Source organism: Streptosporangium sp. DT93 (genome assembly GCF_049844535.1).
GTDB lineage: Bacteria > Actinomycetota > Actinomycetes > Streptosporangiales > Streptosporangiaceae > Streptosporangium.
This window is the reverse complement of sequence record NZ_JBNCLF010000001.1, coordinates 279,657-334,823: the sequence shown is the minus strand read 5'-3', so window position 1 is coordinate 334,823 and position 55,167 is coordinate 279,657. Positions and strand designations below refer to the sequence as shown.

General features: G+C 70.9%; 56 protein-coding genes and 1 pseudogene (1 of these 57 cut by a window edge). 44 read left to right on the top strand and 13 right to left on the bottom strand.

Features of this window, described 5'->3' with window-relative positions; translation table 11 throughout:
- Positions 1-57 precede the first annotated feature (57 nt).
- The 5 genes from ACLQ2R_RS01620 to ACLQ2R_RS01600 all read left to right on the top strand — a co-directional run bounded on the left by ACLQ2R_RS01620 (position 58) and on the right by ACLQ2R_RS01600 (position 3,869).
- Complete coding sequence (locus tag ACLQ2R_RS01620; protein WP_012887307.1) at positions 58-261, top strand: helix-turn-helix domain-containing protein; 204 nt, start codon at positions 58-60, stop codon at positions 259-261.
- A 303-nt stretch (positions 262-564) separates the two neighbouring features.
- Positions 565-663 (top strand): 30S ribosomal protein bS22, encoded by a 99-nt coding sequence (locus ACLQ2R_RS01615; protein ID WP_018654693.1) that lies wholly within the window; start codon positions 565-567, stop codon positions 661-663.
- 22 nt (positions 664-685) lie between these two features.
- Positions 686-1,711: an NAD-dependent epimerase/dehydratase family protein gene (locus ACLQ2R_RS01610; RefSeq protein WP_425957456.1), complete on the top strand. Its 1,026-nt coding sequence runs from the start codon at positions 686-688 to the stop codon at positions 1,709-1,711.
- Positions 1,708-2,610, top strand: a complete 903-nt coding sequence (locus ACLQ2R_RS01605; RefSeq protein WP_425957455.1) for a lysophospholipid acyltransferase family protein — start codon at positions 1,708-1,710, stop codon at positions 2,608-2,610. The genes ACLQ2R_RS01610 and ACLQ2R_RS01605 overlap by 4 nt, the downstream gene beginning before the upstream one ends.
- 197 nt (positions 2,611-2,807) lie before the next feature.
- Positions 2,808-3,869 (top strand): alpha/beta fold hydrolase, encoded by a 1,062-nt coding sequence (locus tag ACLQ2R_RS01600; protein WP_425957454.1) that lies wholly within the window; start codon positions 2,808-2,810, stop codon positions 3,867-3,869.
- A 54-nt stretch (positions 3,870-3,923) separates the two neighbouring features.
- Here the strand turns inward: ACLQ2R_RS01600 and ACLQ2R_RS01595 are convergent, their stop codons facing one another.
- The 3 genes from ACLQ2R_RS01595 to ACLQ2R_RS01585 all read right to left on the bottom strand — a co-directional run bounded on the left by ACLQ2R_RS01595 (position 3,924) and on the right by ACLQ2R_RS01585 (position 6,428).
- Complete coding sequence (locus ACLQ2R_RS01595; protein ID WP_425957453.1) at positions 3,924-4,823, bottom strand: HAD family hydrolase; 900 nt, start codon at positions 4,821-4,823, stop codon at positions 3,924-3,926.
- Between the two features lie 139 nt (positions 4,824-4,962).
- Positions 4,963-5,595: a DUF5667 domain-containing protein gene (locus ACLQ2R_RS01590; RefSeq protein WP_425957452.1), complete on the bottom strand. Its 633-nt coding sequence runs from the start codon at positions 5,593-5,595 to the stop codon at positions 4,963-4,965.
- A 188-nt stretch (positions 5,596-5,783) separates the two neighbouring features.
- Positions 5,784-6,428, bottom strand: a complete 645-nt coding sequence (locus tag ACLQ2R_RS01585) for a sigma-70 family RNA polymerase sigma factor (protein ID WP_425957451.1) — start codon at positions 6,426-6,428, stop codon at positions 5,784-5,786.
- A gap of 204 nt (positions 6,429-6,632) precedes the next feature.
- Between ACLQ2R_RS01585 and ACLQ2R_RS01580 the strand changes: the two genes are divergently transcribed.
- Complete coding sequence (locus ACLQ2R_RS01580; RefSeq protein WP_425957450.1) at positions 6,633-8,552, top strand: hypothetical protein; 1,920 nt, start codon at positions 6,633-6,635, stop codon at positions 8,550-8,552.
- A 132-nt stretch (positions 8,553-8,684) separates the two neighbouring features.
- Here the strand turns inward: ACLQ2R_RS01580 and ACLQ2R_RS01575 are convergent, their stop codons facing one another.
- Positions 8,685-8,933, bottom strand: a complete 249-nt coding sequence (locus ACLQ2R_RS01575) for a glutaredoxin family protein (RefSeq protein WP_386239907.1) — start codon at positions 8,931-8,933, stop codon at positions 8,685-8,687.
- Between the two features lie 254 nt (positions 8,934-9,187).
- Between ACLQ2R_RS01575 and ACLQ2R_RS01570 the strand changes: the two genes are divergently transcribed.
- The 6 genes from ACLQ2R_RS01570 to ACLQ2R_RS01545 all read left to right on the top strand — a co-directional run bounded on the left by ACLQ2R_RS01570 (position 9,188) and on the right by ACLQ2R_RS01545 (position 16,101).
- Positions 9,188-9,883: a redox-sensing transcriptional repressor Rex gene (locus ACLQ2R_RS01570; protein WP_425957449.1), complete on the top strand. Its 696-nt coding sequence runs from the start codon at positions 9,188-9,190 to the stop codon at positions 9,881-9,883.
- 85 nt (positions 9,884-9,968) lie between these two features.
- Positions 9,969-11,303 carry a glutamyl-tRNA reductase gene (locus tag ACLQ2R_RS01565; protein WP_425957448.1) on the top strand — a complete coding sequence of 445 codons (1,335 nt, stop codon included), beginning with the start codon at positions 9,969-9,971 and terminating at the stop codon, positions 11,301-11,303.
- Entirely contained in the window at positions 11,300-12,220 is a 921-nt protein-coding gene (hemC, locus tag ACLQ2R_RS01560; protein WP_425957447.1) for a hydroxymethylbilane synthase, read from the top strand. Before ACLQ2R_RS01565 ends, hemC begins: the two co-directional genes overlap by 4 nt.
- Positions 12,217-13,797 (top strand): uroporphyrinogen-III synthase, encoded by a 1,581-nt coding sequence (locus tag ACLQ2R_RS01555; RefSeq protein WP_425957446.1) that lies wholly within the window; start codon positions 12,217-12,219, stop codon positions 13,795-13,797. Before hemC ends, ACLQ2R_RS01555 begins: the two co-directional genes overlap by 4 nt.
- A 358-nt stretch (positions 13,798-14,155) precedes the next feature.
- Entirely contained in the window at positions 14,156-15,142 is a 987-nt protein-coding gene (gene hemB / locus ACLQ2R_RS01550; protein ID WP_425957445.1) for a porphobilinogen synthase, read from the top strand.
- Between the two features lie 317 nt (positions 15,143-15,459).
- Positions 15,460-16,101: a bifunctional DNA primase/polymerase gene (locus ACLQ2R_RS01545; protein ID WP_425957444.1), complete on the top strand. Its 642-nt coding sequence runs from the start codon at positions 15,460-15,462 to the stop codon at positions 16,099-16,101.
- A gap of 82 nt (positions 16,102-16,183) precedes the next feature.
- Here the strand turns inward: ACLQ2R_RS01545 and ACLQ2R_RS01540 are convergent.
- Positions 16,184-16,303: pseudogene (locus ACLQ2R_RS01540) on the bottom strand (DNA-binding response regulator); the annotation flags it as partial.
- Positions 16,304-16,664: 361 nt separating this feature from the next.
- On the opposite strand from ACLQ2R_RS01540, the gene hemL reads away from it, so the two are divergent.
- Positions 16,665-17,960: a glutamate-1-semialdehyde 2,1-aminomutase gene (gene hemL / locus ACLQ2R_RS01535; protein ID WP_425957443.1), complete on the top strand. Its 1,296-nt coding sequence runs from the start codon at positions 16,665-16,667 to the stop codon at positions 17,958-17,960.
- Positions 17,961-17,964: 4 nt separating this feature from the next.
- Here hemL and ACLQ2R_RS01530 read toward each other — a convergent pair whose 3' ends face one another.
- Both ACLQ2R_RS01530 and ACLQ2R_RS01525 read right to left on the bottom strand, forming a co-directional pair.
- Positions 17,965-18,438 carry a Uma2 family endonuclease gene (locus ACLQ2R_RS01530; protein ID WP_425958148.1) on the bottom strand — a complete coding sequence of 158 codons (474 nt, stop codon included), beginning with the start codon at positions 18,436-18,438 and terminating at the stop codon, positions 17,965-17,967.
- A gap of 164 nt (positions 18,439-18,602) precedes the next feature.
- Positions 18,603-19,523, bottom strand: coding sequence for an EamA family transporter (locus ACLQ2R_RS01525; RefSeq protein ID WP_425957442.1), 921 nt, complete (start codon positions 19,521-19,523; stop codon positions 18,603-18,605).
- A gap of 73 nt (positions 19,524-19,596) precedes the next feature.
- Here ACLQ2R_RS01525 and ACLQ2R_RS01520 point away from each other — a divergent pair, with 73 nt between their 5' ends.
- The 6 genes from ACLQ2R_RS01520 (at position 19,597) to ccsB (ending at position 25,648) form a co-directional block, all read left to right on the top strand.
- The gene (locus ACLQ2R_RS01520) at positions 19,597-20,625 is read left to right on the top strand and encodes a LysR family transcriptional regulator (RefSeq protein ID WP_425957441.1); all 1,029 of its coding nucleotides are present in this window, start codon (positions 19,597-19,599) and stop codon (positions 20,623-20,625) included.
- A gap of 130 nt (positions 20,626-20,755) precedes the next feature.
- A complete protein-coding gene (locus ACLQ2R_RS01515) occupies positions 20,756-21,394 on the top strand; it encodes a histidine phosphatase family protein (protein ID WP_425957440.1) in 639 nt (212 codons plus the stop codon).
- Positions 21,395-21,450: 56 nt separating this feature from the next.
- Positions 21,451-22,029 (top strand): TlpA family protein disulfide reductase, encoded by a 579-nt coding sequence (locus tag ACLQ2R_RS01510; RefSeq protein ID WP_425957439.1) that lies wholly within the window; start codon positions 21,451-21,453, stop codon positions 22,027-22,029.
- Complete coding sequence (locus ACLQ2R_RS01505) at positions 22,019-22,753, top strand: cytochrome c biogenesis CcdA family protein (RefSeq protein ID WP_425957438.1); 735 nt, start codon at positions 22,019-22,021, stop codon at positions 22,751-22,753. The genes ACLQ2R_RS01510 and ACLQ2R_RS01505 overlap by 11 nt, the downstream gene beginning before the upstream one ends.
- A 47-nt stretch (positions 22,754-22,800) precedes the next feature.
- Complete coding sequence (locus ACLQ2R_RS01500; protein WP_425957437.1) at positions 22,801-24,672, top strand: cytochrome c biogenesis protein ResB; 1,872 nt, start codon at positions 22,801-22,803, stop codon at positions 24,670-24,672.
- Positions 24,662-25,648 carry a c-type cytochrome biogenesis protein CcsB gene (gene ccsB, locus ACLQ2R_RS01495; RefSeq protein ID WP_425957436.1) on the top strand — a complete coding sequence of 329 codons (987 nt, stop codon included), beginning with the start codon at positions 24,662-24,664 and terminating at the stop codon, positions 25,646-25,648. The genes ACLQ2R_RS01500 and ccsB overlap by 11 nt, the downstream gene beginning before the upstream one ends.
- Positions 25,649-25,793: 145 nt before the next feature.
- Here the strand turns inward: ccsB and ACLQ2R_RS01490 are convergent, their stop codons facing one another.
- Complete coding sequence (locus ACLQ2R_RS01490; protein WP_425957435.1) at positions 25,794-26,093, bottom strand: PLD nuclease N-terminal domain-containing protein; 300 nt, start codon at positions 26,091-26,093, stop codon at positions 25,794-25,796.
- Positions 26,094-26,280: 187 nt separating this feature from the next.
- Here ACLQ2R_RS01490 and ACLQ2R_RS01485 point away from each other — a divergent pair, with 187 nt between their 5' ends.
- Both ACLQ2R_RS01485 and ACLQ2R_RS01480 read left to right on the top strand, forming a co-directional pair.
- Positions 26,281-27,117 carry a hypothetical protein gene (locus ACLQ2R_RS01485; RefSeq protein ID WP_425957434.1) on the top strand — a complete coding sequence of 279 codons (837 nt, stop codon included), beginning with the start codon at positions 26,281-26,283 and terminating at the stop codon, positions 27,115-27,117.
- Positions 27,118-27,127: 10 nt separating this feature from the next.
- Positions 27,128-27,442 carry a hypothetical protein gene (locus tag ACLQ2R_RS01480; protein ID WP_425957433.1) on the top strand — a complete coding sequence of 105 codons (315 nt, stop codon included), beginning with the start codon at positions 27,128-27,130 and terminating at the stop codon, positions 27,440-27,442.
- 157 nt (positions 27,443-27,599) lie between these two features.
- Here ACLQ2R_RS01480 and ACLQ2R_RS01475 read toward each other — a convergent pair whose 3' ends face one another.
- Positions 27,600-27,839 carry a BldC family transcriptional regulator gene (locus ACLQ2R_RS01475; RefSeq protein WP_012887349.1) on the bottom strand — a complete coding sequence of 80 codons (240 nt, stop codon included), beginning with the start codon at positions 27,837-27,839 and terminating at the stop codon, positions 27,600-27,602.
- A 262-nt stretch (positions 27,840-28,101) separates the two neighbouring features.
- Here ACLQ2R_RS01475 and ACLQ2R_RS01470 point away from each other — a divergent pair, with 262 nt between their 5' ends.
- Positions 28,102-28,299 carry a DUF4229 domain-containing protein gene (locus ACLQ2R_RS01470; protein ID WP_362800458.1) on the top strand — a complete coding sequence of 66 codons (198 nt, stop codon included), beginning with the start codon at positions 28,102-28,104 and terminating at the stop codon, positions 28,297-28,299.
- Here ACLQ2R_RS01470 and ACLQ2R_RS01465 read toward each other — a convergent pair.
- Positions 28,283-29,617: a hypothetical protein gene (locus tag ACLQ2R_RS01465; RefSeq protein ID WP_425957432.1), complete on the bottom strand. Its 1,335-nt coding sequence runs from the start codon at positions 29,615-29,617 to the stop codon at positions 28,283-28,285. The genes ACLQ2R_RS01470 and ACLQ2R_RS01465 overlap by 17 nt on opposite strands.
- A 77-nt stretch (positions 29,618-29,694) precedes the next feature.
- Here ACLQ2R_RS01465 and ACLQ2R_RS01460 point away from each other — a divergent pair, with 77 nt between their 5' ends.
- From ACLQ2R_RS01460 to ACLQ2R_RS01375, 18 genes are all read left to right on the top strand, one after another.
- On the top strand, positions 29,695-30,432 hold the full coding sequence (locus ACLQ2R_RS01460) for a demethylmenaquinone methyltransferase (RefSeq protein WP_425957431.1): 738 nt from the start codon (positions 29,695-29,697) through the stop codon (positions 30,430-30,432).
- A gap of 149 nt (positions 30,433-30,581) precedes the next feature.
- A complete protein-coding gene (locus ACLQ2R_RS01455; protein ID WP_425957430.1) occupies positions 30,582-31,859 on the top strand; it encodes a geranylgeranyl reductase family protein in 1,278 nt (425 codons plus the stop codon).
- 127 nt (positions 31,860-31,986) lie between these two features.
- Positions 31,987-32,346 (top strand): NADH-quinone oxidoreductase subunit A, encoded by a 360-nt coding sequence (locus ACLQ2R_RS01450; protein WP_386239881.1) that lies wholly within the window; start codon positions 31,987-31,989, stop codon positions 32,344-32,346.
- Between the two features lie 2 nt (positions 32,347-32,348).
- Positions 32,349-32,900 carry a NuoB/complex I 20 kDa subunit family protein gene (locus tag ACLQ2R_RS01445; protein ID WP_425957429.1) on the top strand — a complete coding sequence of 184 codons (552 nt, stop codon included), beginning with the start codon at positions 32,349-32,351 and terminating at the stop codon, positions 32,898-32,900.
- Complete coding sequence (locus ACLQ2R_RS01440) at positions 32,897-33,586, top strand: NADH-quinone oxidoreductase subunit C (RefSeq protein ID WP_425957428.1); 690 nt, start codon at positions 32,897-32,899, stop codon at positions 33,584-33,586. Before ACLQ2R_RS01445 ends, ACLQ2R_RS01440 begins: the two co-directional genes overlap by 4 nt.
- Complete coding sequence (locus tag ACLQ2R_RS01435) at positions 33,583-34,923, top strand: NADH-quinone oxidoreductase subunit D (RefSeq protein WP_425957427.1); 1,341 nt, start codon at positions 33,583-33,585, stop codon at positions 34,921-34,923. Before ACLQ2R_RS01440 ends, ACLQ2R_RS01435 begins: the two co-directional genes overlap by 4 nt.
- On the top strand, positions 34,920-35,729 hold the full coding sequence (gene nuoE, locus ACLQ2R_RS01430; RefSeq protein WP_425957426.1) for an NADH-quinone oxidoreductase subunit NuoE: 810 nt from the start codon (positions 34,920-34,922) through the stop codon (positions 35,727-35,729). The genes ACLQ2R_RS01435 and nuoE overlap by 4 nt, the downstream gene beginning before the upstream one ends.
- Before the next feature lie 76 nt (positions 35,730-35,805).
- Positions 35,806-37,092, top strand: a complete 1,287-nt coding sequence (gene nuoF, locus ACLQ2R_RS01425) for an NADH-quinone oxidoreductase subunit NuoF (RefSeq protein WP_425957425.1) — start codon at positions 35,806-35,808, stop codon at positions 37,090-37,092.
- 67 nt (positions 37,093-37,159) lie between these two features.
- A complete protein-coding gene (locus ACLQ2R_RS01420) occupies positions 37,160-39,745 on the top strand; it encodes an NADH-quinone oxidoreductase subunit G (protein WP_425957424.1) in 2,586 nt (861 codons plus the stop codon).
- Positions 39,745-41,094, top strand: coding sequence for an NADH-quinone oxidoreductase subunit NuoH (gene nuoH, locus ACLQ2R_RS01415; RefSeq protein ID WP_425957423.1), 1,350 nt, complete (start codon positions 39,745-39,747; stop codon positions 41,092-41,094). The genes ACLQ2R_RS01420 and nuoH overlap by 1 nt, the downstream gene beginning before the upstream one ends.
- Positions 41,081-41,596, top strand: a complete 516-nt coding sequence (gene nuoI, locus ACLQ2R_RS01410) for an NADH-quinone oxidoreductase subunit NuoI (RefSeq protein ID WP_425957422.1) — start codon at positions 41,081-41,083, stop codon at positions 41,594-41,596. Before nuoH ends, nuoI begins: the two co-directional genes overlap by 14 nt.
- Positions 41,589-42,425: an NADH-quinone oxidoreductase subunit J gene (locus tag ACLQ2R_RS01405; protein ID WP_425957421.1), complete on the top strand. Its 837-nt coding sequence runs from the start codon at positions 41,589-41,591 to the stop codon at positions 42,423-42,425. The genes nuoI and ACLQ2R_RS01405 overlap by 8 nt, the downstream gene beginning before the upstream one ends.
- On the top strand, positions 42,422-42,718 hold the full coding sequence (gene nuoK, locus ACLQ2R_RS01400) for an NADH-quinone oxidoreductase subunit NuoK (RefSeq protein WP_326819462.1): 297 nt from the start codon (positions 42,422-42,424) through the stop codon (positions 42,716-42,718). Before ACLQ2R_RS01405 ends, nuoK begins: the two co-directional genes overlap by 4 nt.
- A 66-nt stretch (positions 42,719-42,784) precedes the next feature.
- Complete coding sequence (nuoL, locus tag ACLQ2R_RS01395) at positions 42,785-44,647, top strand: NADH-quinone oxidoreductase subunit L (RefSeq protein ID WP_425958147.1); 1,863 nt, start codon at positions 42,785-42,787, stop codon at positions 44,645-44,647.
- Positions 44,647-46,287 carry an NADH-quinone oxidoreductase subunit M gene (locus ACLQ2R_RS01390; RefSeq protein ID WP_425957420.1) on the top strand — a complete coding sequence of 547 codons (1,641 nt, stop codon included), beginning with the start codon at positions 44,647-44,649 and terminating at the stop codon, positions 46,285-46,287. The genes nuoL and ACLQ2R_RS01390 overlap by 1 nt, the downstream gene beginning before the upstream one ends.
- Positions 46,284-47,834, top strand: a complete 1,551-nt coding sequence (nuoN, locus tag ACLQ2R_RS01385; protein WP_425957419.1) for an NADH-quinone oxidoreductase subunit NuoN — start codon at positions 46,284-46,286, stop codon at positions 47,832-47,834. Before ACLQ2R_RS01390 ends, nuoN begins: the two co-directional genes overlap by 4 nt.
- A 14-nt stretch (positions 47,835-47,848) precedes the next feature.
- Positions 47,849-48,844, top strand: a complete 996-nt coding sequence (locus ACLQ2R_RS01380; protein WP_425957418.1) for a polyprenyl synthetase family protein — start codon at positions 47,849-47,851, stop codon at positions 48,842-48,844.
- A 231-nt stretch (positions 48,845-49,075) separates the two neighbouring features.
- Positions 49,076-49,477, top strand: coding sequence for a MarR family winged helix-turn-helix transcriptional regulator (locus ACLQ2R_RS01375; protein ID WP_425957417.1), 402 nt, complete (start codon positions 49,076-49,078; stop codon positions 49,475-49,477).
- A gap of 126 nt (positions 49,478-49,603) precedes the next feature.
- Here ACLQ2R_RS01375 and rarD read toward each other — a convergent pair whose 3' ends face one another.
- Positions 49,604-50,524: an EamA family transporter RarD gene (gene rarD, locus ACLQ2R_RS01370; RefSeq protein WP_425957416.1), complete on the bottom strand. Its 921-nt coding sequence runs from the start codon at positions 50,522-50,524 to the stop codon at positions 49,604-49,606.
- A gap of 136 nt (positions 50,525-50,660) precedes the next feature.
- On the opposite strand from rarD, the gene msrA reads away from it, so the two are divergent.
- Positions 50,661-51,320, top strand: a complete 660-nt coding sequence (msrA, locus tag ACLQ2R_RS01365; protein ID WP_425957415.1) for a peptide-methionine (S)-S-oxide reductase MsrA — start codon at positions 50,661-50,663, stop codon at positions 51,318-51,320.
- A 462-nt stretch (positions 51,321-51,782) separates the two neighbouring features.
- Here msrA and ACLQ2R_RS01360 read toward each other — a convergent pair whose 3' ends face one another.
- Positions 51,783-52,274: a hypothetical protein gene (locus ACLQ2R_RS01360; protein WP_425957414.1), complete on the bottom strand. Its 492-nt coding sequence runs from the start codon at positions 52,272-52,274 to the stop codon at positions 51,783-51,785.
- A gap of 601 nt (positions 52,275-52,875) precedes the next feature.
- On the opposite strand from ACLQ2R_RS01360, the gene ACLQ2R_RS01355 reads away from it, so the two are divergent.
- The 3 genes from ACLQ2R_RS01355 (at position 52,876) to ACLQ2R_RS01345 (ending at position 54,547) form a co-directional block, all read left to right on the top strand.
- Entirely contained in the window at positions 52,876-53,457 is a 582-nt protein-coding gene (locus ACLQ2R_RS01355) for a hypothetical protein (RefSeq protein WP_425957413.1), read from the top strand.
- Positions 53,458-53,575: 118 nt separating this feature from the next.
- Positions 53,576-53,959: a hypothetical protein gene (locus ACLQ2R_RS01350; protein WP_425957412.1), complete on the top strand. Its 384-nt coding sequence runs from the start codon at positions 53,576-53,578 to the stop codon at positions 53,957-53,959.
- A 12-nt stretch (positions 53,960-53,971) separates the two neighbouring features.
- Positions 53,972-54,547, top strand: a complete 576-nt coding sequence (locus tag ACLQ2R_RS01345) for an HD domain-containing protein (protein ID WP_425957411.1) — start codon at positions 53,972-53,974, stop codon at positions 54,545-54,547.
- Positions 54,548-54,610: 63 nt separating this feature from the next.
- On the opposite strand, the gene ACLQ2R_RS01340 is transcribed toward ACLQ2R_RS01345, so the two are convergent.
- Positions 54,611-55,167, bottom strand: the 3' portion of a protein-coding gene (locus ACLQ2R_RS01340; protein WP_425957410.1) for a replication initiator. Its footprint extends 139 nt past the window's final position; 557 of the gene's 696 nt are visible here — the last part of the coding sequence; its start codon lies beyond the right edge, outside the window; it ends in the stop codon at positions 54,611-54,613.

Here is a 55,167-nt window from a genome sequence, read left to right as displayed (position 1 = left end):
GCGTGAGCAATGGCACCAGTGGGGATAACCCGGATACACGTGCGGAAGAGGCGTCCGATGGGTGCAGGCGAAAGACCTCTCAGTGAGGTGAAGTTCCTGACGGTGGCAGAAGTGGCCACGGTCATGAGGGTGTCCAAGATGACTGTGTACCGACTCGTGCATTCGGGCGAGCTGCCGGCCATCCGGGTCGGTCGATCCTTCCGGGTGCCGGAGCAGGCGGTGCACGATTATCTCAGGGATGCCTACATCGAGGCAGGTTGAGGCAGCGGCGGACCGGCGCGCCGGGCCGAGCGGCCGGGGAAGTGACCCGGTCGCGAGGCGGACCAGGCGCGTCGGCCGGCTCGTGACCCGTTCCTTCCGGTCTGACCGGTGAGAGATTTCCGGTAAGCCCGGTATGTGGTGGGTCCCGGCCTCGTCGGGGTAGCGACGCGGTCACCGCGTCGTGAGTTCATGCGCCCGGGGTCCCCCAGGGGCGATCCACCACGGATCGCCGGTAGTCTGTTGTGCCGGTGTGCTCTCGCGCACCGGTTCGACATTCTCGGCTACCAGCTACCTGGGGGTCCCGTGGGCTCTGTGATCAAGAAGCGCCGTAAGCGCATGGCGAAGAAGAAGCACCGCAAGCTTCTGAAGAAGACCCGCATCCAGCGGCGTAACAAGAAGTAGTAGCGCGGTCTGCGAGGCGCCGATGACCCATGCCGTGCTTGTCACCGGGGTCTCGCGCCACATAGGCGCCCGAGTGGCGAGCGCTCTCGCGGATGACCCGGACATCGACCGGGTCATCGGAGTGGATACGGTGCCGCCGCCCTCGCTGTCAGGTGATGGCGGCGTACCTCTCGGTCGCATGGAGTTCGTCCGCGTCGATCTGCGCGGTCCCGACATCGCCCGGGTGATCGCGGACGCCGACATCGACACCGTCGTTCACATGAGCCTGGTGAGCGCTCCTCCCCGGAGCGGTGGCCGGATGCTCATGAAGGAACACAACGTCATCGGCACCATGCAGTTGCTCGGTGCCTGTCAGCGATCCGCGACGGTCCGCCGTGTCGTGGTGCGCTCCACCACCGCCGTCTACGGTTCCTCCCCGCACGACCCGGCCGTCTTCACCGAGGACGCCGAGCCGGGGGAGCCGCCCGTCCGCGGCTACGCCAAGGACGCCTCCGAGGTGGAGGGATACGTCCGGGGTTTCGCCAGGCGGCGGGGAGACGTGGCCGTGTCGACCCTGAGGTTCGCCAACTTCATGGGACCCGGCGTCGACTCCCCGCTGACGCGCTACTTCGCCCAGCCCCTCCTGCCCACCGTGTTCGGCTTCGACCCGAGGCTGCAGTTCGTCCACGAGGACGACGCCGTCGAGGTGCTGCGCCGGATGGCCGTGGAGGATCACCCCGGCACGTTCAACGTGGCCGGGGACGGCGCGCTGCTGCTGTCGCAGTGCGCGCGCAGGGCCGGCCTGCTCCCGCTGCCCGTTCCCTCATCCCTCTTCCGCCTCATGGGCGACCTCGCCCGCGGGGCGAGGCTGGTCGACTTCTCCTCCGAGCAACTGCGCCTGATGTGCCACGGGCGCGTGGTCGACACCGCCCCGCTGGCAGCCGCCCTGGGCCGGGGGCCGGCGTTCTCCACGGCCGCCGCCTTCGAGGACTTCCTGCGCGCCCGCGACCTGGCCGGGGGCCTTCCCGCCGCGCTGCTGGAGGTCTTCTCCCAGGCGGTGAGAAGGTGAACGGAGGCATCGGAGAGCCAGGGGGCCCGGGGGAGCCCGCCGGGTCCGGCGCCGAGGGCCGGGACCGGGCGGCCGGGTTCCCGGACTTCCTGCGACGTCGTGTGGCGGGCGACTACGAGGTCGACGAGTTCGGCTACGACCCGGAGCTCACCGACAGGGTCGTGCTGGAACTGCTCCGCCCGCTCTACCGCCACTGGTTCCGCACCGAGACCGTCGGTATGCACCACGTGCCCGCCGACTCCGGCGCCCTGATCGTGGCCAACCACTCGGGAACCCTCCCGCTGGACGGGCTCATGCTCCAGGTGGCCCTTCACGACGACCACCCCGGCCGTCGCGCGCTCCGCCTGCTGGGCGCGGACCTGGTGTACCGGCTCCCGGTGCTCGGTCACCTGTCCCGCAAGACCGGCCACACCCTCGCGTGCCGGGAGGACGCCGACCGGCTGCTCCGTAAGGGGGAGATCGTGGGCGTCTTCCCCGAGGGGTTCAAGGGAGTGGGCAAGCCGTTCTCCGAGCGCTACCGGTTGCAGCGCTTCGGGCGCGGGGGTTTCGTCGCCTCCGCCATCCGGGCGGGCGTGCCCCTGATCCCGTGCGCCATCGTGGGCGCCGAGGAGATCTATCCCAAGCTGGGCGACCTGCCCGTCCTGGCCAGGGCGCTCGGGCTTCCGTACCTGCCGATCACGCCGCTCTTCCCCTGGCTCGGTCCGCTCGGGCTGATACCGCTCCCGTCCAAGTGGATGATCGGCTTCGGGGAGCCGATCCCCACGGACCGGTTCGACCCGGCCGACGCCGACGACCCGACGGTGGTGCTCGCTCTCACCGACCAGATCCGGGAGACCATCGGGCAGCGACTCGACGAGCTCCGGCTCCGTCGCGGTCCCGCCTTCCCGCCCTTCTCCTAGCCGCTCCGCGCGGACCGCCGGCCCTCGCCGGGGTCACCCTCGCCGGGGTCACCGCAGCCTTCGAAGCGGCCGGATCGGCGGGGGTGTGCGCGCCGGGGAACACGGAACGCGACTTTTGTTGTCCTGGGTGTCTAACAGTGTGCATCCGCGGTCGATAGGGTGTGCGCGGTGTCGGGCTCGCGGACGCGGAGGCGGTCATGGACGGGGAGCGCGCGGCGGCCGTCGCGGGACTGGCGGCCGCCGCCGGGCTGGCGGTGGGGACGGTGCTCGGGGTGGCCGCGCGGCGGCACCGGGCGGTCCCGGGCACGGGCCTGGGCGGGCACCGCGGCCGGCCGGTCACCGTCACGACCGACGACGGCGTACGGCTCGCGGCCGACGTGGAGGAGGTCGCCTCACCCGAGGTGGCCGTGATCTTCACCCACGGCTGGGTGATGAACCGGCACTGCTGGCACTTCCAGCGTGAGGCACTGGCCGGACGGGCCACCCTGATCTTCTACGACCAGCGCGGGCACGGCGACTCCTCGGCCGGCGCGCTCGACGCCCGTACGGTCGACCGGCTCGGCGACGACCTCGCCGCGGTGATCGAGGCCACCGTCCCCGAGGGGCTGCCGGTGGTGCTCGTCGGCCACTCCATGGGCGGTATGACGATCATGGCCTTCGCCGGGCGGCATCCGGGGACGCTGGCCGCCAGGGTGGCCGGGGTGGCGTTGCTGAGCACGTCCCCGGGCGGGTTGCGCGACAGCACGTTCGGGCTTCCCTGGCCCATCGGGCGGCTCGCGCCCCGCGTCACCCCCGTCGTGTTCGAGCGCATGCTGTCCAGGGGCGCGCTCATCGACCGCAGGCCCGTCCTCAGGTCGCGCACCAACCTCCCGGTGACCCGGTACGTCGCCTTCGGGCCGCGCGCGTCACGCGAGCACGTGCGTTTCGTCAACGACATGGCCGTGGCCACCCCGACGGAGGTCATGGCCGGTTTCTTCCGCGACTTCCTCGTCCACGACAAGCTGGCCGCGCTGACCGCGCTCGGCCCGCTGGAGACGCTCGTCATGGTCGGCGACCGGGACCGCCTCATCCCGGCGGCGCACAGCCGCCGCATCGCCGGGGCGCTCCCCGGCGCCAGGCTGCTCGTCCTCCCCGGCGCCGGGCACATGATCGGCCTGGAGCGCCCCGCGGCCGTCAACCGTGAGCTGGCCGCCCTGCTCGACCGGGTCACGGCCGGCGGGGCGGGACGGTCCGGGAAGGGGCGGCGATCGGCGGGGTAGCGACGGCGTCCGGAGGGCGACGGCCGGCGCGGTGGTGGCGGAGCCGGGAAGAGGTCAGCGGGCGGCGCGGTAGTGGCGGCGCAGGGCGATGGCGGCGGCGACGCCGCCCACGACCGCTCCGGCGCCCACGGCGATGGGAAGACCCACCATGGTCGCCTTGCGCCCGGTGCGGAAGTCCTTGACGTCCCACCCGTTCTCCCTGGCGAAGTCGCGCAGGTCGCCGTCCGGGTTGACCGCGGTGGCGTGACCGACGACGGAGAGCAGCGGCAGGTCGTTGGCCGAGTCGCTGTAGGCGTGGCAGCGGGCCAGGTCGAGTCCCTCCCGGCGGGCCAGGGCCCTGACGGCCTCGGCCTTGGCCGGGCCGTGGAGCAGGTCGCCCACCAGGCGGCCGGTGTAGACGCCGTTCTCGGTCTCCGCGACGGTGCCCAGGGCGCCGGTCAGGCCGAGTCGCTGCGCGATCACGCGGGCCAGCTCCACCGGGGTCGCGGTGACCAGCCAGACCCGCTGGCCGGCGTCGAGGTGCGCCTGCGCGATGGCTCGCGTACCGGCCCAGATGCGGTCGGCCATCACCTCGTCGTAGATCTCCTCGCCCAGGCGGACGATCTCCTCGACCGTGTTGCCGGCCACGAAGGCCAGCGCGGTCTCCCTGGCCTCGGCGATGTGGGCGGGATTCTCGTCGCCGCGGACCCGGAAGACCACCTGGCCGAGGGCGAACCGGAACAGATCCCTGCTGGTGAACAGGCCGCGGGAGGCGAGGCCGCGGGCGAAGTGGTAGATGGAGGCGCCGCGCATCATGGTGTTGTCGACGTCGAAGAAGGCGGCGGACACCGGGTCGGGCTCGGCCATCGGCATCGCCACGGCGGCCGCGGCGGCGACCTCACCGGCCATGACCTCCCCGGCCGTCGCCTGCCCGGCCGTCTCCGCCCCGCCACGCCTTCGTAGTAGCCGCCTCATAGCATCTCAGCTTAACCGGGACACAGGGGTGAGATCGGTAGCCGTCGTGTGAGCCGGATGTGACGATCCGGCGTCGTTCCAGGGGCCGTGCGCCCACCGGAACGCCCCTTCGCGGCGGCCCGGAACCCCCGGGGAGGACTCAGCCGGGCGGGGCCAGCCCGTCGATGTAGTCGAGGTACCCGTGAGCCCTGCGCTGGTCCTCGGCGTCCATCCTGGGGAGCATCCCGGTGATCTGGGTGCGCTGCTTCTGCACGAAGCGCCGAAACTCCTTGACCTCCCTGAGCTCGACGGCGACGGCGCCGTGGGCCTCACGGCGCCGTACCTGCTCCAGGGAGGTCACCGCGGAGCGGGTGGTGTCCTCCATCGCCTGGAGGGTCTCCCCGATCATGTCCTCGCGCTTCCCGGAGCCCAGGAGCTCCTTGACCTCGCGGGCGCGGGTCTCGGCGTAGCCCAGGGAGCGGTTCGCCCGTTCGGCCTCGTCGGTGCTCAGGTGGAACAGCGTGCTCTCGGCCGCGCGCTTGAGCGGGTAGAAGGTGTCCCCGGGCATCGAGCGGTACGTCTGCACGCCGGACAGGACCATCGAGGCCACCAGGACGGTGCTCAGCAACCGCGGGAACAGCGTCCTGTGCGATCTGCGCCTGGAGTGGCGGGGGCCCGTCGCCCGTGGCTCGGGACGTTCCTGCTCGGCCGGGGGGCCGGTGAGCCGGTCGCGGAGCGTGGCCTGGAACTCGGGGCGGGGGCTCGCCGTCATCCGGGCGCCGAGTCGCGACACACGGTTCTGGATACGGGCCTGCGATCTCCGTGAGATTCCAGGCAGCCACTTCCCCATGAACGCTCCCTGCCGCCCCCAGCTCATGATCCAACGGTGTCACTTGCCTAACGACGACTCCGCACGTCAGGTTACGCGGTACACCGGCATCGGCATGGTGAACATCGTCACGGGCGCGGCACCGGGCGTCGTCAGCCCAGGTCGGGGGGCAGGGCGCGGCCCAGGGCGCGGATCGCGCGGAACTGCAGCGCCTTGATCGCGCCGCTCTTCTTGCCCATGATCAGAGCGGTCTCGGCCAGCGACATGCCGTGCAGGAAGCGCAGCACCACGCACTCCTGCTGCTCGGGGTTGAGGTCGCGGACGGCGCCGAGCACCCGGTCGCTGATCATCGCGGTGACGACGGCGTTCTCCGGGATGTGCGGGCCGTCGAGCGGGGTGTCGATCACCTCGGCGGTCGTGACCTCAAGGCGGTACCTGCCGGACTTGAAGTGATCGGTGATCAGGTTCCTGGCGATGGTCACGAGCCAGGCCCCGAAATCACGCCCCTGCCATGTGAAGTCCGTGATCCGGCGCAGCGCGCGGAGAAAGGTCTCGCTCGTGAGATCCTCTGCCAGCGGGTGTGAGCCGACCCGGAAGTAGACGTAGCGGTACACGAGCGTGAGGTAGCGGTCATAGAGCGTGCCAAAAGCATCCGTGTCTCCGGTTTTGGCGCGCAGAACCAGCCTCCGGAGCTCGTCGGAGGCATCCTCACGTACGGTGAGGTCACTACTGCGGACGGGCAGGGCCACCCCGGCTGTCGTGGGGAGGTGCCCGGCGAGCGGCCACGTTTCAGGCATCCGGTATCCCTGAGGGGAAGGGGGTACGGCGTGCTCGATCACTCTAGAAATCACCGACTGATTGCACAATCTACTTTGAAGCATCGTGACTGGGGGTAATCGCCGGATACGGTGTGGAGCCGGTCCTCATCCGACCGGTATCGGGAGCGGAGCACAGGTTCGGCTACCGGTTAGGGGGTAATGTCCGGCAGCATTGGAGACACCATGGAAGTCCTCGTCGCTGTCATCGCTTTCGCCGGTGCGCTGCTCGCAGCCATCGCCACCGGCGCTCTCATCAGCCGTCTGCGTGGTGAGCCCAAGGGCTGGCTGATCGCCTGGAGCATCACGACGGCGTCCCTGGCCGTTTCACTCGCGGTAATCGCCACCGGCCACGTGATCGGTTTTGGACCGGGCACGTTCCGCATTTATCAACTGACCGGATCCATGCTGGCCCCGCTCTGGCTGGCCGTGGGGGCCATCCAGCTCCTGGCCCGCGCGGGAACGGCCCGCTTCGCCTCGTGGCTGCTGGGCATCGCCTTCACCGTCATCGCCGCGGTGATCCTGGCGATCGACCCGATCCTGCAGGAGAAGAGCCTCGCCAAGACCCTCCCGGCGGGCGGCACGCACTGGGGCCTGTTCGCGACGTCCCTGCTCCTGGCGGTGCACGTGATCGTCGCGGTCGTGCTGCTGGGCGGGACGGCGGTCGCCGTCGCCCGCGGCCGGGGCGGTGACGACTACGACGCCGACAACATGCACGCGCTCTTGGTGCTCGGCCCCACCGGCCTCGCCCTCGTCGGCGCCGTCAGCTTCGCGGTGCCCGGCATGTTCACCGTGCTCCTGCTCCTCGTCACGGCCGCCGCGGTCTGGTACGTCCTCCTGCGTCCCCTCGCGCCCTACGAGGACGAGGACGGGGACGGGGCGGACGACGACTGGGAGAAGCGGCCGCCGACGCTCCGGCCCCCGGAACGCGAGCCCCGTGACGTGCAGGTCGCCGGCCGCCGGATCTCCCCCGAGGAGCCCCCGCGCCCGATGGCGACCGAGGAGGTCCCCCGGCGCTCCGGCCTGGGCGACCTGGTGGCCGAGTACCGCGCGGGCGAGCAGGACGTGAACCACACGGCCCGCATGCGGCAGCAGCGGCCCGCCCCGCCCGACGACCCGTTCGGCGGTCCCGCCACCGGGATGTTCATGGCGGGCGAGTACGGCATGCCGCTCCCCGGCGGGCCGCCCGGCGGGGACCCCGGCAGGCGGGGCGCCGATCACGGCGTGCAGCCACCGGTCACCGGCCAGTTCGGCATGCCGCCCATGGGCCCTTCGACCGGCGAGTACGACATCCCGGCCCACGAGTTCGGCAGGCACGGCGCCCCCGGCGCCCCCGGTGCCCCCGGCGCCCCCGGCAGGCCGCCGGGTCCGGGCACCGGCGAGTTCGGCCGCCCGGGGGGCACGGGGGAGTTCGGGATGCCGCCGGGCCCCGGCAGGCCCCCGGGTCCGGGCACCGGTGAGTTCGGCAGGCCCCCCGGCACCGGCGAGTTCGGCCGTCCGGCGGTCCCCGGGGACTTCGGCGTGCCCGCCGGTCCGGGGACCGGTGAGCTCGGGGTGGGCAGCCTGCGTCCCATGCCCGCCGACCAGGCCTTCGGCGCGCCCGCCCGGGGTCCGGTGCCACCCGGCCCGTACGGCCACGACCAGGCCGGCCCGCGCGGTCAGGTGCCTCCGGTCGGCGTCCCGCCCTCGGCCGGTGTCCGGTACCCGGGGGCGGGCGGGCCGGGTGGCGGCGGCCTTCCGGGGGGTGGGCCGCAGGGCGGTTCCGGCCGTCCCTCGCCGAGCATCTTCGGGATGCTGACCGTCTTCACCCTGCTCGACGGCACCGGTGAGAGGTTCGACCGGCTGGCCGAGGAGACCGTGGAGGCGGTCCGGGGCTCCGAGCCGGACACGCTCGTCTACTCCTGCCACTCGGTGAAGTCGGCGCCGCTCCAGCGCATCGTCTACGAGCTCTACCGGGACGAGGTCGCCTACAGCGAGCACCAGCGCCGGTCGCACACCGAGCGCTTCGTCACCGAGCGCCAGTCCATGGTGCTCGCCACCAATGTGATCGAGCTCACCCTGAACGCCGCGAAGGTGATGCCGCTCCCGACGGCCTTCCGGCCCTGACCGGGGCGCGCGGGCGACCCGCGCGCCCCGGGACGACCGGGCACGGCCATGCCCCTGACCGGACGCCGTCGGGCACCGGACGCCGGGCGAAGGTGCCGGGCGGAGGGCCCGGTTCGACGGGACCCGGCTCGGTCAGGCGTCGAGCGCGGCGCGCAGCCGGTTCTCGTCGACGCGCCAGAAGTCGTGCTGGACGCCGTCGACGAGGGTGACCGGGATCATCTCCCAGTAGCGGGCCTGGTCCTCTTCGGAGGCCGTGATGTCGCGTTCCTCCCAGGGGACGCCGAGTTCCGCGGCGACCCGCTCGATCACCGCCCGCGCGTCGTCGCACAGGTGGCAGCCGGGTTTTCCGAGCAGGGTGATGCGATGATCCCGCGGTGACATGACCGCCACGGTAGCCGAGCGCGGTCCGGGCGCGCAGGGCCGGTCAGGAGACGGGCGAAGGGCCCGGGAACAGGGCGGGAGGAGGGGCCGGTCGGGGGACCGACCCCTGGCATGACCAAGATTGTGAACACTGACTTTGTGCATCGGTTCACAAAAGGACTAACCTGAATGACAGTGGCCTCACCTCGTCATCCGTCGCGTCCGGGCCACGCCGGCCGCCTGTCCCCCTGGAGCTCCGGCACGTGATCCGCCGTATGTCCCAAGCCCGCGAACGCGGCATACCCGAGGCGACCGTCGCCCGGCTGCCGCTCTATCTGCGCGCGCTGAACGGCATGGCCGAGCGTGGTCTGGCGACCGTGAGCTCGGAGGACCTGGCCGTCGCCGCGGGCGTCAACTCCGCCAAGCTCCGCAAGGACCTCTCCCACCTGGGCTCGTACGGCACCCGAGGGGTCGGCTACGACGTCGAGTACCTGATCTACCAGATCTCCCGCGAGCTGGGCCTCACCCAGGACTGGGCCATCGCGATCGTCGGGGTGGGAAACCTCGGCCGCGCGCTGGCCAACTACGGCGGGTTCGTCTCCCGCGGGTTCAGGATCGCGGCGCTCCTCGACCCCGACCCCGACGTGGTGGGCGACCACATCGCGGGATTGAACGTGGAGCACATCGACGAGCTGGAGGCCGTGATACGACGGCGGGGAGTGTCGATCGTGGTGCTCGCGACGCCGGCCGTCGCGGCCCAGCAGGTGGCCGACCGGGTCGTCGCCGCGGGGGTCACCAGCATCCTGAATTTCGCCCCCGTCGTACTTTCCGTGCCGGATGGCGTCGATATCCGTAAAGTCGACCTATCTATCGAACTGCAGATCCTGGCGTTCCACGAGCAACGCAAGACGGATCGGATGACGGGGGGGCCCGCGATGGCCGAGGAGTGGCCCGAGGCGGTGGACCTGTGACGGGGAACCCGAAGGGACACCGCGCAGGAGCCCGCGAGGCGCGCGGGACCGGCCACGCCCTCTTCGCCCGGGGCGGGGAGGGCCGATGAGCGTCCTCGTCGTCGGCCTGAGCCACCGGACGGCCCCGGTGGCCCTGCTCGAGCGGGTCTCGGTCTCCGGTGACGCGCTGGTCAAGCTGCTCCAGGACGTCCAGCGGGACGCCCACGTCGCCGAGGTCATGGTCGTCTCGACCTGCAACCGGGTCGAGGTCTACGCCGAGGTCGACCGGTTCCACGCCGCCGTGACCTCGATCTCCCGGATGCTCGGCGTCCACTCCGGCGTCCCGGTGGAGCAGCTCGCCTCCCACCTGTACGTGCACTACGAGGACCGCGCGGTCGAGCACCTGTTCTCGGTGGGGGCCGGGCTGGACTCGATGGTCGTGGGCGAGGGACAGATCCTCGGCCAGGTGCGCGCGGCCCTCAGGCTGGCCCAGCAGGAGGGCACGCTCGGCCCGACGCTCAACGAGCTCGTCCAGCAGTCCCTGCGGGTCGGCAAGCGCTCCCACACCGAGACCGGCATCGACCGGGCCGGCGCCTCCCTGGTGGGCGTGGGACTCACCCTGGCCGAGCGCGTCCTCGGACCCCTGCCGGGGCGGCGGGCCCTGGTGGTCGGCGCCGGCTCGATGAGCGCCCTGTCGGCCGCGACCCTGCAGCGGGCCGGCGTGACCGACATCGTGGTGGTCAACCGGACCCACGAGCGCGCGCTGCGGCTGGCCCAGACGGTCGGCGGCCGGGCGGCCGCGTTCGGCGACCTGGCGGCGGAGCTGGCCGGGGCGGACCTGGTCATCTCCTGCACCGGCGCCACCGACGTGGTCGTCACCGCCGACATGGTGACCGCCCGGGAGATGTTCCTGCTGGACCTGGCCCTGCCGCACGACATCGACCCCGCGGTCCGGCGGCTGCCCGGCGTGACCCTGGTCGACCTGGAGACCATGCAGGAGGGCGAGGCGGAGTCCGCCGACGACGGCCGGGCCGAGGCGATCGCCGCGGTGCGCGCCATCGTCACCGAGGAGGTCGGCGCCTACCTGTCGGCGGAGCGGGCCGCGCGCGTCACACCGACCGTGATCGCGCTGCGCAGCAAGGCGGCCCGGGTGGTCGAGGCCGAGCTCGGACGGCTCGTCGCGCGGGTCCCCGAGCTCGACGGGCGCGCCAGGGACGAGGTCACCCAGACCGTCAGGCGGGTGGTCGACAAGCTCCTCCACGAGCCCACCGTGCGCGTCAAGCAGCTGGCCGAGTCCCCCGCGGGCGATCATTACGCGGAGGCGCTGCGAGAACTGTTCAATCTTGACCCGAAGGTGCCCGAAGCGGTGCGGCGCATCGAGACGACGGCCGCCGAGCCGGGTAGGAACACCGAGCCGAGCAAGAAGGAGGCAGGCCTGTGAGCAGCGTTTCCCCTCCGCTCCGGCTGGGAACGAGGCGGAGCGTCCTGGCGACCACGCAGTCGGGCATGGTCGCCGACCGCCTGACCGAGCTGACCGGCCGCACCGTCGAGCTCGTGGGCGTCACCACCTTCGGGGACGTGACCAAGGCCGACCTCACGCAGCTCGGCGGCACGGGCGTCTTCGTCAGCGCGCTGCGCGACAAGCTGATCGAGGGGACGATCGACTTCGCGGTGCACTCCCTCAAGGACCTGCCCACCACACCCCACCCGCGCGTGGTCATCGCGGCGATCCCGCCGCGCGAGGACCCCAGGGACGCCCTGGTGAGCGTCGCCAAGCTGGCCGACCTGCCGTCCGGGGCGAGGATCGGCACGGGCTCCCCCCGGCGGATGGCCCAGCTCCGCGTGCTCCGCCCCGACCTCGACTACGTGCCCATCCGCGGCAACGCCGACACCCGGATCGGCAAGGTCACCTCGGGCGAGCTGGACGGTGTCGTGCTCGCCGCCGCCGGGCTCGGCAGGCTGGGCCGCGAGGCCGAGATCTCGCAGGTCTTCGAGGTCACCGAGATGCTGCCCGCACCCGGGCAGGGGGCGCTGGCCGTGGAGTGCCGCTCCGACCGCGCCGACCTCGTCGAGCTGCTGGGCGTGCTCGACGACGCCCCCACCCGCGCCGCGGTCACCGCCGAGCGCGCGGTGCTCAACGCGCTGGAGGCGGGGTGTGCCGCCCCGGTGGGCGCGTACTCGGCCTGGCGCGGGCACGAACTGATCCTGACCGCCGCCGTCGTCGCCGTCGACGGCGGGCGAGCGGTACGCAAGTCCGCCGCCGGTGGCTCTTCCGCGCCCATGGATCTCGGCCGCGACCTCGCGGCCGAGATGATCGCGGAAGGGGCCGGCACGTTGATAGGGGAGCAGGCACATTGAGCTCCGGAAGCACCACCTTCGAGCACCCGTCCGGGTTCGTCGCCTTCGTCGGCGCGGGCCCCGGTGACGAGGGCCTGCTCACGCTCCGCGGCGCCGACCTGCTCTCCCGGGCCGACGTCGTCATTCTCGACCGGGAGGCGTACGGGCCGCTGCTGCGTCACTGCGGCGAGAACGCCGAGATCGTCGACACGGCCGACGACGGCGCCGTCTCGCTGAAGGTCGTCAAGACGGCCAGGGGCGGCAGCGTCGTCGTGCGCCTGTGCGCCGGCGACCCGATGTTCTTCTCCTCGATCACCGAGGAGGTCGCGGCCTGCGTCAAGGCGGAGGTGGACTTCGAGATCGTGCCCGGCGTGCCTCCCGCGACGGCGGTGCTCACCTACGCCGGGATCCCCGCCGCGGTGTCGGTGCCCGAGTTCCGGGTGGTGGACGCGGCCCAGATCGACGACTGGTCGGCGTACGCGGGCGGGGCGGGCACCCTGGTGATCTACAACGGCGTCGCCGAGGCCGTGGCGATCGGCAAGGCGCTGATCGCGGCGGGCCGCCGCGACTCGACGCCGGTGGCGATCAGCGCCGCGGGCACCACGACCGAGCAGCACACCGTGGTGACCACGCTGGGCCGGATCGCGCCCGACCTCAAGCACGCCGGGATGAGCGAGCCCGCCCTGATCGTGGTCGGCGAGGCCGTCGGCATGCGCGACCGCCTGTCGTGGTTCGAGACCAAGCCGCTGTTCGGCTGGCGGGTGCTCGTCCCCAGGACCAAGGAGCAGTCGGCCGACCTGGTCGAGCAGCTGCGCTCCTACGGCGCGGTGCCCGAGGAGGTCCCCACGATCTCCGTCGAGCCGCCCCGCACCCCGCAGCAGATGGACCGGGCGATCAAGGGCCTGGTCACCGGACGCTACGAGTGGGTGGCCTTCACCAGCGCGAACGCGGTCAAGGCGGTGCGCGAGAAGTTCGAGGAGTACGGCCTGGACGCCCGCGCGTTCGCCGGGCTCAAGGTCGCGGCCGTGGGGGAGAGCACCGCGCAGGCGCTGGTGCGGTTCGGCGTCAAACCCGACCTGATGCCGTCCGGCGAGCAGTCGTCGGAGGGCCTGCTGGCCGAGTGGCCGCCGTACGACTCGATGCTCGACCCGATCAACCGGGTGCTGCTGCCGCGGGCCGACATCGCGACCGAGACGCTCGTGGCCGGGCTGACCGAGCTCGGCTGGGAGTGCGACGACGTGACCGCCTACCGGACGGTCCGCGCCGCGCCGCCGCCCGCGCCGACCCGTGAGGCGATCAAGGGAGGCGGGTTCGACGCGGTGCTGTTCACCTCCTCCAGCACCGTGCGCAACCTGGTGGGCATCGCGGGCAAGCCGCACAACGTCACGGTCATCGCCGTGATCGGCCCGCAGACCGCCAAGACGGCCGAGGAGTTCGGGCTGCGGGTGGACGTCATGGCCGACAAGCCCTCGGCCTCCGCGCTCGCGGCGGCGCTGGCGGCCTACGGCGCCGGTCAGCGGCAGGCCGCGGTCGCGGCGGGCGACGCCCCCCGCAGGCCCTCGCAGACCCGGCGGGGAGCCCGGCGCCGCGCGAAGTAACCTTGGACGCGACGGCCGCGACGTAGGCTGGGACGCGGCGGCACGGCACGGCGGGTCCCCGCGACCTCCGGTGGCTCCCTGGGTCTCCGGTGACCCGCGGTGGCTTCGGCGGCTCAGGTGACCCCGGTGACCTCGGTGCCCGTGCCGCGGGGGCGCCGCGGCCCGCCGCCTGCTCACCCGCGCCGTGGCGGACGACGCGCGCCGGCTCCCACCGGCGCACCGGCTCCGGCCACCGACGCACCGGCCGACGCCCACCGGCTCCCACCGGCGGTGCCGGGCGGCGGGTGGTGAGCCGGACCACACAGACGAGTTCCTCCGGCGCGGTCCCCCATCGGCCGGAGAAGAGGGGGAGAACACCATGACGGCCCAGTTCCCTGTCGCGCGTCCGCGCAGGCTCCGCCGCAGCGCGCCCATGCGCCGGATGGTCGCCGGCACCCGCCTGCACCCGGCGGAGCTGGTGCTGCCGATGTTCGTCAAGGAGGGCATCGCCGAGCCGAACCCGATCTCCTCGATGCCCGGCGTGTTCCAGCACACCCGCGAGTCGCTGCGCAAGGCCGCCTGCGAGGCGGCCGAGGCCGGGGTGGGCGGCCTGATCCTGTTCGGCGTCCCCGCGGTGAAGGACGCGCGCGGGTCGGCGGCCGACGACCCCGAGGGCATCGTGCAGCTCGCCCTGGCCGACCTGGTCTCCGAGGTGGGCGACGCGCTCGTCGTGATGGCCGACACCTGCCTGGACGAGTTCACCGACCACGGGCACTGCGGCATCCTGACCGACGACGGCGAGGTCGACAACGACGCCACCCTGGAGCGCTACGCCGCCGCGGCCGTGGCCCAGGCGCGGGCCGGGGCGCAGGTCGTCGCGCCGAGCGGCATGATGGACGGCCAGGTCGCGGCCATCCGGGCCGCGCTGGACGGCGACGGCTTCGAGCAGATCCCGATCCTGGCCTACTCGGCCAAGTACGCCTCGGCGTTCTACGGCCCGTTCCGCGAGGCCGCCGAGTGCGCCCCGCGGTTCGGCGACCGCGCCGCCTACCAGCAGGACGCGGCGGGGCCGGCCGGGGAGGCGCTGCGCGAGGTGCGGCTGGACCTCGCCGAGGGTGCCGACGCGGTCATGGTCAAGCCCGCGCTGGCCTACCTCGACATCCTGCGCCAGGTGCGCGACGCCGTGGACGTGCCGGTGGCGGCGTACCAGGTCAGCGGCGAGTACGCGATGGTCGAGGCCGCCGCGGCGAACGGCTGGGTCGACCGGGACCGGGTGATCATGGAGTCGCTGGTGGCGATCCGCAGGGCCGGGGCCGACCTGATCCTCACCTACTGGGCGACCGAGGTGGCCGCGAAGCTGCGGTGACGCCGGTGGCGCGTGCCCGGCGACGGTCGGGCGCCGGCGGTGGGGCGCCGGTGGCGCGTGCCCGGCGACGGTGGGGTGCCGACGGTGCGCGCCCGGCGACGGTGGGGTCCCGGTGAGGCCGGTGGCGCGTGTCCGGAGGCCGGGAACCGGAGGTTCGCCGTCGCAGGAGAAGGCGTGTGCGTTAGAGTGCGATGACCGGTGCGGATGTGTCCCAGGTGGCGTAGACCCTGGGCGATTTGACGTTCCCCACTGACCAGAGTGTGGACAGGTCCTCGCATCCGGACGGCACGCGGGATGCGCGGACGACGGAGGACGCAATGGTCGGGGTACCGCTGGTTCGTCGAAGCAGACGACACGGCCGTCCGAGGCAGGTGATCGACTCCGTGCTGGAGTACGCCGCCCTGGGCTGGGCGAGCTGCCTGGGTGCCCGGCCGCTGACCGGCGGGCCGCGCTCGTGTTCCTGTGACCGCGTCGGCTGTCCCGATCCCGGCGCCCACCCGCTCTCGCGTACCTGGCAGATGGAGGCCGGCACCGACCCGGCGCTGCTCACCGGCTGGTGGCGGCACGACCCCGAGGCGAACGTGGTCCTGCCGACCGGGCGGGTGTTCGACGTCTTCGACGTACCGCTCGCCGCGGGGCGCACCACCCTCGCGGCCATGGACTCCACCGGAGTCGTCCCGGGCCCGGTCGCCGTCAACGGCGACCGGGCCCTGTTCTACGTGGCCACCCGCAACGCCTCCGAGGACGAGGACGAGTGGTGGTCCTGCGCCCTGGACGCCGGTCCCTCGGTCATCGACGACATGCCCGGCCTGCGCTGGCACTGCCGCGACAGCTACGTGCTGGCCCCGCCCTCGATGCTGCCGGCCGGCCTGACCTGCTCGTGGCTGCGCCCGCCGGACCGCAGCCCGCTGCCGGACCCGCTCAGGGTCCTGGACCTGCTCGCCGACGTCTGCGACTGAACGGCCACCCGTCACCCGGCGTCCGGTGCTTGTCACCCGTCACCCGTCACCCGGCGTCCGGTCACAGGGAAACGCCCAGGCCGGCCTCGCGGGCGCGGCCGATCTCCTCGGCGCACGCCTCCTTGAGCAGGTAGCCGCGCGCCCCGGCGCGCACGGCGGCGAACACCGAGTCGTCGTCGCGGAACATCGTCAGGACCAGCACACGACCACCACCAGAGTGACGTGGACCAGGATGCCGTCGAGCACGGTGTGGACGCCGGGCGGCCGGTCTCTCGGCCGCCCGGCGGGGGTGTCGTCACTGCCATTCACGAAGGATCCCGTACGCGGTGTCCCGTCGTCCTGGGACCGCTGTCCCGTTCGCACGGGTCCCGCACCGGGACCGGCGGGTCACCCGGGGACCGGTTCCACGCGGCCCGTACGGGTACGCGGGGGAGCGGATTGCACAGGGCCCCGCACCGGGACGGGCGGTTCGTCCGGTGGGACGGATTCCGTGTGGCCTATCACAGCGTGGGTGGTTCGTCCGGTGGGACGGACCGGGCGTTTCCCTGGCTACCCTTGTGGGCGTGAGCCGTACCGAGAACTCCGAGGACCTGTTCGCCCGCGCCCGCGAGATCGTCCCGGGAGGCGTCAACTCCCCGGTCCGCGCCTTCGGTGCCGTGGGCGGCACGCCGCGTTTCATGACCTCGGGCCAGGGCCCCTACATCACCGACGTCGACGGCAACCGCTATGTCGACCTGGTCTGCTCCTGGGGGCCGATGATCCTCGGCCACCGGCACCCCGCGGTGATCGAGGCGCTGCAGGAGGCGCTGCGCGACGGCACCTCGTTCGGCACGGCCACCCCCGGCGAGGTCGAGCTCGCCGAGGAGATCGTCGACCGGGTCGAGCCGGTGGAGAAGGTCCGCCTGGTCAGCTCCGGCACCGAGGCCACCATGTCGGCCGTACGGCTGGCGCGCGGCTTCACCGGCCGCTCCAAGATCGTGAAGTTCGCCGGGTGCTACCACGGCCACGTCGACGCGCTGCTCGCCTCGGCGGGCTCCGGCGTGGTGACGTTCGGCCTGCCCGACACCCCCGGGGTGACCGGTGCCTCGGCGGCCGACACGGTGGTGCTTCCCTACAACTCGGCCGAGGCGGTCACCGAGGCGTTCCGGACCCTCGGCGACGAGATCGCCTGCGTGATCACCGAGGCGTGCCCGGCCAACATGGGCGTCGTGCCGCCGCTGGACGGGTTCAACGCCACGCTGCGCGAGCTGTGCACCGAGCACGGCGCCCTGCTGATCATCGACGAGGTGCTCACCGGCTTCCGGGTGTCGGAGTCCGGCTGGTACGGGCTCGACCCGGTCGAGGGCGACCTGATGACGTTCGGCAAGGTGATGGGCGGCGGCCTGCCCGCCGCCGCGTTCGGCGGGCGCGCCGACGTGATGGCCCATCTCGCCCCGGAGGGCCCGGTCTACCAGGCGGGCACCCTGTCGGGGAACCCGCTGGCCTGCGCCGCGGGTCTGGCCACTTTGCGCGCCTGCGACGAGGGGGTCTACGACCAGGTCGACGCCGCCGCCCTGGTCATCGGCCGCGCCACCGCCGACGCCCTGGCCGCGGCCGGGGTGCCGCACCGGCTGCAGCGCGCCGGAAGCCTGTTCTCGGTCTTCTTCACCGAGGAGCCGGTCACCGACTTCGCCGTCGCCCAGACCCAGAACACCGCCGCCTACCGGGCGTTCTTCCACGCCATGCTGGACCAGGGCGTCTACCTGCCGCCGTCGGCGTACGAGGCGTGGTTCCTGTCGTCGGCCCACGACGACGAGGCCCTCTCCCGCATCGCCGACGCCCTGCCCGCCGCGGCCAAGGCCGCCGCCCAGGCCCTCTGAGCCCCTATTCGGGCAGGTCGCCGAGGTCGACGGTGACGGGGAAGGGCACCGGCACGGTCAGCCGGTCGTGGTGGATGCCGGTGAGCGCGTACACGCGGGTGGCGGGGTCGAGTTCGTAGACGTAGACCACCGGGGAGCCGCCGTTGTTCTCCACCCGCCAGAAGTGCGCGATGCCCGCATCGGCGTAGCGGGACGGCTTGGTCCTGCGGTCCCGCTCCTCGGACTCGGGGGAGACCACCTCGACGACGAGGTGCACCTCGTCGGGGGTGTAGAACGTCCGGTCGTCGTCCTCGGCGACCTTGGCGTCGACGACGACGACGTCGGGGCAGGGACGCATCCGGTGGCCGAGCCTGACGTCCATCCGCGTCACGACCGTGACGTGCTCGGGAGCCCGGGCGTTCAGGGCGACGCGAAGGCCGGACAGCACACGCTGGTGAAAGCGCTTCTGAGGGGCCGCGAAGACGAGGGCTCCGTCGATGAGTTCGACGTTCCTGAAGAAGTCGGGTTCGCCGTCCGGTCCCTCCGGGGGGAGGCGGTCGAGGTCGTCGGCGACCCACCCCCACGGCGGGGGGAGGGCCAGTATTCGAGTGCGGCGTCAACGGAGGTCGCCGTGTCGTCGCCGCCGTCACCGGGTGTGTTCATTCATGTCCTCTCCGCTGCGCTCGCCCTATTCTCTTCCGTCTCCTCCCGAGGGGGAGCCGGAAGCGGGGAAGGGGAGGTGGTGCGGCGGGGGCGGGTGCCGGCGTACAGGACGCCGCAGATGATCAAAGCACCGGCGGCGAGCCTGAGCGGGGTGATCTGCTCGCCGACGAACAGGGCCGCCGAGGACATGCCGAACACCGGCACCATCAGGGCGGTCGGCGCGACCACCGAGGCGTCGTAGCGCTTGAGCAGGAAACCCCAGACGGCGAAGCCCGCGAGGGTGGAGACGAGCGCCACGTACAGCAGCGAGAGGCCGCCCTCCACCGAGAACTCCAGCCGGGGCACCCCCTCCACGACCAGGCTCAGCGCCAGCATCGGAGGGGCGGTCACCGCGCTGAGCCAGACCATGAAGCGCAGCGAGTCGGGCGGCGAGGCCTTCCTGACCACGATGTTGCCCAGGCTCCAGAAGAACGCCGAGCCGACCACCAGCAGGAACGCGCCGATCGGGCCGCCGGCCCCGAGGTCGGTGGCGATCAGCGCCAGACCGGCGAACGCGACCGCCATGCCGGCGACCCGCCGCCGGGTCAGCCGCTCTCCCAGCAGCGTGACGGCCAGCACGGCGGTGAAGACCGCCTGCACCTGGACGACGAGCGAGGTCAGCCCGGCGGGCATGCCCGCCCGCATGCCCGTCAGCAGCAGGGCGTACTGGCCCGCGCCGAGCGTGGCCCCGGCCAGGAGCACCTTCCGCCAGGGCACCCCGGGCCCGCCGACGAACAGCAGGGCGGGGAAGGCGGCCAGCGCGAAGCGCGCCGCCACGAAGAACAGCGGGGGGAAGTGCCGTAACCCGACCTCCATGACCACGAAGTTGAGACCCCACACGATGGTGAGGCCGACGGCCAGGAGCAGGTGACGGGTACGCATTCGCCCATCGTGGTCGATAGCGACATTTCAGAACAAGTTAGTATTTCTTGCCGGGGTCGTTTAGGCTTGCTACATGTTGGATCTCAACCGGCTCAAGGCCCTGCACGCCGTCTCCGTCTACGGCTCGGTGGGCGCCGCGGCCGAGGCGCTCATGGTGACCCCCTCCGCGGTCTCGCAGCAGCTCGCCAAGCTGGAACGGGAGACCGGCGCGACCCTGCTGGAACGCAGCGGGCGCGGGGTACGGCTGACCGACGCCGCCGGGCTGCTGGCCGACCACGCCGAGCGCATCCTCGCGCTGGTCGAGACGGCCGAGGCCGACTTCGAGGCCCTGCGCGGGCAGGTCGTGGGACGGCTGAGCATCGGCGCGTTCCCCACGGCGGCCCGGGGGCTGATGCCCGCCTCTCTGACCCTCCTGCACACCCGCCACCCCGACCTGCGCCTGGAGCTGACCGAGCGCGAGCCCGAGCGGCAGGTCCGCGAGGTGAGCAGGGGCGAGCTCGACCTGGGGGTCATCCAGGACTGGATGAACCGCCCGGTGGCGATCCCCGAGGGGCTCTCCCGGGCGACGCTGTTCGACGACATCGCCGACGCGATCCTGCCCGCGTCCCACCCGCTGGCGGACCGCGCCGAGATCGAGCTGGCCGAGCTCTACGGGGAACGGTGGATCAGCTCCACGCCCGGCACCATCTGCCACGACTGGCTGGTCCACACGCTGCGCTCGGCCGAGCTGGAGCCGGACATCGCCTGCATGGCGGACGAGTGCCCGACCCAGATGGCCCTCGTCGCGGGCGGGCTGGGCTGCGCGATCATCCCCCGCCTGGGCCGCGACTACGTCCCTCCGGGGGCGCGGGTGGTGCCGATCAGGTCCCGCCCCACCCGCAGGATCTACGCGCTCTGGCGGACCGACGCCGCGCGCCGCCCGGCGATCCGCGCCGCGGTCGAGGCGCTGAAGGTCGTCGCCGCCGACTTCCAGAGCCCCGTACCCCCCGGTGGGCCCGCGCCGTCCGCGCGGCCCGCCGCCGCCCCCGCGACGGCGCTCCCGGAGCCGTCCCCCGCCCTGTCCTCGGCCCCGTCCCCCGCGCTGTCCCCGGTGACGCCCTGACGGACGACCCCCGCGACCTCGTCCGGGGGCGAGGCGCGAGCGGGCCCACGGGAGCGTCCCCGCCCGTCCGTCCCGGCGGGCCCACCTGCCCTGTCATCGGCCCGGCACCTGTCGGTAGGCTGGCGGCACCATGGCTGAGACCACCGTCGTCCACCTCCTGCGTCACGGCGAGGTGCACAACCCCGACAACGTCCTGTACGGCAGGCTCCCCGACTACCACCTGTCCGACAACGGCAGGCAGATGGCCGAGACGGTCGCCAAGACGGTCGCCGGCCGCGACGTGACCGCGATCTTCTCCTCCCCCCTGGAACGCGCGCGGGAGACCGCCGCCCCGCTCGCCGAGGCCTTCCGGCTGGACGTCACGATCGACGAGCGCCTCATCGAGGCCGAGAACATCTTCGAGGGCCTCGCCCTCGGGCGCGGGGACGGTCTCTTCCGCAACCCGCGCTTCTACCGCTACCTGTGGAACCCGCTGCGCCCCTCCTGGGGGGAGCGCTACACCCACCTGGTCAGGCGGATGAGCGCCGCGATCGTCGGCGCCCGCAGGGCGGCGCGCGGCCATGAGGCGATCATGGTCAGTCACCAGCTCCCGATCTGGACCATCCGGCTCGCGGCCGAGGGCAGGCGCCTGCCGCACGACCCGCGCCGCAGGCAGTGCGGACTGGCCAGCCTCACCTCGTTCTCCTTCGAGGGAGACCGGCTGATCAGCGTCGGATACAGCGAGCCGGCCGCGGCGCTCGTCAAACGCCCCACTGTGCCGGGCGCCTGACCGCGCCGGTAGAGTTACCGCTCTACCGGTTGTAGTACAGGGAGCCTCCGTCACCCATGCGCGCCACATCCTTCGCCGCCGCCGCGCTGCTCGTCGCCATGGCCGGATGCGCCGGATGCGCCGGAAACCAGGGATCGCAACCCCAGACCGGTGACACCCGCTTCGTCCCCGGTGACGGCAAGGTCACCATGTTCCAGGCCGCCGACCGCAAGGCCGCCCCCGCGGTGGAGGGCGAGACCCTCGACGGGGGCACCGCCTCGCTGGCCGCCCACCGCGGCAAGGTCGTGGTGATCAACTTCTGGGCCTCCTGGTGCGCCCCCTGCCGGGCCGAGGCCCCGGTGCTCAAGGAGATCTCCGCCGCGAAGAAGGCCGACGGCGTGGTGTTCCTCGGCATCGACTTCAAGGACCGCAAGGCCGACGCCCTGGCGTTCGAGCGCGGCCACAAGCCCGGTTACCCGAGCATCTTCGACCAGCCGGGCAAGGTGGCGCTCTCCTTCCAGGGCACGGTCCCGCCCGCGGCCATCCCCTCCACGCTGATCATCGACCGTCAGGGCCGGATCGCCGCCAGGGCCCTCGGCGCGGTCACCTACAGCGACCTGATGAACGCCGTCACCAGGGTCGGCGATGAACGCTGACCTGGTGGGCACGGTCGCCGGCGGCTCGCTGGCCCTGGCGCTGCCGATAGCGGTCGCGGCCGGGCTGGTGTCGTTCCTGTCGCCGTGCGTGCTGCCGCTGGTCCCCGGCTACCTGTCGTACGTGACCGGCATGAGCGCCGACCCCAGGCGGGGGCGCATGGTGGCCGGGATCGTGCTGTTCGTCCTGGGATTCGCCTCGGTGTTCGTGGCCGGAGGCGCGCTCTTCGGCGGGCTCGGCGCGGCGCTGTTCGAGAACGCGGGGATCATCACCCGGGTGCTCGGCGCCCTCACGATCGTGCTCGGCCTGGCCTTCATGGGGGTCGTCCCCGGCCTGCAGCGCGACCTTCGCATCCGGCGGGTCCCGGCCGCGGGCCTGGCCGGGGCGCCCCTGCTCGGCCTGGTCTTCGGCCTCGGCTGGACCCCCTGCATCGGCCCCACCCTCGCCGTCGTGCTCACTTTGGGCCTGAACGAGGGCAGCGCCGGACGCGGCGCCGTGCTCGCCTTCGCGTACGCGCTCGGTCTTGGCCTGCCGTTCGTGGCGGCCGGGCTTGCGTACAGCAGGGCACTGCGGACGTTCAAGGCGGTACGGCGGCACTCGCAGCTGATCACGCGCGTGGGCGGCGTCATGCTGGTCGTCGTCGGGGTGCTGCTCGTCACCGGGCTCTGGGAGCAGCTCGTCGCGGCCATGCAGGGCTGGGTCGGCGGATTCGAGCCGGTGATCTGATGGAGCGCATCGACCACAGGACAGTGGATCCGGCGACGACGGAGGCCGTGGATCGGGGTCGCCCGGCGGGAATCGGCGTCGTGGGCTGGGCGCGCTGGTTCTGGCGGACGCTCACCTCCATGCGGACCGCGCTGATCCTGCTCTTCCTGTTCGCCCTGGCCTCCGTGCCCGGCTCGATCTGGCCGCAGCGCGGCGTCTCGGACGCCAAGGTCGCCCAGTACTTCGCCGACGACCCCGTGCTGGCCGGATGGCTGGACCGGTTCTGGCTGTTCGACGTGTTCCAGGCGCCCTGGTTCGCCGCGATCTACCTGCTGCTGTTCGTCTCCCTGATCGGTTGCGTGCTCCCGCGCACCGCGGCCCATCTGCGGGAGCTGCGCAGGAAGCCGCCCCCGGCGCCGCGCAACCTGAGCAGGCTGCCGCACCACGCCTCCTTCCCGTCGCACCTGACCGCGGACGAGGTGGCCGGGCGGCTGCGCGCGCGGCGGTTCCGGGTGACCACGGGTCCCGGGTGGGTCGCGGCGGAGAAGGGCTACCTGCGCGAGAGCGGCAACCTGCTGTTCCACGTGGCCCTGCTCGGTCTGCTGGTCGCGGTCGGCGCCGGTGCGCTGTACGGCTACCGGGGGAACGTGCTGGTCGTGGAGGGCGAGGGGTTCGCCAACACGGTCGCGGCCTACGACCGCTACCTGCCCGGCCCGCAGGTGAGCGCCGAGTCGCTGGAACCGTTCTCCTTCACCGTCGAGGACTTCCAGGCGACCTACATCGCCAAGGGGGAGAGGGCCGGCCAGGCCCTCGACTACGCGGCCAGGCTCAGGGTCGAGGACGTCCCCGGGTCGGCCGCCCGCGAGCACCTGCTGAAGGTCAACGAGCCGCTGGACGTCAACGGCACGCTGAGCTACCTGATCGACCACGGCTACGCGCCGACCTTCAAGGTCACCGACGGCAAGGGCCAGGTGGCCTTCGACGGGCCGGTGGCCTGCCTGGTCGTCGAGCCCGCCACCTTCACCTCCGAATGCGTGATCAAGGTTCCGGACGCGCTGCCCGAGCAGCTCGGCCTGCTGATCGCCTTCCTGCCCACGACCGTGCCGATGGGCCCGGAGTGGGTCTCGATCTTCCCGGGCGCCGCCAACCCCACCGCGCAGGTGTACGGAGCCTTCGCCGGTGACCTCGGCCTGAGGAGCGGCCGGCCGCAGTCGGTCTACGAGCTCGACCCGGCGAGCCTGAAGAAGATGAAGCCGCTCCTGATGAAGGCCGACCCGCTGAAGGTCGGCGCGAAGCTCACGCTGCCGGGCGGGGCCGGCTCGATCGAGTTCACCGGGGTCAGGGAGTGGATCGCCCTGCAGGTCGCCTACGACCCGGGCAGGATGCCCGCCCTGGTCTCCGCGGTCCTCGCCGTGGCCGGCCTCGTGCTGACCCTGACCGTCCGCCGCCGCCGCGTGTGGGTACGCGTCCACGACGCCTCCTCCGGGGGAGGCGGTGGCCCGCGTCGCGTCGAGGTGGGCGGCCTGACCCGTACCGAGGGCGGCGACTTCGGCGAGGAGTTCACCGAGATCGTCTCCTCCCTGAACCCGGACTCCCTGAACCCGGACTCCCTGAACCCGGACTCCGCGAACCCGGACTCCGCGAACCCGGAGTCCCCGGGCACGGCCGTCCCTGACACGGAGCCCTCGGACGAGAGGCCCCCGTCCGGGCAGGCTCCCGGGAAGACGTCTCCGGACGGACCGTCCCCGGACGAGAGGTCCCCGGACGAGGAGTCTCCCGGTGCGGGGCTCTCGGACGGGGAATCACCGGCGGGGCGGCCCGCCGGCGGAAAATCACCGGTCCAGGAACCGGCGGACGAGGAACCACCGGACGCCGGGCGTCCGGACCGGGGACGTCCGGACCAAGGACCTTCGAATCCAGGAGTGCAGGATGCCCGCTGAGGTCGATGCCGGCCTCGCCACGTTGAGCGACCAGCTCATCCTGGCGACGGTGCTGCTCTACGTCTTCGCAATGATCGCCTACGCCCTCGACCTGGCCTTCGGCCGATCCGCGAGGACGCAGGCCGGTGCCGCGCGGCCCGTGCCCGTCACCGTCGGAGCCACCGGCGCGGCCACCGCCGGGGAGGGCGGAGCCGCTCCCCTGCCGGACGGCGGTCCGGCGCGCGGGCCCGTGGACAGGGAACCTCCGGCCTGGACCAGGTGGGCGGGTCCGGCGGGCGTCGCGCTGAGCTGGCTCGGCTGGACCGCCAACCTCGCCTCCCTGCTCACCCGCGGCCTGGCCGTGGGCCGCTGGCCGTGGGGCAACATGTACGAGTTCGTGGTTGCCATGTCCTTCGCGGCGATGAGCGCGTTCCTGTTCATGCAGCTCCGCTACCGGATCCGCTTCCTGGGCGCGTTCGTCGCGGTCGCCGCCGCCCTGGGGCTCGGCTTCGCCGTCCGTTACCTGCACGTGCAGGCCGGTCCGGTGGTGCCCGCGCTGAACTCCTACTGGATCGCGATCCACGTGTCCGCGGCGATCATCGCCAGCGGGCTGTTCATCCTGGCGGGCGTCTCCGGCATCCTCTACCTGGTCAGGAAGGACGGCTCGGTCCGCCTGCCGTCCCGGCCGGACCTGGAGCGGGTCGCGCACCGGGCGATCGTGATCGGCTTCCCGATCTGGACCTTCGCCGTCATCGCCGGCGCGCTCTGGGCCGACAAGGCGTGGGGCCGGTACTGGGGCTGGGACCCCAAGGAGATCTGGGCGTTCATCACCTGGATCGCCTACGCGGCCTACCTGCACGCCAGGGCCACCGCGGGCTGGAAGGGCAGGGCGGCCATGATCGTTCAGCTCGTCGCCTTCGGGTGCCTGCTGTTCAACCTGGTCGGGGTGAACATCTTCCTGGGGGGCCTGCACTCCTACGCCGAGGTTCCCGGCTGAGCCCCGGTCGTACCGTCACCCCGGTGACGCGGTCACCGTTCTCCCGGCCGGGCCTCCGGCCGGGAGACGATCCTCGGTCCTCGTCGCGGCTCGCCGGTCGGCCTTTGCCGCCGACACGGCGGCACCCGGCCGGGAGGGGGGATTCTCAGTCCTCGTCGCGGAGCCGGCGGTCGAGGTCCTTGAGGAAGTCGGGGTCGTCGTCGGGACCCTTGGGAGCCGCGGGGCGCGGGGGCCTCTCGGGCAGCGGCAGTGATCGGGGTGCCCGGGGGCCGGTCGGCCGGCCGAGCAGAAGCCAGAAGATCCCTCCGACGACCGGCATCAGCACCACGATGACCGCCCAGAGCAGCTTGGGCAGGTTCCTGGATTCCTGGTCCGGCGTGGTGATGACGTCGAACAGGCAGTAGAGCCAGAAGGCGAGGGTCGCCAGACCGACAAGCATGGGCATGCCCGAACTGTAAGCCATCGCGAGAACCACTGCGGTCGGCCTTCCGTCACGGACGGCCGCGGGGGCCGCCGTCCCGGGGTGCGAGATGAAGATCGGGTGACGGACCGGGACCGGCTCCCGGTTACGGGTGACCGCCGGGGGGAGCACCCCGTACCGTAGAGGCGTTGCCACGTCCCCAGGGGGTGTGATGGCACATTCGGGCGACAAGGGCCGCCATCGACGGCGGTGGTGGCAGCGGAGTCCGGCTCCGCGTGCCGAGAGTCCCCTGCGGGGGAGTCCGCGTGAGGTCTCGCGCGAGGCCGAGCGCGGGGTGGGCACGGTCACCGCTCCGGTGGTCGACCGCCCGCAGTACACCTGGAAGGACTTCGAGCTCGACGACGAGCGTCCCCGGGCGCAGCCCAACTCCCCCGACGTCCCGGACCTGGGTGACGGCCTGCGCCACTGCGGGCGGCTGGAGCGCATCCTGCACCGCCAGTGGGACGCGCGGCGCGAGGTGCCGACGCCGGAGGTCGTCCGCGCGGTGGAGAGCCTGGCCAGGTTGCCCGAGGCGCTCAAGGACAGGCTGGCCGAGGGCCTGGACGGGATCTACGTCGGCGCGGGCGGCGTGCCGGACCTGGACGACATGGGCTACCTGCGCGGGGCCCCGCTCCCGTCGGGCCGGGCGACCTGGGACGTCTGCGCCGGCGCGTACGGCGACCGCAAGATCGTGGTGGGGGACCGGCCCTCGCCCACCCCCGACGTGATGATGCACGAGGTCGGGCACGCCCTGGACGACGTGGACGCCCCGCACGGCGACTGGGTCTCCGACTCCCCGGAGTTCGCGGCCCTCTACGACCGGTGCGTCCCGATGCTGGCCTCGGGGTTCCACCTGCAGTCCGGTGACCTGGGGCGCAAGGAGTTCTTCGCGGACGCCTTCGCCGCGATCGTCTCCCGCCAGCGTCCCGCGCTGGTCGACATGCTCGGCGGTGACACGCGGATGGCGCTCGACGTCATGTTGTTCTTCAACCGGCGCTACGGAATCTAGGTGATCTGGGATGTACGTCGTCAGGCTCGCCGACGGGACATTGCGCGTACCGCACACCCTGGCCAGCGAAGACGGGCGTCTGATCGGCAACGCCTACGTGGAGGTGTCCCCGGGGGATCCCGACTACGAGCGCTGGCTGGCCGAGTCCCTCACCGAGGAGGAGTGGGCCGATCGCCGCAGGCGCTGGCTGAAGGAGAACGACGAGCTCGAACGGGAGTTCCTGGCCTTCAAGGCCGAGCAGGAGACCTGGACGGGCCGGGACCCGGAGGAGCCGGACCGGATCGTTCCGGGGGCTCGGGGTGACTCCGCGAACGGGACACGGTGAGGGGGGAGGTCACCGTCGGTGTCGATCGATGCCGTTCGATGTCGCTTGTCGTCTGTCGTTCGTGAGGTGTCGTGTGACGTTCCGGACGACTCCACGGTGACCCTGCGGCTTCCGGGTAAGGCGCGCAGGATCACCGATGGTGTGACGTCCTAAGTCGTCAGACGCGCGGGGACTCGCCTGCCGGCCGTTCGGCCGTCAAGACGTCCTCTCCACGCAGAAGGGCGTGCACTTCCGACTCGCGGAAACGCCGGTGCCCTCCGGGGGTACGGATGCTGCTGATACGGCCTGCCGCGGCCCAGCGTGTAACCGTCTTTGGGTCGACCCGAAAGAGGGCGGCAACCTCTCCGGGCGTCAGCAGACGCTCGCTGCTACTCTCCACAATCTCTCCCCCTCGCATCCCGCTTCCTGCCAGCGGGCGGACAGGTAACCAGTGTGCCGAGCGAAGCCTGATTTATCCGTGGTTTTCAACAAAGATCACGGGTTGTTATCGACTGCCTGCCCGATTGTTATATGATAGAGCCTTTTTGAGACGCTCGTGGGTGTTTCTTTACGAAACTGATCTCTTGTGAAGACTAGCAGTGCTCGCAGTCGATGCGAAGGGTGTCTGCCAGGCCGCCCACGATCGTGCCTGGAGGAACGGGTGGCGTAACCTCGATGGCGTGCATCCCGTCATCGTTTACACCGCGTCCCGGGCCGGCCTGCTGATCGTGAGCCTGGGGGTGCTCTATATCCTCGGCCTGCGCCAGCCCCTGGTCCTGCTGGTCGCCGCATTCCTGGTCAGCGGGGTGGCCAGTTACGTCCTGCTCTCGAAGCAGAGGGACGCGGTGAGCGAGCGAATCGCTAAGAATCGGGAGTGATCGGCAACGGGAACATGCCGACTCGGGCATGGTACTCGTGACCAAGCCGGGTTGTGTCACTACCAACGAGTAATCCACCACGATGGGCCAGGAATGCCTTGACTCCGATTCCTGGATCACGGGTGGGGTTCCATGTCAGCGCCCTGCCGGTGCGCGGATGGATCGCCCCGATGCCCGGTCGCGCCACCGCGCCGGGGCCGGCGGAGTCGCGCCCGCGCGGATTGTCCAGCCATCGCTGGTGCCCGCCGACGTAGACGGCCGCCCCGGTCGCGGCCACCGCGTAGAGCGAGTCGCCGCCGGTGTGGTTCACCCAGGTCGGCCGCACCGGCCCGGTCCCGCCCGTCTCGAAGCGCGCGGCGGTGTCGCACATCCTCTCCGGCCCCATGGGCCCGCCGGTCGTGACGACGGCGAGGTGGTCCCCGCCGGGGGAGAAGTCCAGGCCGCGCAGGTAACCGGGGAAGTCCGACCGGCACCGGCCCCGGTAGGCGTCGGTCCGCCAGGGCGCGACCGCCGCCGGTGAGACCGTCACGTCCACCAGGGCGAGCTGGGGACGCGGCAGGCCGCCGAGGACGGCGAAGTCACCGGCCACCGCCAGCCTGGCGCGGCTCAGGGCGAGCGCGTGGACCCTGGTCCTGCCGCCCCTGGGCGCGGCCGGTCCGATCGTGAACGCCGGGTCGGCCACGCCGGTCACCGCGTCCAGCCTGGCCAGCGCGGTGCGCGGGACGTCCCCGACCGCGGTGAAGTCGCCGCCCGCGTAGAGGGCGCGGCCCGCCCTGACCAGGCTGGTGACCGTGCCGCCCCGCGCCTGCGCGCCGAAACGGGCCACCGCCGAGCCGTCGGAGAGCCGCAGCAGGGCCAGGCCGCGCGTCCACCTCCCCCCGGCGGTGGTGAAACGGCCGCCCGCGTAGACGGTGCCGCGCACCCCCGCGGCCAGCGCCTGGACGGGGCGGTCGGGCTGCGGGACGAACCCGGGCAGCACCCGGCCGGTGGCCAGGTCGTACGCGAAGAGGTTGTGGCGCCGGAGCGTCCCTGAGCGGCCCGCCTCGCGCACCTCGGTGAACGAGCCGCCGACCACCACCGCGCCGTCCACCAGTGCCAGGGCGTTGACGATCCCGTCGAGCACGTGCGGGGTGGTGTCCACCGGGTCGGCCGAGACGACCCGCGCGTGCCCGGCGCCGCCGGCCGCGTACCGGCCGGAGACCGGAACCGGAACCGAGGCCGGGGCCGGGGCCGGGGCCCGGGGGGCGACCGGGATCAAGACGGGGGCCAGGGCGGTGACCAGGGAGACGACCGGAACGGAGAGGCTGCTGGCAAACATTTGACAATACTTAGCACGCGAAGGGTGACCGCCCGCCTACTTTCCGTGGATCGTCCGCGCGGGCCTAGTCTTGGTCCATGACGCGCGCTTCTCTGGACAAGCAGCCGCACGAGGTCGCCGCGATGTTCGATCGCACGGCCCGGCGGTACGACCTGGTCAACGACGTTATCTCGCTGGGGCAGGTCAGGCTCTGGCGCAAGGCGGCCGCCGCGGCCGTCGACGCCGGGCCCGGCGAGGTGGTCCTCGATCTCGGCGCGGGCACCGGCACCTCCACCGACGCCTTCACCGGCCTGGGCGCCCGCGCGATCGCCTCGGACTTCTCGCTGGGCATGCTGAGCACCGGGGTGCGGCGCCGTGGGGGCTCGGGCATATCCGGCGGCGGCGTCCGGGGCGTCAGCTTCGTCGCGGGCGACGCGCTCCGGCTGCCGTTCGCCGACGACGTCTTCGACGCGGTGACGATCTCCACGGCGCTGCGCAACGTGCACGACACCGCCGGGGCGCTGCGCGAGATGTACCGGGTGGCCAGGCCGGGCGCGCGCCTGGTCATCCTGGAGTTCTCGCACCCGACGCCCAGGTCGTTCGACCTCGTATACTCGCGGTACCTGATGAGGCTGATGCCGCAGGTCGCCAAGGTCCTCGGGTCCAACGACGACTCCTACGAGTATCTGGCGGAGTCGATCCGGGCCTGGCCCGACCAGGCCGGCCTGGCGAGGATCATCCAGGGAGCGGGCTGGGAGCGGGTCGCCTGGCGCAACCTCAGCCTGGGCATCGTGGCTCTTCACCGGGCCTACAAGCCCGAGCGCGAGCCCGCGTAGAAGGTTGCCGATCCGTAGCCGCACCCACCTGACACTTTGCTCCGCAAAGGCGTTAGACTTCGGCCCGACAAGTTTGTGAAGACCTTCACAAAGGAACGAAAGGCCCCTCACCCCGAGGCCCCCACAGCGTGTAGGACAGGACAGGTCCCGTGACCGTGCCAGCCGTCGTACAGCGAAAGATCGCTGAGGCTGACGCCGACGTCATCGTCGTCGGCGCCGGGCCCGCCGGTTCGACAACCGCATTTCACCTCGCCCAGGCCGGACTCGACGTCCTGCTGCTGGAGAAGACCACCTTCCCGCGCGAGAAGGTCTGCGGCGACGGCCTCACCCCGCGTGCGGTCAAGCAGCTCATCGCCATGGGCATCGACATCGACGCCCCCGGCTGGGTCCGCAACAAGGGGCTCCGCGTGGTCGGCGGCGGCATGCGCTTCGAGCTGGACTGGCCCGAGCTGGCCAGCTACCCCGACTTCGGCCTGGTCCGCACCCGCCAGGACTTCGACGAGATCCTCGCCGGCAACGCCGTCAAGGCCGGCGTCCGGCTGATCCAGGGGGTCAACGTCACCGCCCCGGTCCTCGACGACCGCAGCGGGCACGTGGTCGGCGTGGTCGCCAAGCGGGACGGCGAGGAGGTCACGTACCGCTCCCGGCTGGTGGTCGCCGCCGACGGCAACTCCACCCGGATCTCCCTGGCGATGGGGCTGCACAAGCGCGAGGACCGCCCGATGGGCGTCGCGGTGCGGACCTACTTCGAGAGCCCCCGCCACGACGACGACTACCTGGAGACCTGGCTGGAGCTGTGGGACGGCGACACCCTGCTGCCCGGCTACGGCTGGATCTTCGGCGTCGGCGACGGCACCTCCAACGTGGGCCTGGGGCTGCTGAACACCAGCGAGTCCTTCAAGGGCATGGACTACCGCGACCTGCTCAAGCGCTGGGTGAAGGGCATGCCCCCCGAGTGGGGCTACGTCGAGGAGAACATGACATCCCCGATCAGGGGCGCCGCCCTGCCGATGGCCTTCAACCGCCAGCCGCACTACACCCGGGGCCTGGTGCTCGTGGGCGACGCGGGCGGAATGATCAACCCGTTCAACGGCGAGGGCATCGCGTACGCGATGGAGAGCGGGCACATCGCCGCCGAGGCCGTCGTCCAGGCGCTCGGCCGGGTGACCCCCGCCCAGCGCGAGCGGGTGCTGCGGGCATACCCTCAGACGTTGAAGGACGCCTACGGGGGCTACTTCACCCTGGGCCGGGGTTTCGTGGAGCTCATCGGGCACCGCGGGGTGATGGACTTCGCCACGCGTCACGCGCTGCCGCACCCCCGCCTGATGAGGTTCGCGCTCAAACTCCTTGCTAATCTCACCGACCGGCGGGGAGATGCGTCCGACCGCATCATCAACGCCCTGTCGAAGGCGGCGCCACCGGCATGATCATCGATCGGCGGGCCCGACGGCACCCGCGACCCGGGGCGATCACCGCTTTGCCTAGACTTTCGGAACACACCGACATGCAGAGCTACGCGCCGGCGCGCGTGGAGATGGGAGAGGAGGCGTAGCGATGGACATTTACGCACCCATCCTGGTGCTCGCCGTACTCGCGGCGGGATTTGCGATCTTCTCGGTGACGATCGCGCCCTTCACCGGTCCCAGGCGCTGGAACCGCGCGAAACTCGACGCCTACGAGTGCGGTATCGAGCCGACGCCGCAGCCCGTGGGCGGAGGCCGTTTCCCGCTGAAGTACATGATCACCGCGATGCTCTTCATCGTGTTCGACATCGAGATCATCTTCCTCTACCCCTGGGCGGTCGCCTTCGACCAGCTCGGCATGTTCGGGTTGGTCGAGATGCTCCTGTTCATCGTCACCGTGCTCGTGGCCTACGCGTACGTGTGGCGCCGCAAGGGTCTGGACTGGGACTAGATATGGGTCTTGAAGAGAAACTTCCGAGCGGGTTCATGCTCAGCACGGTCGAGCAGGTCGCCGGCTGGGCGCGCAAGAACTCCGTCTGGCCGGCGACCTTCGGTCTCGCCTGCTGCGCCATCGAGCTGATGTCCACCGGTGGACCCAAGCACGACCTGGCGCGCTTCGGCATGGAGCGCGCCTCGGCGTCTCCGCGCCAGGCCGACCTGATGATCGTCGCGGGCCGCCTGTCGCAGAAGATGGCCCCGGTGCTGCGCCAGATCTACGACCAGATGGCCGAGCCCAAGTGGGTCATCGCCATGGGCGTCTGCGCCTCCAGCGGCGGCATGTTCAACAACTACGCGATCGTGCAGGGCGTCGACCACGTCGTGCCGGTGGACATCTACCTGCCCGGCTGCCCGCCGCGGCCCGAGATGCTCATCGACGCGATCGTCAAGCTGCACGACAAGATCCAGAACACCAAGTTCGGCGCGCACCGGGCCAAGCAGATCGACGAGCTCGAACTGCAGGCACTGCGGACGCTGCCGCTGATCGACCAGGGACCCGTCAAATGACGACCGAACCCACCGGCGGCAACCTTCCCGAGGTGCCCGAGCAGCCGATCGCCCACATGGGCATGTTCGGCGCCAAGGACGGTGGCGACACCTCCGGCTACGGCCGCCTCGTCGTGCGGCGCAAGCCCGAGCTGTCCAGCATCCGCCCCTACGGCGGCTACTTCGACACGATCGCCGACGAGCTGGAGCGCGCCCTGGGCGCCGGCTTCGGCGAGGCCGTCGAGCGCGTCGTCGTCGACCGCGGCGAGCTGACCTTCCACGTCAGGCGCGAGCGCCTGCTGGAGGTCGCCCAGGTGCTCCGCGACGACCCGGCGCTGCGCTTCGAGCTCTCGCTCGGCGTCTCCGGCGTGCACTACCCCGAGCGGGAGGGCGAGGAGCTGCGCGCGGTGATCCACCTGTGCTCGATCACCCACAACCGCCGGCTGCGCGTCGAGGTCTCCTGCCCCGACGCCGACCCGCACATCCCCTCCACGGTCTCGGTCTACCCGACGCACGACTGGCACGAGCGGGAGACCTGGGACTTCTTCGGCATCGTCTTCGACGGCCACCCTGCGCTGACCCGGATCATGATGCCCGACGACTGGGACGGCCACCCCCAGCGCAAGGACTACCCGCTCGGCGGCATCCCGGTCGAGTACCGCGGCGCCGAGATCCCCGCGCCGGACCAGAGGAGGTCCTACACATGAGCGCCCCGAACGAGAAGACCACCTACGAGGAGATCGCCGAGGGCACGGTCTACACCGTCTCCGGCAACGACTGGACGGAACTGGTCGAGACCCTCACCGGCCAGCAGGACCAGCAGCTCGTCATCAACATGGGCCCCCAGCACCCCTCCACGCACGGCGTGCTCCGGCTGGTGCTGAACCTGGACGGCGAGACGGTCACCGAGGCCCGCACGGTCATCGGCTACCTGCACACCGGCATCGAGAAGAACCTCGAGTACCGGACGTGGACCCAGGGGACGACGTTCGTCACCCGGATGGACTACCTCTCGCCGATCTTCAACGAGACCGCGTACTGCATGGGCGTGGAGCGGCTGCTCGGGATCACCGACCGCGTCCCCGAGCGGGCCCAGGCCATCCGCGTGATGATGATGGAGCTCACCCGCATCTCCTCGCACATGGTGGCCATCGGCACCTTCGGCATGGAGCTGGGCGCGACGACGCCGTTCCTGTTCGGCTCGCGCGAGCGCGAGATGGTGCTCGACGTGATGGAGTACATCACCGGCCTGCGGATGAACATGGCCTACGTCCGGCCGGGCGGCGTCTCCGTCGACCTGCCGGCCGGCGCCGTCGACAAGGTCGGCGAGCTGCTCAAGGTCATGCCGGGGCGGATCAGGGACATGCGCAAGATGCTCGACGCCAACCCGGTCTACCTGGCCCGCACCAAGGACGTCGCCTACCTCGACCTCACCGGCTGCATGGCGCTGGGCGTCACCGGCCCGATGCTGCGGGCCGCGGGCCTGCCCTGGGACCTGCGCAAGTCGCAGCCCTACTGCGGCTACGAGACCTACGACTTCGACGTGCCGACCGAGAGGACCGCCGACGTCTACGGGCGTTACCTGGTCCGGGTGGCCGAGATGGAGGAGTCGCTCAAGATCATCGAGCAGGCCCTCGACCGTCTCTCCGGGCCGCTCAAGAACGACCGGGTCATGATCGACGACAAGAAGATCGGCTGGCCCGCGCAGCTCGCGCTCGGCCCCGACGGCCTGGGCAACTCGCCCGACCACATCGCGCACATCATGAGCGGCTCCATGGAGGCGCTCATCCACCACTTCAAGCTGGTCACCGAGGGCTTCAGGGTCCCGGCCGGGCAGGTCTACGCCTCGGTCGAGTCGCCCCGCGGCGAGCTCGGGGCCCACGTGGTCAGCGATGGGGGCACCCGCCCCTACCGCGTACACTTCCGCGATCCGTCCTTCACGAACCTGCAGGCCATGCCCGCGACGTGCGAGGGCGGAATGGTCGCCGACGTCATCTCGGCGGTGGCCTCCATCGACCCGGTGATGGGAGGTGTCGACCGATGAGCGCGAGCACGCGACCGGCCGGCGCGCAGGACGACACCCCGCGCGGGGAGTCCGGCGCGTCCACCGGCACCGGCCTGACGGGCGAGGTCGTCCAGGGCACGAGCACCGGCACGGGCCGCGAGCCCGCCGGGACGGGCGCGACCGTGGAGGGGGTCTACACCCCCGAGGTCCGCGAACGCCTGGAGCGCGACGCCAAGGAGATCATCGGCCGCTACCCGAAGCCGCGCTCGGCCCTGCTGCCGCTGCTGCACCTGGTGCAGTCGCAGGACGGCTACGTCTCCGACGCCGGCCACGCGTTCTGCGCCGAGATCCTCGGCCTGAGCAAGGCCGAGGTGGTGGGCGTGTCCACCTTCTACACCATGTACAAGCGCAAGCCGACGGGCCAGTACCACGTGGGCGTGTGCATCAACACGCTCTGCGCGGTCATGGGCGGCGACCAGATCTGGGACGAGCTGAGCGAGCACGCCGGCGTCGGCCACGACGAGACCACCCCCGACGGCAAGGTCTCGCTGGAGCGGCTGGAGTGCAACGCCGCCTGCGACTTCGCCCCGGTGATGATGGTCAACTGGGAGTTCTTCGACAACCAGACCCCCGCCTCGGCCAAGCAGCTCGTCGACGACCTGCGGGACGGCAAGGAGATCTCGCCGACCCGCGGCCCGAAGAAGCTCTGCACGTTCAAGGAGGCCTCGCGGGTGCTGGCCGGCCTGCCCGACGGCCTGGCCGGCGACGGCCCCTCGGCGGCGGGCTCCTCCCTGGAGGGGCTCACGATCGCCAAGGCCAACGGATGGAAGGCTCCCGAGGCGTGAACGGGCGCAACGAACGAGCCGGCATGCGCGGCGCGGCCCCCTCGCCGCGCGGCGGGCTGCCAGGCGAGGAGACGACGTGACCACTCTCACCCCGGTTCTCACCGCGAACTGGGACCAGCCGAACTCCTTCACCCTGGAGGGCTACGGCGACTACTCGGCCGCGAAGAAGGCGCTGGGCATGGACCCGGACGCCGTCATCCAGGCGGTCAAGGACTCCGGCCTGCGCGGCCGGGGAGGCGCGGGCTTCCCTACCGGCATGAAGTGGGGCTTCATCCCGCAAGGGGACGGCAAGCCGCACTACCTGGTGGTCAACGCCGACGAGTCCGAGCCGGGCACGTGCAAGGACATCCCGCTGATGATGGCCAACCCGCACGCGCTGGTCGAGGGCGTCATCATCACCGCGTACGCGATCCGCGCCAACCACGCGTTCATCTACGTGCGCGGCGAGGTGGTGCACGTCGTGCGCCGCCTGCAGGCGGCCGTGGCCGAGGCGTACGCCAAGGGCCTGCTGGGCCGCGACCTGTTCGGCTCCGGCTTCGACCTGGAGCTGGTCGTGCACAGCGGCGCCGGCGCCTACATCTGCGGCGAGGAGACGGCACTGCTGGACTCGCTGGAGGGCTACCGGGGCCAGCCCCGCCTCAAGCCGCCCTTCCCGGCGGTCGCGGGCCTGTACGCCTCGCCCACCGTGGTCAACAACGTCGAGTCGGTGGCGAGCGTCCCCTCGATCATCGCCAACGGCGCCGACTGGTTCGCCGGGATGGGCACGGAGAAGTCCAAGGGCTTCGGCATCTTCTCCCTCAGCGGCCACGTGACCCGCCCCGGCCAGTACGAGGCGCCGCTCGGCATCACGCTGCGCGAGCTGCTGGAGATGTCCGGCGGCATCCGCGAGGGCCACACGCTCAAGTTCTGGACCCCCGGCGGGTCGAGCACCCCGATCTTCACCGCCGAGCACCTGGACGTCCCACTGGACTTCGAGTCCGTCGGTGCCAAGGGCTCCATGCTCGGCACCCGGGCGCTGCAGATCTTCGACGAGACCACCTGCGTGGTGCGCGCCGTGCTGCGCTGGACCGAGTTCTACGCGCACGAGTCCTGCGGCAAGTGCACCCCCTGCCGGGAGGGCACCTTCTGGCTCAAGCAGGTGCTCAAGCGGCTGGAGAAGGGCCAGGGCACCGAGGACGACCTGACCACGATCACCGACATCGCCGACAACATCCTGGGACGCTCCTTCTGCGCCCTGGGTGACGGTGCCACCAGCCCCATCCACTCGTCGGTCAAGCACTTCCGCGACGAGTACCTCAAGCACTTCGAGATCGGCGGCTGCCCGTTCGATCACGCCCCCTCCCGAGCGTGGGCGGCGAAGTGAGCGCGCGCAGGCAGCCAACCGGCAAGCACAGCACCGTCTCGGTCACCGGGCCGACGGAGGAGACGCCATGACCGTCGAAGCCACCACCCCGGCGCAGACGCCGGTGGACCTGGTCACCGTCACCATCGACGGGTTCCAGGTGAGCGTCCCCAAGGGCACGCTGATCATCCGCGCGGCCGAGCTGCTCGGCATCCAGATCCCCCGGTTCTGCGACCACCCGCTGCTGGAGCCGGCCGCCAACTGCCGCCAGTGCCTGGTGGACATCCCCGACGCCGGCAACGGCCGCGGCTTCCCCAAGCCGCAGCCCTCCTGCGCGATCGAGGTCGCCCAGGGCATGATCGTGCAGACCCAGCTCACCTCCCCGGTCGCGGAGAAGGCGCAGCGCGGCGTCATGGAGATGCTGCTGCTGAACCACCCGCTGGACTGCCCGGTCTGCGACAAGGGCGGCGAGTGCCCCCTGCAGAACCAGGCCATGTCCAACGGCCAGGGCGAGAGCCGCTTCACGGAGAAGAAGCGCACGTTCGAGAAGCCCGTGGCGCTCTCCACCGAGGTGCTGCTCGACCGCGAGCGGTGCGTCCAGTGCGCCCGCTGCATCCGCTTCTCCGACGAGATCGCCGGCGACCCGTTCATCGACTTCTTCGAGCGCGGGGCCAAGGAGCAGGTCGGGGCCGCCGACGGCGAGCCGTTCGAGTCCTACTTCTCGGGCAACACCGTGCAGATCTGCCCGGTGGGCGCGCTGACCGGCGCCGCCTACCGCTTCCAGGCCCGCCCGTTCGACCTGGTCTCCACCTCCTCGGCCTGCGAGCACTGCGCCAGCGGCTGCTCGCTGCGCACCGACCACCGGCGCGGCAAGGTCACCCGCCGCCTGGCCGGCGACGACCCCGAGGTCAACGAGGAGTGGAACTGCGACAAGGGCCGCTGGGCGTTCACCTACGCCACCCAGCCCGACCGGCTGCGCACGCCCCTGGTCCGTGACGAGCAGGGCCGGCTGGTCCCGGCCTCCTGGCCCGAGGCGTTCGCCGCCGCGGCCAAGGGCCTGGCCGCCGCCCGCGGGCGCGCCGGCGTGCTCGTCGGCGGCCGGGTCACCGTCGAGGAGGCCTACGGGTACGCCAAGTTCGCCAGGATCGCGCTCGGCACCAACGACATCGACTTCCGGGCCCGGCCGCACTCGGCGGAGGAGGCGCTGTTCCTGGCCAGCGCCGTGGCCGGCAAGGGCATCGAGGTCCGCTACGCCGACCTGGAGAAGGCCCCGGCGGTGCTGCTGGCCGGGTTCGAGCCCGACGAGGAGTCGCCCATCGTCTTCCTGCGGCTGCGCAAGGCGTGGCGCAAGAAGGGCCTGAAGGTCTTCTCGGTCGCGCCGTTCGCCGGCCCCGGGCTGGCCAAGATGGGCGGCACGCTGATCCCGGCGGTGCCGGGCGCCGAGACCGCCGTGCTCGACGACCTGGCGGCGGCCGACCCGGCCGCGGCCGGGGCGCTCCGCACGCCGGGCGCGATCATCCTGGTCGGCGAGCGGCTCGCCACCGTGCCGGGCGCGCTCTCGGCGGCGCTGAGGCTCGCCTCCGCCACCGGCGCCCGCCTGGCCTGGGTGCCGCGCCGCGCCGGTGAGCGCGGCGCCCTGGAGGCCGGCGCGCTGCCGAACCTCCTGCCGATCGGCCGCCCGGTCGCCGACGCGGACGCCCGCGCCGAGATGGCCCGCGCCTGGGACGTCGCCTCCCTGCCCGAGGCCGAGGGCCGCGACACCACCGGCATGCTGGCCGCCGCGCTGGAGGGCGAGCTGGACGCCCTGGTGGTCGCCGGGGTCGACCCCTACGACCTGGCCGCCCCGCACGCCGCCCTGCTGGCCATGGAGAACACCCCGTTCATCGTGAGCCTGGAGCAGCGCGCCAGCGCGGTCACCGACCGCGCCGACGTGGTGTTCCCGGTCGCCGTGGTGTCCGAGAAGTCGGGCACGTTCGTCGACTGGGAGGGACGCGGGCGCACCTTCACCGAGGCGCTCACCGTCACCGGCGTCATGAGCGACCTGCGGGTCGTCTCCGCGATCGCCGACGCCATGGACGTCCACCTGGGCCTGCCCGACGCCGCCGCGGCCCGCCGCGAGCTGACCGTGATCGGCGCCTGGCGCGGCCCCCGGGCCGCCGCCCCCGACGCCGCCGGTCACCCCGCCCCCCGGCCCGGAGCCGGGCAGGCCGTCCTGGCGAGCTGGCACCTGCTGCTCGACGACGGCCGCCTGCAGGCCGGCGAGCCGTACCTGGCCGGTACCGCCCGCCCGGCCGTGGCGCTGGTCTCCGCGGCCACCGCGGCCGAGAACGGCCTGGCCGACGGCGGCGAGATCACGGTCGGCACCGAGCGCGGCTCGGTGAGCCTGCCGGTGCGGATCGCCGGCCTGCCCGACCGGGTGGTCTGGCTGCCGGCCAACTCCGCCGGCCGCTCGGTCACCCGCGACCTGCGCGCGGTCGCCGGGGACGTCGTCACGATCGGCGCCTCCCGGAACGCGGACGGCCGGGCCCGGCCGGTCGCGCCCGCCGCGGCGAGCCCGGCCACGCCCGCCGCGGTGAGCACCGTCGCCGGCGCCGGCACCGGTCCTGACGAGCGTGCCCCCGGCACGACGGCCGGCGAGGCACGTGCCGCCGGCGAAGCCAACGAGGAGCGGTAATGAATGCCCGGACTCTTCTAGCGGCCGATCCGACCCTCGCCGACTTCGGCAAGGACCCGCTCTGGATCAGCATCATCAAGGCCGCCGTCATCTTCATCGTCCTGATGCTGGGCGTGCTGTTCGGCGTCTGGTTCGAGCGCAAGCTCATCTCGCGCATGCAGAACCGGTACGGCCCCAACCGCGCGGGCAAGTTCGGGCTGCTCCAGTCGGTGGCCGACGGCCTCAAGATGGGGCTCAAGGAAGACCTGATGCCCCGGACCGTCGACAAGGTGATCTACTTCATCGCCCCGGTCGTGCTCGCGGTCCCGGCCTTCCTGGCCTTCTCCGTCATCCCGATGGGCCCGATCGTCTCGATGTTCGGGGTCCAGACGCCGCTGCAGCTCACCGACCTTCCGGTCGCGGTGCTGCTGGTGCTGGCCATGGCCTCCATCGGCGTGTACGGCATCGTGCTGGCCGGGTGGGGCTCGCGCTCGCCGTACTCGGTCCTGGGCGGCCTGCGCGCCAGCGCCCAGGTGGTCTCGTACGAGATCGCGATGGGCCTGTCGTTCGTGGGCGTGTTCCTGTTCGCCGGGACGCTGTCCACCTCCGAGATCGTCGCGGCCCAGGCCACGGGCGGGGCGCTCACGCTGGGCGGCCTCACGATCCCGATGCCCTCCTGGTACATGATCCTGCTGATCCCGTCCTTCCTGATCTACATCGTCACGATGCTGGGCGAGACCAACCGGGTCCCCTTCGACCTGCCCGAGGGCGAGGGCGAGCTGGTCGGCGGCTTCCAGACCGAGTACTCCAACTCGCTGAAGTTCGCGGTCATCATGCTCGCCGAGTACGTCAACGTCTTCGTGGTCTCCGCGGTCTCCATCACCCTGTTCATGGGCGGCTGGCGGGCCCCGTTCCCCATCTCGCTGTGGGACGGCGCCAACGCCGGCTGGTGGCCGCTGCTGTGGTTCTTCCTCAAGATGGTGCTGGTCTTCTCCTTCTTCGTCTGGTGCCGCGCCTCGCTGCCGCGCGTCAGGTACGACCAGCTCATGGCCCTCGGCTGGAAGATCCTCATCCCGGTCAACCTGGCGTGGATCCTGCTCGTGGCCACCGTCAAGGCCCTGCGCCTGCCGGACGTCAACCGCTCGCTGGTGCTCATCCTGGCCGCGCTGGTGCTGGTCGCCTGCCTGGGCATCTGGTGGCGCTTCGACAGCGTGCTGCAGAGGCGCAAGGAGGCCAAGGCCGCACAGGTCGAGGCCGAGTTCGAGCAACTCCACACCGAGCCCGCCGCGGGCGGCTTCCCGGTTCCGCCGCTCGACCTGCCGCACTACCACGGGGTAGCGCGCAAGGAGGTTTCCAGTGGGAGCAACTGATTGGCTGAACCCCATCAAGGGGTTCGGCGTGACCTTCCACACGATGTTCAAGAAGGTCGAGACGGTCAACTACCCCGAGGAGCAGAAGCCCACGGCTCCGCGTTTCCACGGCCGCCACCAGCTCAACCGCTGGCCCGACGGCCTGGAGAAGTGCGTCGGCTGCGAGCTGTGCGCCTGGGCCTGTCCCGCCGACGCGATCTTCGTGGAGGGCGCCGACAACACCGACGAGGAGCGCTTCTCGCCCGGTGAGCGCTACGGGCGCACCTACCAGATCAACTACCTTCGGTGCATCCTGTGCGGCCTGTGCATCGAGGCGTGCCCGACACGGGCGCTGACGATGACCAACGAGTACGAACTCGCCGACACCAGCCGTGAGAGCCTCATCTACACCAAGGAGATGCTGCTCTCGCCGCTCGGTCCCGGCATGGAGATCCCGCCGCACCCCATGCGTCTCGGCGAGACCGAAGAGGACTACTACCGGCTGGGACGCAACAATGGGTGAGACCATCACGTTCTGGGTTCTGGCCGTCGTCTCCGTGTCGGCGGCCCTGGGACTCGTCTTCAGCCGCAAGGCGGTCTACTCGGCGCTGATGCTGGGCGTCGTCATGCTCTCGCTGGCCGTGCTGTACGCGGTCCAGGAGGCCCCCTTCCTCGCCGCGGTGCAGATCATCGTCTACACCGGCGCGGTCATGATGCTCTTCCTGTTCGTGCTCATGCTGGTGGGCGTCGACTCCGCCGACTCACTGGTCGAGACGATCAGGGGACAGCGCGTCTGGGCGGCCGTGGCCGGCCTGTCGTTCGCCGCCCTGCTCGGCCTGGGCGTCGGCAACGCCGCCTTCGGCGCGCCCGTGACCACGGCCGGGGCGATCAAGGGCGCGGGCGGCAACGTGCCCGCGCTGGCCCAGCTGATCTTCACCAGGCACGTCTTCGCCTTCGAGGTCACCTCGGCGCTGCTGATCACCGCCGCGCTCGGCGCGATGGTGCTGGCCCACCGCGAGCGGATCCGGCCCAAGGCCACCCAGCGCGACCTGGCCCGTGCCCGCTTCAACGGGCCGCAGCCCTCGCCGCTGCCCGGTCCCGGCACCTACGCGCTGCACAACGCGATCGACATGCCCGCCCTGCTGCCCGACGGCACGGTCGCGGCCAAGTCCATCAACCGCGTGCTCGCCCGGCACGAGATCGAGGACGGCTTCGCGCCGACCGACCCGGCCAAGGCAGCGCTCATCAAGCAGGTCCTGGAGAGGGACGCGGACAACGGCCGCGCGCCCGCCCCGGACGCCGCGCCCGTCCAGGTGAAGGACGCGGCGCTCCCGCAGGAGGACGGCAAGTGACCACTCACTACCTGGTGCTCTCCGCGCTGCTGTTCGCGATCGGCGCCGTCGGCGTGCTGGTGCGGCGCAACGCGATCGTGGTGTTCATGTGCGTCGAGCTCATGCTCAACGCCTGCAACCTCGCATTCGTCACCTTCGCCAGGCAGCACGGCAACCTGGACGGCCAGCTCATCGCGTTCTTCGTGATGGTGGTGGCCGCGGCCGAGGTCGTCATCGGCCTCGCCATCATCGTGATGATCTTCCGAACCCGCAGGTCGGCGTCGGTGGACGACGCCAACCTGCTGAAGTACTAAGAGGTGGCCGTGGAACCCGCTGAGATCATCCAGCATTCCGGGGGCGCGATCGGGGTCTCCTGGCTCATGATCGCGCTCCCGTTGCTCGGCGCCGCGGTCCTGTTGCTGCTCGGGCGTCGCTCCGACCGCTGGGGGCACCTCCTCGGCGTCGCGATGTCCCTGGGCGCATTCGCGGTGGCCGCCGCCGTCTTCCTGCAGCTGCTCGGCCTCAACCCCGAGCAGCGCCGCCAGGGCGTGCCGCTGTACGAGTTCATCCCCGGCGTCGCCGACATGGGGCTGCTGATCGACCCGCTGTCGATCAGCTTCGCTCTGCTGATCACCGGTGTGGGATCGCTGATCCACATCTACTCGATCGGCTACATGTCGCACGACCACGACCGGCGCAGGTTCTTCGCGTACCTGAACCTGTTCGTCGCGGCGATGCTCCTGCTGGTGCTGGCCGACAACTACGTCGCCCTGTTCATCGGCTGGGAGGGCGTGGGCCTGGCCTCGTACCTGCTGATCGGGTTCTGGTACGTCAGGCCGCGCGCGGCCGCCGCCGCCAAGAAGGCCTTCATCGTCAACCGGGTCGGCGACTTCGGCCTGCTGGTCGCGATCTTCACGACCTTCACGGTATTCGGCACGGTCGACTTCGACTCGCTCACCAAGACGGCCGTCGGCGAGGCGATGCAGGCCGGCGCGGTCTCCCAGACGACGGTCACCGCGATCGGCCTGCTGCTGCTGCTCGGCGCCTGCGGCAAGTCGGCCCAGCTGCCGCTGCAGTCGTGGCTGCTGGACGCGATGGAGGGCCCGACCCCGGTCTCGGCCCTCATCCACGCCGCGACCATGGTCACCGCGGGCGTCTACCTCGTGGTCCGCTCCGGCGGGTTCTTCGAGAACGCCCCGACCGCGCAGCTCGTCGTGACGATCGTCGGCGTGGTCACGCTGCTCGCCGGTGCGATCATCGGTTGCGCCAAGGACGACATCAAGAAGGGCCTGGCCGGCTCGACGATGTCGCAGATCGGCTACATGATGCTCGCCGCGGGCCTCGGCCCGGTGGGCTACGCGTTCGCCATCGCGCACCTGATCACGCACGGCTTCTTCAAGGCCAACATGTTCCTCGGCGCGGGCTCGGTCATGCACGGCATGAACGACGAGGTCGACATGCGCAAGTACGGCGGGCTGTTCCCGGTGATGAAGGTCACCGCGGTCACCTTCATCATCGGCTACCTCGCGATCATCGGCTTCCCGATGCTGTCCGGCTACTTCACCAAGGACGGCATCATCGAGACGGCCATGGAGCACAGCGCGATCCTGGGCTGGCTCGCGGTGCTGGGCGCCGGCATCACCGGCTTCTACATGTCGCGGATGGTCTTCATGACCTTCTTCGGCAAGCGGCGCTGGGCCGACGACGCCCACCCGCACGAGTCGCCCGCCGTGATGACGATCCCGCTGGTCGTGCTCTCCATCGGCTCGATCTTCCTGGGCGCCTTCCTGGTCCTGGGCAACCGGTTCATGCTGTTCATCGCCCCGGCGGTCGGCCGGCCCGAGGAACTGCCGGGGTTCCACCCCACCGCCCCCGCCGGGCTGGCCACGCTCGCGCTGGTCGCCGCCGGTGCCGCGTTCGCCTGGTTCCGCTACGGCGCCGCCGAGGTGCCCGCGCTCGCCCCGCGCGGCTCGTTCCTCACCACGTTCGCCCGTCGTGACCTCTACGGCGACGCGCTGAACGAGGCGCTGTTCATGCGCCCCGGCCAGTGGCTCACCCGGATCGCGGTGTTCTTCGACAACCGCGGCATCGACGGGGTGGTCAACGGCCTGGCGGCGGGGATCGGCGGCACCTCCGGCCGGCTGCGCCGCATCCAGACCGGCTACGTGCGGTCTTATGCGTTGTCCATCCTCTTCGGTGCCGCCGTGGTCGTTGGCGCGCTGCTCTACGTAGGGAACATGTGATGCCCTGGCTCTCGACCCTGATGGCCGTGCCCGTTCTGGGCGCGGTGGGTGTCTCCCTTGTCAAGAGTGACAAGCTCGCCAAGCAGGTGGCGCTGGCGGTCTCGCTGGTGGTGCTGGCGCTGACCGTCGCCGTCGCGGTGCAGTTCAACCCCACCTCGCAGACCCGCTTCCAGTTCGCCGAGGTCCACGACTGGATCCCGCGCTTCGGCGTGCACTACGGCGTCGGCGTGGACGGCATCGCGCTGGTGCTGATCGCATTGTCGGCGGTGCTGGTGCCGATCGTGATCCTGGCCTCCTGGCACGACGCCGACGGCGCCGACGGCACCGGCGCCGGCGTCAACGGCGGCACCGGCGGCAAGACCGCCGTCGCCGCGGCCGTACCGGGCGAGGCGCCCGGGACCGGGGCGCTCACGACCGAGACGCCGAAGGTCGTGGCGCCGAAGCGGTCGGTGAAGACCTACTTCGCGCTGCTGCTGGTGCTCGAGGCGATGATGATCGGTGTCTTCGCGGCCACCGACGTCTTCCTGTTCTACGTCTTCTTCGAAGCCATGCTGATCCCGATGTACTTCATGATCGGGTCCTACGGCGGCGCGCAGCGGTCCTACGCGGCCGTGAAGTTCCTGCTCTACTCGCTCTTCGGCGGCCTGCTCATGCTGGTCGCGGTGATCGCCCTCTACGTGGTCGCCGCCAAGGGCACCTTCATGTTCCCCGAGCTCATCGGGGCCGTGCAGGACCCGACCACGCAGAAGTGGCTCTTCGCGGGCTTCTTCGTCGCGTTCGCCGTCAAGGCGCCGCTGTGGCCGTTCCACACCTGGCTGCCCGACGCCGCCGCGCAGGCCCCGGCCGGCGCCGCGGTGCTGCTGGTGGGCGTGCTGGACAAGGTCGGCACCTACGGCATGCTCCGCTTCTGCCTGGAGCTCTTCCCCGAGGCGTCGAAGTTCTTCACCCCGCTGGTGATCGTGCTCTCGGTGGTCGGCATCGTCTACGGCGCGATCGTGGCCATCGGCCAGACCGACATGAAGCGCCTGATCGCCTACACCTCGATCTCGCACTTCGGCTTCATCGCGCTGGGCGTCTTCGCGATGACCAGGGACGGCGGCGCGGGCGCCACCCTCTACATGGTCAACCACGGCTTCTCCACCGGCGCGCTGTTCCTGATCGCGGGCTTCCTGATCTACCGCCGCGGATCCAGCAGGATCGCCGACTACGGGGGAGTGCAGAAGGTCGCCCCGGTGCTCGCCGGCACCTTCCTGATCGCCGGCCTGTCCGGGCTCTCGCTGCCCGGCCTGTCGACGTTCGTCAGCGAGTTCATGGTCCTGCTCGGCACCTACGAGCGGTACGCGATCCCGGCGGTCATCGGGACGACCGGCGTGATCCTGGCGGCCGTCTACATCCTGTGGATGTACCAGCGCACGATGACCGGGCCGACCGGCGAGTCGATCACTCCCATGACCCTGCCCGATCTCAACCTGCGTGAGAGATTCGTGATAGGCCCGCTGATCGCGGTGATCCTCATCCTGGGCTTCTTCCCCAAGCCGATGCTCGATGTGATCAATCCCGCGGTGGACAGGACGCTCTCCAGCGTCGACGTCACACCGTTCACCCCCGCCGTGGCGGACAAGAAGGGGGCCGGCCAGTGAAGGACACCATCCAAGCCCCGACGATCGAATACGCGCTGCTGCTGCCGATGCTGCTCGTGTTCGGCGCGGCGATCGTCGGCGTGCTGGTCGAGGCGTTCGCGCCCCGCCACCTGCGCAAGTCGATCCACATGCCGCTGACCCTGCTCGCCCTGCTGGGCGCGTTCGTGATGACCGTGCTGGTCGCCAGGGGCGGCCTGCCGGACGCCGCGGCGGCCATGGGCGCGGTCGCGGTGGACGGGCCCTCCCTGTTCATCTGGGGCATCATCCTCATCCTCGCCCTGGTCAGCACCCTGCTGATCAACGACGAGGAGCAGTTCGTCGCCCAGGCGGCGGCGGTGCCGGGAAGCCCCGACGAGGAGGAGGCGATCCTCAGCGGGTACGCCCAGACCGAGGTCTACCCGCTGCTGCTGTTCTCGGTGGGCGGCATGCTCCTGTTCGCCTCCGCCAACGACCTGCTGGTCATGTTCGTCGGCCTCGAGGTCATGTCCCTGCCGCTGTACCTGCTCTGCGGCCTGGCCCGCCGTCGCCGCCTGCTCTCGCAGGAGGCCTCGGTCAAGTACTTCCTGCTGGGCGCGTTCTCCTCGGCCTTCTTCCTGTACGGGATGGCCCTGGTCTACGGCTACGCCAAGTCGGTCGACCTCGCCGCCGTCAACACCGCGATCGGCACGGGCGGCGGACAGGAGACGCTGCTGCTGATCGGCACCGCGATGCTCGGCATCGGCCTGTTCTTCAAGATCGGCGCCGCGCCCTTCCAGGCGTGGAAGCCCGACGTCTACCAGGGCGCGCCCACCGCGGTCACCGCCCTGATGGCCTCCACCGTGCTGGTGGCGGCCTTCGGCGCACTGCTTCGGGTCTTCTGGGTCGCCCTGGGCGGCCTCCAGTGGAACTGGGAGCCGATCATGTGGGGCGTCGCGATCCTCACGATGGTCGTCGGCGCGATCCTGGCCATCACCCAGACCGAGATCAAGCGGATGCTGGCCTACTCCTCGATCGCGCACGCGGGCTTCCTGCTCACCGGCGTCGTCGCCATCGGCGGCTTCGAGCAGAACTCCCAGGCGCTGTCGGCCATCCTGTTCTACCTGGCCGCGTACGGCTTCACCACGGTCGGCGCCTTCGCGGTCGTCACCATGGTCCGCGACGCGGGCGGCGAGGCGGGTCACCTGTCGCGCTGGGCCGGGCTGGGCAAGCGGTCCCCGATCCTGGCGGGCATCTTCGCCTTCTTCCTGCTGGCCTTCGCGGGCATCCCGCTCACGAGCGGGTTCTTCGGCAAGTACGCGGTGTTCTCCGCCGCGGTCGCCGGGGACGCCCTGCCGCTGGTCGTCGTGGGCGTGGTCACCTCGGCCGTCGCGGCGTTCTTCTACGTCCGCGTGATCGTGCTGATGTTCTTCAACGAGCCCTCCGCCGACGGCCCGTCCATCGCGGTCCCCACGGTGGGCACCTCGGCTGTGGTGGCCCTGGCGGCAGCGGCTACGGTAGTGCTCGGGGTCTTCCCGCAGCCGGTGCTCGATCTCGCGGATCAGGCTGCGTCCGCGCTGTTCATTCGCTAGAGGAGTAATGGTCCATGGCTGCGCCACCGGTTGTTGATCTTCCGTTCGTCGACGAGCGGCTGGCGCAGGACGTCGCATCGGGCCTGGCGGAGGTAGAGAAGCTGCTGAGGTCCTCGGTGCGGAGCGACGACGCCTTCGTCACGGAGGCGTCCAAGCACCTCATCGAGGCCGGTGGCAAGCGGTTCCGCTCCATGCTCGTGCTCCTCGCCGCCCAGTTCGGCTCGCCGCAGGCCCCGGGCGTGGTGCCCGGGGCGGTGGTGATCGAGCTGACCCACCTGGCGACGCTCTACCACGACGACGTGATGGACGAGGCCCGCGTCCGCCGAGGCTCCCCGTCGGCGAACGCCCGCTGGGACAACACCGTGGCGATCCTGACCGGCGACTACCTGTTCGCCCAGGCCTCGGAGATTCTCGCCGACCTCGGGCCGGACATCATCAGGATCCAGGCCCAGACCTTCTCCCGCCTGGTACGCGGCCAGATCCGCGAGACCATCGGCGCCCGTCCCGGCGAGGACCCGGTGACCCACTACATCGGGGTGCTGGCCGACAAGACCGGCTCGCTGATCGCCACCTCCGGCCGGTTCGGCGCCCTGCTCAGCGGGGCCTCGCCCGATATCGTCGAGCGCGTCACCCGGGCCTGCGAGGCCATCGGGGTCGCCTGGCAGCTCAGCGACGACCTGCTGGACGTCGCCGCCGAGTCGGTCCAGTCGGGCAAGACGCCCGGCACCGACCTGCGCGAGGGCATCCGGACCCTTCCGGTGCTCTACGTGCTGGCCTCGGAGGCGCCGGAGAGCGCCCGCCTGCGCGAGCTGCTGGCCGGACCGGTGGCCGAGGAGGACGTCGAGGAGACCCTGCGCCTGCTCCGCGCCGACCCCGCCATGGAGCGTGCCCGCGCCGAGCTGTTCGCCTGGACCGACCGGGCCCGGCAGGACCTGGCGGGGCTTCCCGACATCCCGGCGCGCACCGCGTACCTGGCGCTGTGCGACTACGTGGTCGAGCGCTCGGGCTGACCCTCCGGTCTGCCTTTGATCCGACCTTCCTGTGACGGTCCCGGTCCCGTGCGTTCCGTACGGGGCCGATGTGTTTTTCCGGAGGCCGCGGGCCCTGGGGGCAGCTTTCCAGGGCCCGGACGTTCCGGGGGCCGGCTTATCCAGAAGGCGGGGATTCGACAACATGTATGCGCAAACAAATCTTGCATGTGCATGTAGACTCCTGTCGGAGAACATCAGGAGGCATTCACCATGTCGTGGGACCATTTCGCCCTCTTGCACGCCCGCGTGGAGGCGGAGCTGACCAAGGCCCTCCAGCGGGGGCACGGTCTCGGCCTCTCGGAGTACCGCGCCCTGTGCCGGCTCACCACCGCTCCCCGCGGCTGCATGCGCATGCAGGAGCTCGCCGAGGCCGTGGGGCTCAACCAGAGCTCGGTCACGCGCCTCGTCGCCCGCCTCGAAGAGGCCGGGATGACCCGCCGCGACCTCTGCCCGGACGACCGCAGGGGCGTCTACTCGGTGATCACCGACGCGGGCCGCGCCCGCCTGGCCGACGCCGTCCCCACCTACGAGCGCTCGCTGGCCTCGGCGCTGGAACAGGCCGGCGTCGACCCCGACCTCACCCCATTGGTCCACGCCGTACGCGGCTCCTGAGGCGGCTCCCGGCCTGGCTCCCAGGAGGTGCCGGACCCGTTCCCGCCCGCGGGCCGGGTCCTCACCGTCATCGGTGCGGCGAGCACCCCGCCGGCCCGTGCGGCGGGCGGGCCCGGGGTGCGCCGGTCAGGTCCTCGCCGTCACCGGTGCGGCCGCTGCCGCCGCCTGCCGGGCCTGTCCGGCCGCGCGCAGGCTGTCCCAGGTGAAGACCGACAGCGCCAGCCAGATGATGACGAATCCCAGCCAGCGGCTGGGCGGCATGACCTCGTGCGCCACGAGCACCCCGCACAGGAACTGCAGGATCGGGGCGATGTACTGCAGCAGGCCGATCGTGGTGAGCGGTACCCGGTTCGCGGCGGCGGTGAAGCACAGCAGCGGAACGGCGGTCACCACCCCCGCCCCGGCCAGCAGGAGCGCGTGCCCCGTCCCCCAGTGCCCGAACGTGTTCGTCCCCTGCGAACTCAGGTAGAACAGGTAACCCAGCGCGGGCAGCAGCAGCACCAGCGTCTCGACCGTCATGCTCTCCGCGGCACCCACCCCGGCGACCTTCTTGATCAGGCCGTAGCTGCCGAAGGAGACGGCCAGCCCCAGCGCGATCCACGGCGGGCGCCCGTAGTCGACGGTCAGCAGGAGCACCGCCACGGCGCCCAGCCCCACCGCGGCCCACTGCCACGGACGCAGCCGCTCCTTCAGGACGAAGACCCCGAAGATCACGCTGACCAGCGGGTTGATGAAGTAACCGAGCGCGCTCTCGATCACGTGCCCGGTGTTGACGGCGTAGATGTAGAGACCCCAGTTGACCGTGACGACCACCGCGGCCAGCGCGAGGAGGCCCAGTTTCGCCGGGGTGCGCGCCAGCTCGCGGAACCACGACCAGTGACGGCGAACCACCAGGATGACCGCGACGGCGACCAGGGACCAGACCATGCGGTGGGCCAGGATCTCCAGGGCGCCGGACGGCTTCAGAAGGGGCCAGTAGAGCGGGAACAGACCCCACATGGAGTAGGCGGCGATGCCGTACAGGACTCCACGGCGTGCTTCAGGCATGTGCCCCATCTTCGCTGCTTACATGATTTAACACAATTTAGTAGTGCTTTTCCGATCGTTAAGTATTGCTTCCGGGAACATCGGGGGGTCGCCACGGGTTGCCACCTGGTGAGAACGTGTCAGGAGGAGGTTCACGATGGGCTGGTTGTTCGGCAACAAGACCACGATGGTGTCCCCGGAGAACGCGCTCCCGGGCCGTCCGGCACCGATCACGGTGCCTGGCCGCCACGCGGTCCTGGACGCCCCGCTCGCCCCGCCGTACCCCGAGGGGAGCGAGATCGCCGACTTCGGGCTCGGCTGTTTCTGGGGCGCCGAGCGCATCTTCTGGCAGACCCCCGGTGTGATCACCACCTCGGTCGGCTACGCGGGCGGCCACACCCCGAACCCGACCTACGAGGAGGTCTGCTCCGGGCGGACCGGCCACACCGAGCTCGTCCGCGTCGTCTTCGACCCTGCCAAGGTGTCGTACGAGGAGCTGCTCCGCGTCTTCTGGGAGGCCCACGACCCGACCCAGGGCATGCGCCAGGGCAACGACGTCGGCACGCAGTACCGCTCGGCGATCTACTTCCACTCACCCGAGCAGGAGAAGTCGGCGCTCACCTCGCGTGACGCCTACCAGAAGGTGCTCACCGACTCCGGCTACGACCCCATCACCACCGAGATCGCCCCGGCGAAGGACTACTTCTTCGCCGAGGAGTATCACCAGCAGTATCTTTTCAAGGTCCCCAACGGTTACTGCGGCATCGGCGGCACCGGGGTCTCGTGCCCGGTCGGCCTGACCGCCGGCGAGGCGTAGACCCGCGGATTCAGACAGATCCTGGCCCTTGATCGCCCGGCGTGCCCGGTGACGATCTTGGGCCAGAGTCGTTTGTGAAGCTTCAGCAGAGAGCTCCCTCCCTGCTCCATGCGAGCATCCGCGACCTCGCCAGATCAGGGCAAGTCCGCAAGCGCGGCTGACGGCAACGTTGACGGCAACGTCCAGCACCAAAGCCACACGTAGGGCACCGTCCACATCCCCCTACTTCCCGGTCCCAGCGGGTGAGCAGGGGGATTGCCACGCCTGAAAAGCGGAGGGTCGGCGGTTCGACCCCGCCCCTGACCACATCATCTGAGCAGCGAAGACGTCCCGAACGATCATCGTTCGAGACTTTTCGATCTCCAGTGACAGCAATCCTTGGCGGACTACTTGATGCGGTACACCGAGGTTAGGGAGCTGAACAGGGTGGCGGCGCCGCCCCGGTCGTCGCCGAGGCCGTCGTCATCCGGCGTCCTGGCGCGGGTCGGTCCACGCCTCTGTGACGCGGCCGCCTGGCAGTGCGATATCCAACTGTCGGCACCACGATCGCGTCGGCGTCCATCCCCCGGCCGGCGTGAAGTTCACACGCATTCGGCGGGCCGAGCCGGGAACCGGCCCACCCAGGTAGCGAGTTCCATGCGCGGCCGTCTTGCCGTCTGGATCGAAGGCGCCACCATTGTCATCGCGGTAAAGGGTGCCAAGGTCATCCTCCGCAGACAGGGTCCAATACCAGAAGAACGGTCCTTTGAGATCTATCTCGTGTTGCCGCAGTCCCGGAACGAACTCGTAGTGCAGCACACCGTCGGCGCCTGATGTCTCCAGCCCGCGGGCGACCACGTGGTGGCCTTCCAGCAGTTCCCCGAGGTCGATATCAAAGACGATGTCGAGATGCCTCGCCCCGCCCATCTTGGCGAAGTAGGCGTCGGTAGCCGTACGCGGCGGAATCCTGATCACGACCCCCAGCATCGGACACGAACGAGAAGCCTGCCAATCAATATTCGCCCTATGACGACTCGGAGCCGGCTCGCGTATGCCGAGCAGTCCTTTCGGATTTCAGCGTCGCGTGCCGATGTGCCGTTCTTCTACCGTGACGCTGCGATCAAGCACGGCTGGAAGCGGGCGTCGTGCCGGAACAAGAGGAGGGGGTGACGCAGGTCTGTCCCACCAAGGTCATCAACAGTCGAAATGTCTACCTGTCGGTGCGGTACCCCGACGGCCCGGATCAGAAAGACAGCAGTGACTACTTCCCGCAGGTCGGTTCCGGCCCCAGGGGGCGATCTGTGCTGACGCATGGGAGGGGTGTTTGCCCGGTCTCAGTTCTGGAACGTGAGGGTTGACGACAACGGTGACGACAGCGTCGGCCACCGCGAGCGCACGCCGGGAACCGTCCACCGCCTTCTGACCTCGTGTCCGTCGAGAAGCAGGGTGATCGCCCCACCTGAGAAGCGGACGGTCAGATCTGAGGGCAGAGCGAGGAGACCAGTGACGACCCTGCCGCAGGCATCGGCATCGCGAGTCGGTGCCCCGCCGGCATGCGACTGACTAGCCTTTGATCGTGAGCTTCGGCAACCATGCCCGTAAGGTACGGGATCCTGCGCTGCCTTACCGATGGCGGGTGTCGGCGTTCCGCTCCTGCGTGCAGTTGTATCGGCCGCTTGGATTCGAGGCGACGCTGAGTTTTGTCGAGTCCCGGGCCGGGAGGTTCCAGCGAGAGGAGGAGGCGCTGCTCCGCGCTCTGGATCTTGTCGAGTCCAGTCGCGCGGCTCTGCATGTCGAACTTCAGGCGTACGCAAGAAAGCGGCAGGAGGCGAAGAAGCAAGGCCGGCGATCTCCGCGTGCGGAGGAGGTGAATCCGAACCTTCAGGCTCGTTGGTACTGGTACGGCGCCCCCCGGGAGGCCGCGCTTCATGCGCTGTGGTTTTGGCGCCGCAAACGCTTACCCCGTCTGATGCCCTCCACGGATCCGGAGCTTCTGGAGATCATCGAATGCGTTACCGAGACCCTGGATTTCGGGGCCGTTCTCACCGAAGCGCAACGCGAATGTCTCGGTGCCCAAGTGAGCCGGCTTGAGCACCGTCTGCGCTCATGGGATCTCCTACTGGTCGTTCGGCATCTCAAGGTGGCGTCGGACTTGTGATGACGCGTACCGACGAACCGAAGAACGGCAGATGGACCGGGCGGGCGAGTGGAGCCCTTCCTGGGCCGTCGTCCGGTCCGGTGCTCACTCGCCGGTCCGGCTCGGCAACCATGAGGTGTTGCGGCACTTCATCCGGGTCCATCTGGCCGACGAGACCTGCGAGCTGGCGAACCTGAACTACTGGGCCTACTGGCTCGGGGAGGTCGGTGAGCCGCAGCCGGCGGATACGTTCATGGTCGAGCTGAGCCCGGATGTCTGGCGCGGGACCGAGCTTCTCAGGCACCTGACCGGCAAGCTGGACTCCACCAACCCCTACCTCGACGTGGTGGCGCACACGCTGTGGGCGCTGGTCATGGTGCGTCCCTCGGCGCTGGACGCCCAGAGCGCGAACGCTCTCAAAGATGCGGCCACTCGTACCCTGGACGAGGCCACCGCGTCACCGCAGTCCAAGCGGGAACCGGAAGCGGTCATCCACGCTCCGCGCATGATCCACCGAGGGTGAGAAGGGACTTCCATGGCGGAGGAACTGCCGAGGCTGACGGGCCTGCTGTACGAGATCGGGCTGCTCAAGCGCTACAAGCGCACCGGTTGGCTGGTCGCCGGTGTACAGAACCCCGAGAGCATCGCCGACCACTCCTTCCGTACGGCGATCATCGCGAGCGTGATCACGGCGCTGGAAGGCGGTAATCCCGAGCGTGCGGCCTTCATGAGCCTGTTCCACGACACGCAGGAGACCCGTGTCACCGACATCCCCTACATCGGCAAGCGCTATCTGAAGACGTCACCGAACGAGGAGGTCACCGCCGACCAGGTGCGCGGCGTCCCGGCGGTGGTGGCGGAGATGGTCAGTGGCGCGGTCGGGGAGTATGAGGAGAAGACCAGTCTGGAGGCCGTCTGCGCTCGTGACGCCGACAAGCTCGAATGCCTCATCCAGGCCGTCGAGTACCGCGAGCAGGGGCACCAGAACGTCCAGCCGTGGATCGACAGCTCGCTCGCCGCGCTGCAGACGGCCTCCGCGAAGCGACTCGCGGACGAAGTGCTCAGCACGGGATCGCTGGAGTGGATGACACGCGTCCTCAACGGAGATTGAGTCACCTGACGCTCATCGACGTCCGGGCACGGCGGGTGTGTACGACATCATCCACCGACCGCTTCATTCTCGATCGGGAACCTGTGGATCCCGAGCGGCCTGGCGAGCAGCGGCGATGCTTTTGTGGGCCAGTTCCGCCCAGAAGGCTTCTCCATGCCGGTGACCGCTTCCGGCATAGCGCCATTCAGACAGGGTGATCGTCTTGTCTCCGGCAGGAACGGGCAGGCCGAGGAGCAATCGATCCTGTTCGGCTCGGTAGTCCGCTCTCGTCTGTCGCAGCGAGCCCAAAGTGACGGAGTAGTGGCGAGACTTCGTGGAGAAGTGCCCTCGGTAGCCGAGCATGTGAGCCCATTGCCGTAGCGGGATGTCCCGGTACTGGGGGAGGTGGCTCAGCGCGAAGCACGCGATGATCATTCGCCGGGCATGTTCGGTCACGGCCAGTCCGGCGATGTCGCCGGCGTCCCGGATGCGGCGATCCACCGTCCCGGCGGACTCGGCGCCCTTGGTGGCGTACTTGGCCACGTAGGAGGCCATCCGCTGATCGCTGACGCCGTCCAGACCCGCCGAGACGTAGACCGGCCGCACGTCGAGCTGCCCACCCCAGCGCAACAGGGCCGAAG

Bases quoted from the DNA above. Each gene is read 5' to 3' on its own strand.
- ACLQ2R_RS01490 (WP_425957435.1), bottom strand. From the start codon at position 26,093: ATGCCCATGCTTGTCGGTCTGGCGACCCTCGCCTTCTGGCTCTACTGC.
- ACLQ2R_RS01475 (WP_012887349.1), bottom strand. From the start codon at position 27,839: ATGCGAGGGGGAGAGATTGTGGAGAGTAGCAGCGAGCGTCTGCTGACG.
- ACLQ2R_RS01565 (WP_425957448.1), top strand. From the start codon at position 9,969: ATGAGCGTCCTCGTCGTCGGCCTGAGCCACCGGACGGCCCCGGTGGCC.
- ACLQ2R_RS01380 (WP_425957418.1), top strand. From the start codon at position 47,849: ATGGCTGCGCCACCGGTTGTTGATCTTCCGTTCGTCGACGAGCGGCTG.
- ACLQ2R_RS01510 (WP_425957439.1), top strand. From the start codon at position 21,451: ATGCGCGCCACATCCTTCGCCGCCGCCGCGCTGCTCGTCGCCATGGCC.
- nuoE (WP_425957426.1), top strand. From the start codon at position 34,920: ATGAGCGCGAGCACGCGACCGGCCGGCGCGCAGGACGACACCCCGCGC.
- ACLQ2R_RS01420 (WP_425957424.1), top strand. From the start codon at position 37,160: ATGACCGTCGAAGCCACCACCCCGGCGCAGACGCCGGTGGACCTGGTC.
- ACLQ2R_RS01375 (WP_425957417.1), top strand. From the start codon at position 49,076: ATGTCGTGGGACCATTTCGCCCTCTTGCACGCCCGCGTGGAGGCGGAG.
- ACLQ2R_RS01620 (WP_012887307.1), top strand. From the start codon at position 58: ATGGGTGCAGGCGAAAGACCTCTCAGTGAGGTGAAGTTCCTGACGGTG.
- ACLQ2R_RS01485 (WP_425957434.1), top strand. From the start codon at position 26,281: ATGGCACATTCGGGCGACAAGGGCCGCCATCGACGGCGGTGGTGGCAG.
- ACLQ2R_RS01570 (WP_425957449.1), top strand. From the start codon at position 9,188: ATGTCCCAAGCCCGCGAACGCGGCATACCCGAGGCGACCGTCGCCCGG.
- ACLQ2R_RS01465 (WP_425957432.1), bottom strand. From the start codon at position 29,617: ATGTTTGCCAGCAGCCTCTCCGTTCCGGTCGTCTCCCTGGTCACCGCC.
- ACLQ2R_RS01595 (WP_425957453.1), bottom strand. From the start codon at position 4,823: ATGAGGCGGCTACTACGAAGGCGTGGCGGGGCGGAGACGGCCGGGCAG.
- ACLQ2R_RS01585 (WP_425957451.1), bottom strand. From the start codon at position 6,428: ATGCCTGAAACGTGGCCGCTCGCCGGGCACCTCCCCACGACAGCCGGG.
- ACLQ2R_RS01515 (WP_425957440.1), top strand. From the start codon at position 20,756: ATGGCTGAGACCACCGTCGTCCACCTCCTGCGTCACGGCGAGGTGCAC.
- ACLQ2R_RS01435 (WP_425957427.1), top strand. From the start codon at position 33,583: ATGAGCGCCCCGAACGAGAAGACCACCTACGAGGAGATCGCCGAGGGC.
- ACLQ2R_RS01525 (WP_425957442.1), bottom strand. From the start codon at position 19,523: ATGCGTACCCGTCACCTGCTCCTGGCCGTCGGCCTCACCATCGTGTGG.
- ACLQ2R_RS01505 (WP_425957438.1), top strand. From the start codon at position 22,019: ATGAACGCTGACCTGGTGGGCACGGTCGCCGGCGGCTCGCTGGCCCTG.
- ACLQ2R_RS01460 (WP_425957431.1), top strand. From the start codon at position 29,695: ATGACGCGCGCTTCTCTGGACAAGCAGCCGCACGAGGTCGCCGCGATG.
- ACLQ2R_RS01610 (WP_425957456.1), top strand. From the start codon at position 686: ATGACCCATGCCGTGCTTGTCACCGGGGTCTCGCGCCACATAGGCGCC.
- nuoH (WP_425957423.1), top strand. From the start codon at position 39,745: ATGAATGCCCGGACTCTTCTAGCGGCCGATCCGACCCTCGCCGACTTC.
- ACLQ2R_RS01480 (WP_425957433.1), top strand. From the start codon at position 27,128: ATGTACGTCGTCAGGCTCGCCGACGGGACATTGCGCGTACCGCACACC.
- ACLQ2R_RS01600 (WP_425957454.1), top strand. From the start codon at position 2,808: ATGGACGGGGAGCGCGCGGCGGCCGTCGCGGGACTGGCGGCCGCCGCC.
- ACLQ2R_RS01445 (WP_425957429.1), top strand. From the start codon at position 32,349: ATGGGTCTTGAAGAGAAACTTCCGAGCGGGTTCATGCTCAGCACGGTC.
- ACLQ2R_RS01390 (WP_425957420.1), top strand. From the start codon at position 44,647: ATGCCCTGGCTCTCGACCCTGATGGCCGTGCCCGTTCTGGGCGCGGTG.
- rarD (WP_425957416.1), bottom strand. From the start codon at position 50,524: ATGCCTGAAGCACGCCGTGGAGTCCTGTACGGCATCGCCGCCTACTCC.
- ACLQ2R_RS01440 (WP_425957428.1), top strand. From the start codon at position 32,897: ATGACGACCGAACCCACCGGCGGCAACCTTCCCGAGGTGCCCGAGCAG.
- ccsB (WP_425957436.1), top strand. From the start codon at position 24,662: ATGCCCGCTGAGGTCGATGCCGGCCTCGCCACGTTGAGCGACCAGCTC.
- ACLQ2R_RS01545 (WP_425957444.1), top strand. From the start codon at position 15,460: ATGGTCGGGGTACCGCTGGTTCGTCGAAGCAGACGACACGGCCGTCCG.
- msrA (WP_425957415.1), top strand. From the start codon at position 50,661: ATGGGCTGGTTGTTCGGCAACAAGACCACGATGGTGTCCCCGGAGAAC.
- hemB (WP_425957445.1), top strand. From the start codon at position 14,156: ATGACGGCCCAGTTCCCTGTCGCGCGTCCGCGCAGGCTCCGCCGCAGC.
- ACLQ2R_RS01345 (WP_425957411.1), top strand. From the start codon at position 53,972: ATGGCGGAGGAACTGCCGAGGCTGACGGGCCTGCTGTACGAGATCGGG.
- ACLQ2R_RS01520 (WP_425957441.1), top strand. From the start codon at position 19,597: ATGTTGGATCTCAACCGGCTCAAGGCCCTGCACGCCGTCTCCGTCTAC.
- ACLQ2R_RS01405 (WP_425957421.1), top strand. From the start codon at position 41,589: ATGGGTGAGACCATCACGTTCTGGGTTCTGGCCGTCGTCTCCGTGTCG.
- ACLQ2R_RS01450 (WP_386239881.1), top strand. From the start codon at position 31,987: ATGGACATTTACGCACCCATCCTGGTGCTCGCCGTACTCGCGGCGGGA.
- nuoL (WP_425958147.1), top strand. From the start codon at position 42,785: ATGATCGCGCTCCCGTTGCTCGGCGCCGCGGTCCTGTTGCTGCTCGGG.
- ACLQ2R_RS01580 (WP_425957450.1), top strand. From the start codon at position 6,633: ATGGAAGTCCTCGTCGCTGTCATCGCTTTCGCCGGTGCGCTGCTCGCA.
- ACLQ2R_RS01575 (WP_386239907.1), bottom strand. From the start codon at position 8,933: ATGTCACCGCGGGATCATCGCATCACCCTGCTCGGAAAACCCGGCTGC.